The sequence below is a fragment of the Streptomyces sp. NPDC035033 genome (genome assembly GCF_040636735.1).
Taxonomy (GTDB): domain Bacteria; phylum Actinomycetota; class Actinomycetes; order Streptomycetales; family Streptomycetaceae; genus Streptomyces.
In genome coordinates this window covers 1-48861 of the sequence record NZ_JBEZUZ010000057.1, presented here as the reverse complement: position 1 = coordinate 48861, position 48861 = coordinate 1, and the positions used below count along the sequence as shown (strand labels likewise).

Here is a 48861-nt window from a genome sequence, read left to right as displayed (position 1 = left end):
CGCCGAGCGCGCCGCCGCGATCGGCGGGCGGGGTGGCGGCCCAGCCGGGCAGCGCGGCCCGGGCGGCGCGCACGGCGGCGTCGACGTCCTCGGCGGTGCCGGCGGGGACATGGGCGATGACCTGCTCGGTGGCGGGATCGACGACGGGGATCGTCCCGGAGGTGGCCGCGGGGCGCCACTCCCCACCGATGTACATCGCGTCGTGGGCCTTCATCAGCTTCCCCATCCCTCTCCACTCGACCGCGCGCCTGCGGCGGGGCCGAGCGGCTCGGCCCCGCCGCCCCAAACTAGCGCTGATAGTTTTAGGGCGCCAGGGCCTGCCGGAGTGGGGCGGGTCTCATCGCGCGGCGGCCCGCCGCGCCCCGGACGGCGCGGGGGCCCGCGCCGGACGCCGGCCGGCCCGGGACGGGGCCGACGGTACCGGACGCGGGGGCGGCGCGGACCCCTCGCGGGAGCCGGCGAGGGGGCGGCGCGGCCCCGTCGTTCAGAGGGTCTTGTCGACGTCGGTGAGGTGGGCGAAGACGACGATGTTCGCGTCGTAGCCGGACTCGCGGTCGTAGGCGCCGCCGCAGGTCAGCAGGCGCAGTTCGGGCCGGCCGGTGGAGCCGTACACCTCCTCGTCGGGGAAGGCGGACTTCGGGTAGGTGCGGACCCGGTCGACGGTGAAGACGGCGACCCGCCCGTCGGCCCGGGCGACCCGGACGGTGTTGCCGGGGCCGAGGGAGCCGAGGTCGAGGAAGACGGCCGGCCCGGTCCGCGTGTCCCGGTGGCCGACCACCACGGCCGTGCCGCGCTCGCCGGGCGACGGGCCGCGCGCGTACCAGCCGGCCTTCCGCGGGTCGTCGACCGGGGGCACGTCCAGCCGGCCCTGCCGGTCGAGCCCCAGGTCCAGAACGGGCGCCTCGACGGTGATCGCGGGCACGGCGAGGAGCGTGGGGCGCGAGCGGGTGAGCGGGGCGGGAGGAGCGGGGGGCGGCGCCGGTTTCCGCGGCCGGGCGGCGGGCGCCCCGGCGCGGCCCGTCCCGGCGTCGGCCCGGCCCGCGGCGGCGCTCCGGTCCCCGGCGTCGGTACGGCCCCCGGGCCCGGCCCCCGGGCCGGAGCCGTCCTCGCCGCCGGCCGCCGGGGCGCCGGGGGCGGACCCCTCGCCCGCCGCCCCGGGGACGGGCTTGGCGTCGGCCCCGGCGACGGGCCGCCCGTCGGCGGGGCCCCCGTCCCCGGCCCACCACGCTCCCCCGGTCACCAGGACCGCGGCCACCGCCACGGTCCTGGTGAGCCGGAGGAGCCGCCGCTGCCGGCGCGTGAGACGGGCCTTACGCCGCGCCATCGTTGCGGCGGCGCGAACGGCGGATCAGCACCAGACCGACGGTGCCGGCGAGGCCGGCGGCGACGGCGGCACCGACGCCGAAGGCGGAGGAGTCCTCCTCGGCCGCGATCACGGCGCTGCCGCCGCCGCCGGCGCCGACCGGGCCGTGCGGGGGCTTGTGGTGGCCGTGACCGCCGTTGCCGTTGCCGCCGTTGCCCCCGTCCGGGCAGTCGACCTTGAAGACCTTGTGCTTGCCGGCGCCGCTCCCGCCCTCGATGTTCCAGGTGAGCTTGTACATGCCGTCGGCCAGCTTGAGGTCATCGGTGCGGCCCGTGCCGTCGGTGAGCTTGAGCGAACCGCTCAGGGCGGCGTCGGAGTTGCCGTCCGGCTGGGGCATGATCTCCCACGTGACCCACTGGTCCGGATCGAAGTTGAAGCCGACGAGGTAGAACTCGCAGACCTTCGGCTCGTTCTTGGGGTCGGTCTTCGGGGTGGTCGACTTGTGGATCTTCACGTCGCCGTTGTCGCCGGGAGCGGCGTACGCGGCCGGGGCGCCGCCCAGGAGGGCGAGGCCGGCGAGGGCGAGACCGGACGCGGCGGCGAGGGGCCGGGCGGTACGAGCGAACATACGGGTGCCTCCATGAGGACGTCGTCGGACATTTCAACCGATAATCCGACTATCCGTCACATCAGGGACACGAACGGTGACGACATGCGCGCGCCGCCCCGTCCCTCCCCCGTCCGGCCCAGCCGGCGGAGGGACGGCCCCGGACCGGCCGGTCCCCGCCCGTCCGGCCCCGGCCCGCCCGGCCCGGCTCAGACGATCCCGAAGAGGACCGCCGCCGCGAGGACGACCAGCGAGGTGAGCGCCGCCCACTTCACCGTGAAGCGGGTGTGGTCGCCGAACTCCACCTTCGCCAGGCCCACCAGCACGTACGCGGCCGGGACGAGCGGGCTCGACATGTGCAGGGCCTGGCCGGCCAGCGAGGCGCGGGCGATCTCCAGCGACGAGACGCCGTGGGCGGCGCCGGCCTCGGCGAGGACGGGCAGCACGCCGAAGTAGAAGCCGTCGTTCGACATGAAGTAGGTGAGCGGCAGGCTCAGCACGCCGGTCACGATCGCCATGTGCGGACCCAGCGCGTCCGGGATGGCGCCCACCAGCCAGTCGGCCATGTGCCCGACCATGCCGGTGCCGGTGAGGACGCCGGTGAAGACGGCGGCGGCGAAGACCATGCCCGCGACGTTGAGGACGTTGTCCGCGTGGGCGGCCAGCCGCTCCTTCTGCTCGGCGGGGCGCGGGAAGTTCACGGTGAGCGCGAGGGCGGCGCCGAGGAGGAAGAGGACCGGGATCGGCAGCAGTTCGAGGATCATCGCGGTCAGCAGGGCGACGGTCAGGGTCGCGTTGAACCAGTACAGCCGGGGCCGCAGGGTGGCGCGGTGCGGGTCGAGCCCCTGGAAGCCGGGGGTCCCGGAGCCGTCGCCCGGCACGCCCGTGTCCGCGTCCGTACCCGCGTCCGCGCCCGGGTCCGCGCCCGGGTCCGTCCCGGCGGGGGCGCCCGCCGTACCGGCCGTCCGCTTCGTCCGGCGGCCCCCGGCCCCGGCCGTTGCGCCGCCGGCGCCCACCAGGACGGTCTCGCCGCCGGCCGTCCCGCCGGCGAGGGCCTCGTCGAGGGTGAGGTAGCCGATCCGCTTGCGCTCGCGGCGGCCGAGGACGTACGCGAGGGCGATCACGAAGAGCAGGCCGACCGCGAGGGCCGGGATCATCGGGACGAAGATGTCACCGGCGTCGAGCTTGAGCGCGGTCGCGGCGCGGGCGGTGGGGCCGCCCCAGGGCAGGGTGTTCATCACGCCGTTGGCGGTGGCCGCCACGCCGGTGAGGACGACGAGGCTCATGCCGAGCCGCTTGTAGAGCGGGTACATCGCCGAGACGGTGATCATGAAGGTGGTGGAGCCGTCGCCGTCGAGGGAGACGATCGCGGCGAGCACCGCCGTGCCGACCACCACGCGCACCGGGTCGGCCTTGCAGAAGCGCAGGATGGCCCGGACGATCGGGTCGAAGAGGCCCACGTCGATCATGACGCCGAAGTAGACGATCGCGAACATCAGCATCGCCGCGGTGGGGGCCAGCTTGCCCACGCCGTCGATGACGTAGTCGCCGAGCTGCGCGCCCTGCCCGACCGCGACGCAGAAGAGGGCGGGGACGAGGACGAGCGCCGCGATCGGCGACATCTTCTTCGTCATGATCAGGACCAGGAAGGTCGCGATCATGACGAAGCCGAGGACGGTCAGCATGGAGGCACCTCACGTTCACCGTTGAACAGCCGCCGAGCGGCGGTCCGGATGACCGTAGGTGCCTCCTTCCGGCCTCAACAAGGGGTCGGCGCGTGAGCAATACGAGCAAAACCCCAGGTCACGACAGGGGAGCCGGCTCCAGGGGGGCCACCTCGACGGGGAAGCCGTTGAGGACCGCGGTCCCGGAGAGCGGGTCGAGCAGGGTGCCGTCGAGGAGCTGGTTGACGTTGACGCCGGGGCGGGCGGCGGCGACGGCGAGCCGGGTGCCGGGCCGGTCGTGGCCCCAGCCGTGCGGCAGGCTGACGACCCCGGGCCGTACCGCGTCGGTGACCTCGACCTCCGCCGTCAGCTCTCCGCCCGCGCCCTTGATCCGGGCGGGGGCGCCGTCGGCGAGCCGCAGCCGGCCGGCGTCGTCCGGGTGCACCTGGAGGGTGCAGCGGTTCGAACCGCCGGTGAGGGCGGGGGTGTTGTGCAGCCAGCTGTTGTTGGACCGCAGGTGGCGGCGGCCCACCAGCCGGAGGGTTCCCGGCTCCGGTACGGCGGCGAGGGCGGCCCGCAGCCGGGGCAGGTCGGCGGCGATCGGGTCGGGGAGGAGCTCGATCCGGCCGCTGCGGGTCTTCAGGACCTCGTCCAGGCGGGGCTTGAGGGGGCCGAGGTCGATGCCGTGCGGGTGGGCCTTCAGCTCGTCGAGGGTGAGGCCGTACGGGCCGAGGCGCAGCATCAGGTCGAGCCGCCGCTCGGCCCCGTTCGCCCCGGTGAGCCCGGCGGCGAACTCCTTGGGGTCGGCGCCGTACGCGGGCGAGTGCGGCTGGGTGACGGCCTTGGCCAGGGTGGTGTCGACGGCGAGGTCGTCGACGGCGGACGGCGGGGCCCCGTGCATGCCGGAGACGGCGAGGACGAGCCGGGCGTGGATCTCGCACTCGTCCATGCGGCCGGCCTCCAGGGGGACGGCGGCCGGGGTGTAGCGGACCTGGTCGCGGACGGCGAAGCCGTTGAAGGCGAAGTCGAAGTGGGCGCTCTGGGAGGGCGGCGGCGGGGGCAGCAGGACATCGGCGTGGCGGGTGGTCTCGTTGAGGTAGGGGTCGACGCAGACCAGCAGGTCGAGGCCGTCGAGGGCGGCGTCGAGCCGGAGCCCGTCCGGGGCGGAGAGGACGGGGTTGGCGGCGATGGTGATCACCGCCCGGACGCGGCCCTCCCCCGGGGTGTCGATCTCCTCGGCGAGCGCGGCGAGCGGGAACTCCCCCTTGACCTCGGGGTGCCCGGAGACGCGGCTGTGGCGGCGGCCGAGGACGAAGCCGCGGCCGGGCCCGGCGGGGCGGGGCGCGGGGGCGGTGGCGGAGCGGGGGAAGAGGGCGCCGCCGGGCCGGTCGAGGTTGCCGGTGAGGACGTTGAGGACGTCGACGAGCCAGTTGGCGAGGGTGCCGTGGGCCACGGTGGAGCTGCCCATCCGCCCGTAGACGGCGGCGGCGGGCGCGGCGGCGAGCTCCCGGGCGACGGCGCGGATGGTGCCGGGGTCGAGCTCGCAGACGGGGGCGACGGCCTCGGGCGTGAACTCCCGCACGGCGTCCCGCACCCGGTCGATGCCCTCGGTGCGGTCGGCGAGCGGTCCGGGGGCGGCGAGGTCCTCGGCGAAGAGGGTGTGGACGAGGGCGGCGAGGAGGAGGGCGTCGGTGCCGGGGCGGGGGGCGAGGTGGCGGTCGGCGAGGCGGGCGGTGCGGGTGCGGCGGGGGTCGACCACGGTGAGGGTGCCGCCGCGCCGGCGCAGCGCGGCGAGCCGGCCGGGGAAGTCGGGGGCGGTGCACAGGCTTCCGTTGGAGTCCAGCGGGTTGGCGCCGACGACCAGGAGGTGGCCGGTGCGGTCCAGGTCGGGCACGGGGACGGCGAAGGGGTCGCCGAAGAGGAGGCCGCTGGAGACGTGCTTGGGCATCTGGTCGAGCGTGGAGGCGGTGAAGAGGTTGCTCGTGCCCGCGGCGCGGAGGAGGAGCGGCGGGTAGAGCGCTCCGGCCATCGTGTGGACGTTGGGGTTGCCCAGGACGATGCCCAGGGCGTCGGGGCCGTGGTCCTCGATCAGCGGGCGGATCCTCGCCGCGATCGTGTCGAAGGCCTCCTCCCAGCTCGCCTCCCGCAGGGCGCCGTTCTCGCGGACGAGCGGGGTGCGCAGCCGGTCGGGGTCGGCGTCGACCTGGGGCAGGGCGGCGCCCTTCGGACAGACGAAGCCTCGGCTGAAGACGTCGTCGCGGTCCCCGCGGGCGCCGGTGACCCGGCCGCCGTCGAGGGTCAGGACGAGTCCGCAGGTCGCTTCGCAGAGGGGGCAGATGCGCGGGGCGGTGGGCATGCGGTCTCCCGTGGACGGCGGGGCGGCGGGGCGGCTCGCGGTGAGCATACCGACCGGTAGGCACGTCGGGGAGGGGTGCGGCGGCGCGTACCGCCGGCGGTCAGGAGGAGAGCGAGGGGACGAGGTAGGCGTGGAGGAGCTGCCGGGTCTCGTCGACGAGGGCGGGGTCGCCCTCGGGGTCGGCGCGGAAGGCGAGGCGGACGAGGGTGTCGGCGGCCTCGACGCCGACGAGGACCTTGCGCCGCAGCGTCTCGTCGGCGGGCCGGCCGAGGTGGGCGGCGAGGAGGCCGCAGATCCGTTCCGCGACCAGCCCGTTGGGGTCCTCGGCGGCCCCTCCCCCGGCCTCCTCGGCGGCCGGGACGCCGAAGTCGACGAGGGCGAAGCCGGGCACGCTCCGCTTCATCGCGAGGAACTCGTCGAGGACGCCGTCGATCGCGCCGCGCGCGTCGAGGGCCGGGGCGCTCGCGAAGCGGGCGGAGATCCGCTCGGCGTACCGGTCGAGGTTGCGGTGGGCGAGGGCGGCGACCATCGCCCGCTTGTTGCCGAAGAAGCGGTAGACCGAGCCGATCGGGACGCCGGCGCGGACGGCGACGGCACGGGTGCTCAGCTGCTCGTAGCCGGTCTCGTCGAGGAGGCCGGCGCAGGCGTCGAGGATGCGGGCGAGCCGTTCGGCGCTGCGCTGCTGGACGGGGGTGCGGCGGAGCGCGGACGGAGGGCCGTGCGGGCTGGTCTGGGGCACGGGGTCCATGATGCCGCCCCGTCCCCGTTCGGGCGACGAGCGCCCCCGCGCCGCCGAGCGCGTACGCGGTCACCGGCGCGAAGGACGGGAGCCGGCCGCCCCTCGTGCGCCCGGTGGACGAACCGCCCCGCGCGCGCCCGGCGGAGGGGGTCGCGGCGAGCACGGCCGGAAGCGCGGAGACGGGCCTCCGGGGCCGCGGCACGGCCGCGGGAGCGGAGCCGCCGTCCGCCGTGTCGCCCCCGCCGCGCGGGCACCGGTCACGAGGACCGGCACGCCCGCCCCGTTGACGGGAGCGGCGCGGAATCCTACGGTCGTCCATAGGATTCCCTTCGCGGGCACGGACACGGGTGCGGCCCGAGGGTTCAGGACAGGAGCGGGCGATGACGACCGAGCAGGCCAGGAAGACGGCCGAGGCGCTCACCTACAGCACCGGATTCGGCAACGAGCACGGTTCGGAGGCGCTCCCGGGCGCCCTGCCGGAGGGCCGCAACTCGCCGCAGCGCGCCCCGCTCGGGCTCTACGCCGAGCAGCTCAGCGGCAGCGCGTTCACCGAGCCGCGGGCGCACAACCGCCGCTCGTGGCTGTACCGGATCCGGCCCTCGGCGGCCCACCCGCCGTTCGTGAGGACCGACAACGGCGCCGTGCGCACCGCGCCGTTCACCGAGACCGTCGCCGACCCCAACCGGCTGCGCTGGGACCCGCTGCCGGACCCGGCGCCGGGCACCGACTGGCTGGCCGGCCTGTGGACCCTCGGCGGCAACGGCGACGCGGCCCAGCGCACCGGCATGGCCGTGCACCTCTACCACGCCAACGCCCCCATGGAGCGGGTCTTCGGGAACTCGGACGGCGAGCTGCTGATCGTCCCCGAGCACGGCGGCCTCCTGCTCCGCACCGAGCTGGGCCTGCTGGCCGCCCGCCCCGGCGAGGTGGCGCTGGTCCCGCGCGGCGTCCGCTTCCGCGTGGAGCTGCTGGACGAGACCGCGCGCGGCTACGTCTGCGAGAACTACGGCGCGCCCTTCCAGCTCCCCGACCTCGGCCCGATCGGCGCCAACGGCCTCGCCAACGCCCGGGACTTCCGCGCCCCCGTCGCCGCCTACGAGGACGTCGAGGGCCCGGTCGAGGTGGTCAACAAGTTCTGCGGCAACCTCTGGACGGCGACGTACGGCCACTCGCCGCTCGACGTCGTCGCCTGGCACGGCAACCACACCCCGTACGTCTACGACCTGCGCCGCTTCAACGTCATCGGGACGATCTCCTACGACCACCCCGACCCGTCGATCTTCACCGTCCTCACCTCGCCCTCCGACACCCCCGGCCTGGCCGGCGTCGACTTCGTGGTCTTCGCCCCGCGCTGGCTGGTCGGCGAGGACACCTTCCGGCCGCCGTACTTCCACCGGAACGTGATGAGCGAGTACATGGGCCTGATCGAGGGCGCGTACGACGCCAAGACGGCCGGAAAGGGGGGCTTCGTGCCGGGCGGCGGCTCGCTGCACAACATGATGTCCGCGCACGGCCCCGACCGGGAGACCTTCGACAGGGCGAGCGCCGCCGAGCTGAAGCCGCAGAAGATCGACGACGGCCTGGCCTTCATGTTCGAGACCCGCTGGCCGGTGACGGCGACCGCGCAGGCGGCCGGAGCCGACCACCTCCAGCGGGGTTACGACGACGTGTGGCAGGGTCTGGAGCGTCATTTCCGGCCGTAGAGTCCTGCTTCAGCCCGCCCCGCCGCGTCGCCGTACGGAGAACCCCGTGACCGCCTTCGCCCCCGACTCGCTGGTCCTGAACCGCAAGCTCCCGCTGTGGTACCAGGTCTCGCAGTCCCTGCGCGCCTCCATACTGGGGCGCACGCCCGACGCCTCGCTGCGGCTGCCCACCGAGGAGCAGCTCGCCGCGCACTACGGCGTCAGCGTGCTGACCATGCGCCAGGCCCTGAAGGAGCTGGAGGAGGAGGGGCTGATCAGCCGGCACCGGCGGCGCGGCACCTTCATCGAGCCGGGCGCCCGGCGCTCCGCCCCGCGCCGGCTGCTCGGCTCGATCGACGCGATCGTGGCCCAGCAGTCCGGCGAGCGGACCACGGTCCTCGGCCACGGCCCGGAGCCGGTGCCCGGCGAACTCGCCGAGTACTTCCCGGACGTGGCCGAGGTCGCCACGTACCGCCGGCTGCGCGCCGACGGCGAGAGCGACGAGCCGACCAACTGGGCGGAGAACGCGGTCCGGCCCGAGTTCGCCGCCGCCATCGACCCGGCCGACCTGGAGCGCTGGCCGATGACCAAGGTGCTCCGGGACGTCGTCGGGGTGCGGATCAGCCGGATCACCGACACCGTCGAGGCCCGCCTCGCCGACCCGGAGACGGCCGAACTCCTCCGGGTCCCCCTGCTCTCCCCGATCCTCCACTACACCGGCGTCACCTACGGCGAGGACGGCCGCGTCGTCGACGTCGCCCGCATCCGCTACCGCGGCGACCGCTTCTCCTTCACGGTGACGGTCGAGGCGCACTGACGCCCGCCCGGGAACCGGCCCGGCCGGTGCCGGTCCCGCGCGGACGGCACTCGTGGGCGTGCGGGGCGTGACGGATTAGCATGCGGGGCGTGACGGAAGCCTCCCGCCCGCCGGTTCCGTGGCCGGACGACGACGTGCCCCTGCTCGACGAGGTGATGCCGTGGTCGGTGGCGCCCTTGCGGTTCGGGCGGGCGTGGGTCCTCGCGCCCGACGTCCGTACGCTGCGGGCCCGGTGGGACCGGCTGGTCGCGGCGGAGGGCGGGGAGCGGGAGGCGCTGTTCCGGCCGAGCCGGGCGCGGACGACGGGGACGGCGGTGGCCGCGCTGCCGGGGCAGCGGACCGGGACCGGGCGGTTCGCCCGCGAGACGGGGCCCTGTCCCGAGCCGGTGCGGGTGGCGTCCGGGCCCTTCGACGAGCAGTGGCTGCTTCCCGACCACCGGCTGATCGACGCCGCCCGCCCGGAGCTGTGGCGGGTGGCGGGCGGGCCGCAGCTCTTCGCCGTGGAGCAGGGGTACGTGCCGGGGGCGGCCGGGCCGCCGCTCCTCGTGACGGGCGCGCTGCCCGAGGGGCGTTCCCCGGCGGGCCGTCCGGGCCGGATCCGGCCGCTCTTCCGGCGGCCCGGCGGCGAGGAGCCGAACCTGGCGCCGGGGCTGCTCGGCTTCCTCCGGGAGCGGTACGGGCCGGCCGACCCGGTCCGGTGGCTGGCCTGGACCGTCGCGGCGGCGGTCCCCTCCCCGGCCGGCTGCCGGGTGCCGCTCCCGGCGGACCCGGAGGCGTGGGCGGCGGGCACGGCGCTCGGGCGGGAGCTGCTGGACGTCCAGGCGCGGGGCGCGCTGACGGGGACGCGGCCTCGGCTGCCGGGCGGGCGGCGCCCCTATGTGCGGGCGGCTTTCCCGCCGCGCCCGGAATCGCTCTCGTACGACTCCGAGGGTGAGGTGCTGAGCGTCGGCGAGGGCCGCGTCTCCCCCGTCCCCGCGGCGGCCTGGGAGTACCGGGTGGGCGGGGCGCGGGTCCTGGAGCAGTGGTTCGCCCGGCGGACCGCGCCGGCCGGGGCGGGCACCCTGGAGGCGATCGGCCCGTCCGCCTGGCCGCAGGAGTGGACCTCCGAGCTCCTCGACCTGATCACCGTCCTGGCGCTGCTCGGGGCGCGGGAGGCGGAGCGCGCGCCGTTCACCGCCGGCGGCGGGCCGGGCCGGGCGGCGCTGCGCGCGGCCGGGGTGCTGCCGGTGCCGGACCGGGCGCGCCGGCCGGCGTCGGTGCTCGACCATCAGGAGGAGGGCCCGGAGGGCCAGTTCATGCTCCTGTGACGGGGCGGGCGGGGTCGAAGGAGTCGAGGAGCCGCGCGAGGGTCATCGCGAAGACCTCCTCCGGGTCGGCGGGGGCGGCGGACTCGGCGAGCAGCGCCGCGAGGTGCGGGTACCGGCCGCTCGCCACCTGGCCCATGAGGTAGGCGCCGCGCACGGCCTGCTCCTCCGCCTCGGACCAGGGCAGTCCGCGGGCGCGTTCGGCCATGGCCTGCTCGTTGCGGACGGTCGCCATCACCGTGCCGTTGACCAGCGCGATGAGCTGCATCTTGAGCCCGGCGGGCACGTCGAGCGGCTCCAGGCAGCCGAGGCACCACTCCAGGTAGCGCAGGGCGTTCGGGCTGAAGCCGTAGGCGGTGGTCATCACCCGGGAGAGCCACGGGTGGCGGTACATGATCGCGCGGGTCTGGTACGCCAGCTCGGTCATGTCGGCCCGCCAGTCGCCGCTGGGCCGTTCCGGGAAGGCGTACTCGGCACTGGCCGCGTCGACCATCAGCTCGTACAGGTCCTCCTTGCGGGGGACGTAGTTGTACAGCGACATGGTGCCGCAGCCGAGTTCGGCGGCGATGCGCCGCATGGAGACCGCGTCGATGCCGTCGGCGTCCGCGAGGCGCACGGCGGTGTCGACCACGTCCTGTCTGCTGAAGGCGGGCTTGGGGCCGCGGCCCGCGCGCTCGGGGCGCGCCCAGATCACTTCGGGTTCGGCCGCTCGGCCCGCCATCTCATCACCTCGCCTCCATCGTAGTTACGTACACCGTACGTAGTGCGGTACGGTCTCCCCATGACAACTACGTACGCTGTACTTAGTGAGGGTCTGGAGAAGCGGTACGGCGAGGTCCGCGCGCTGCGCGGGCTCGACCTCGCGGTCCCCGAGGGCACGGTCTGCGGCCTGCTCGGCCCCAACGGCGCCGGCAAGACCACCGCCGTCCGCATCCTCACCACGCTCCTCGCGCCCGACGCCGGCGGCGCCCGGATCGCCGGCCACGACCTGGTGCGCGACCCGGCCGGGGTGCGGCGGCGGATCGCCGTCACCGGCCAGTACGCCTCCGTCGACGGCGACCTCACCGGCGCCGAGAACCTGCGCCTCTTCGCCCGGCTGCTGCGCCTGCCGCGCGCCCGGGCCGACGAGGTCCTGGAGGAGTTCGGCCTGGCCGGGGCGGCGGACCGGCTCGTCCGCACCTACTCCGGCGGCATGCGCCGCCGCCTCGACCTCGCGGCCTGCCTGCTCGGCCGCCCCCCGGTCCTCTTCCTCGACGAGCCGACCACCGGCCTCGACCCGCGCAGCCGGGGCGCCGTCTGGGACGCCGTCCGGGGGCTCGCCCGGCAGGGCACCACCGTGGTGCTCACCACCCAGTACCTGGAGGAGGCCGACCGGCTCGCCGACGAGATCGTCCTCGTCGAGGACGGCCGGGCCGCCCACCGGGGCACCCCGGCCGGGCTGAAGGCGCTCGTCGGCAGCCGGGCCGAGGTCGTCCTCGCCGGGCCCGGGCCGCTGGAGCCCGCCGCGGCCGTCCTGGACCGGCTGACCGGCTCGGCGCCGGACCTGGACCCGGAGCGCCGCACGGTCGGCGCGATCAGCACCGACCCCGCCCTCACCCTGCCCCGGCTGGTCCGCGAGATCGACGCCGCCGGCATCCGCATCGTCGACGCCTCGCTGCGTCCGCCCACCCTCGACGAGGTGTTCCTGCGCCTCACCGGACGGAAGGAGACCGCCGCGTGAACGCCCTCGCCCTCGAAGGGGCCGCCCTGGTCGGCCGCAACCTGCGGCGGATCCGGCACGCCCCCGCCCTCACCGTGATGACCCAGACGATGCCCGTCGTCTTCCTGCTCTTCTTCGGGTACGTCCTCGCCGGCGCCCTCGCCATGCCCGGCGCCGACTACCGCGCCTTCCTCGTCCCGGGCCTGCTGGTCGCGACGGCCGCGGGCGGCCTGATGAACGGCATGTTCCAGGCCGCCCAGGACACCCACCGGGGCGTCATGGACCGCTTCCGGACCCTCCCGGTGAGCCGGGCCGCCGTGCCGCTCGCGCAGGTCGTCGCCGACCTCCTGGTCTGCGCCGCCGGCACCGTGCCGCTGGTCCTGGTGGGACTCGCCATGGGCTGGCGGATCGAGGGCACCGCCCTCGACGCGCTGGCCGCCTTCGGCCTGCTGCTGCTCTTCCGCGCCGCGACGACCTGGGCGGGGATCCTGCTCGGCCTCGCCTCCGAGAGCGAGGAGGCGGCCGGCCAGCTCGGCAGCGCCGCCTTCATGCTGCCGCTGCTCTCGAACGCGTACATCCCGACCGACGGCATGCCGGGCTGGCTGCGGACGGTCGCCGAGTGGAACCCGATCTCCGCCGTCACCACCGCCGTGCGCGTGCTCTTCGGCAACGCGCCGGTGCCGGACGGCGCCGCCTGGCCGGTGGCCCACCCGGTGGCGGGCTCGCTGCTGTGGTCCCTCGGCCTGATCGCGGTCCTCGCCCCGCTCGCCGTCCGCCGGTACGCGCGCCGCTGAACCGGCCGGAGCGTGATCCAGGTCCCGGTGACAGCCGCCCTCCGGGCACGGTAGGCAGACGGGCATGAGCACTCAGCCACTCCCCCTGGACGGGATCACCGTCGTCTCCGTCGAGCAGGCCGTCGCCGCGCCCTTCGCCACCCGGCAGCTCGCCGACCTCGGCGCCCGGGTCGTCAAGATCGAGCGCCCCGACGGCGGCGACTTCGCCCGCGGCTACGACACCGCGGCCCGGGGCCTGGCCTCGCACTTCGTCTGGTGCAACCGCGGCAAGGAGTCGGTCGCCGTCGACCTGAAGGACCCGCGCGGACTCGCCCTGGTGCGGCGGCTGGTGGACGGCGCCGACGTCTTCGTGCAGAACCTCGCGCACGGGGCGGCGGCCCGCCTCGGCCTCGACGCGGCCGCGCTCTGCGCCGCCCGCCCGGAGCTCGTCGCCGTCGACATCTCCGGCTACGGGCCGGACGGCCCGTACGCCCACCGCAGGGCGTACGACATGCTCGTGCAGTGCGAGACCGGGCTCGTCTCGGTCACCGGCACCCCCGGACAGCCCGTCAAGTCCGGCATCCCGGCCGCCGACATCGCGGCCGGGATGTACGCGTACTCGGGCGTCCTCGCCGCCCTCGTCCGGCGCGGCCGGACCGGCCTCGGCGGCCCCGTGGAGGTGTCGCTGTTCGACGCGCTCGCCGAGTGGATGGGGCACCCGCTGCACCACGGGGCGCACGGAGGTACGCCCCCGGCGCGCACGGGGCTCGCGCATGCGGTGATCGCGCCCTACGACGCCTATCCGACGGCGGACGGCGGCCTGGTGCTGCTCTCGGTCCAGAACGACCGGGAGTGGCGGCGGCTCGCCGAACGGGTGCTGGAGCGGCCGGAACTGGCCGACGACCCGGCCTTCGCGACGAACGCGGCCCGGGTCGCCGGCCGGGCCGCGACCGACGCCGCGGTCGGGGCGGCGCTCGCCGCGCTGCCGGCCGCCGAGGCGGTGGACCGGCTGGACGCGGCCGGGATCGCCTGCGCGCGGCTCAACTCGGTGACGGAGCTGGTGCGGCACCCGCAGCTGGCGGCGCGCGACCGGTGGCGGCCGGTGGACTCCCCCGTCGGCCCGCTCCCCTCGCTGCTGCCGCCGGTCGTCTTCCCGGACGGCCCGGAGGCCCCGATGGGGCGGGTCCCGGCCCTGGGCGAGTCCACGGACGCGGTCCTGGCGGAGCTGGGCGTGCCGGCGGCCGAGGTGGAGGAGCTGCGGGCGGCCGGCGTGGTGGCCTGAGCGGACGCGGGACGGCCCGGCCGGCGCGGCGCGGGCTCCGGGCGGGCGCGGCGCGGAGCGGGGACGACGAAGCGCCGGACGGGCGGGGACGCGTCCGGCGCTCTCGGCGTGCGGGTGGGTGCGGGCGGCGGACCGGGGCGGGCGGGTCGCGTCGGGTACGCGGATCCGGCGCCCTGGTGCGCGCGGTGCGGACTAGTGGCGCGCGCCGAAGAGGCTGCGGCGCAGGCGGCGGAGCGGGGCGAAGAGCGAGACCCGCGCGCGCCCGCCGTGCCGGCCGGCGGTCGGCGCCTCGTGGCGACGGGTCGTCAGTTCCCGCATGAGCAGCGTCGCCTCGGCCACCTCGCGCTGCGGCACGGCGGGACCGCCGAGCACCGCGAGATGGCGGTCGAGGCGCGAACTCGTCGCGCTGCTCCCGCAGGTGATGGCAGGCACACGCGGCCTGCTGCGCATCGTTATCTGTTCCATGTCACTCCCCACCCGTACGAGGGCACCCGGCCCGGGCAGGTTAACCCTATCGCCCCACAGTGACACGCGTGTATCCCACCGACGGGATTCACGGCACTCGTACGGGGGTTGACGGTCACTCTCCGAATACGTCTGATTCCAGGGCGACTTGGACAGGGTTCGAACACCTGCCGAACCGTCATGAACCATCCTGCACCCCGGCCGCCCGGCCGCGGCCCCGGAGGCCGGTGTGATCTACGACACCGGACTCGGTCCGGGTGGGTCGCCACCCGGACCGGCGGCGGTTACCGTGGGGCCATGACGCTGATCGCGGGCCGCTACCGGCTGCTCGACGCCCTCGCGGAGGGCGCGGCGGGGATCGTCTGGCGCGCCCGGGACGAGGCGCTCGGCCGCGAGGTGGCCGTCAAGGAGGTGCACGCCCCGCCGGGGACGCCCGAGGCGGAGGAGCGGCTGCTGTACGCGCGGGTCGAGCGCGAGGCGCGGGCCGCGGAGGCGATCTCCGGTCCGGGCGTGGCCGCGGTGTACGACGTGGCCGTGGAGCACGGCCGGCCGTGGATCGTGATGGAGCTGGTCCGCGGGCTGACGCTGGCGGAGACCCTGGAGGCCGGGGGGCCGCTGCCGGACCGGGAGGCGGCGCGGGTCGCGCTCGGGGTGCTGACGGCGCTGCGGGCGGCCCGGGAGGCCGGCGTCCCCTATCGCGAACTCGGCCCGGACCGGGTGCTGCTGGCGAACGACGGGCGGGTGGTGGTCACGGGCGTGGCCACCGGGACCTCCGTGCCGGACGCGCCGCCGCCGGGGCCGGGGGACGACCTGCGGTCGCTGGGCGCGCTGCTCGGCGGGACGGTCGCCGACCCCCGGTCGGGGCCGCTGGCGCCGGTGGTCGAGGGCCTGGCGGACCGGGATCCGGACGTGCGGGCCGGGGCCGTACGGGAGTTGGAGCGGGTGGCCGGGGCCGGGGAGCGGCCCCGTGGGGGCGTGCCGGCCGGCGAGGCGCCGGTGCGCGCTCCGGGGCGCCCGGGGGACCGGGAGCACGACGGAGCGGACGGTGTGCGCGGGGCGCGCGCGGAGGAGCGCGCGGCCGGGGAGCCGGACGCGCCGGGACCGGCGGTCCCGGGCCCGGGGCGGAGGGGTCCCCGGCGGAGCGCGGTGGTCGCCGCCGGGATCGCCGGGCTCCTGGTGATCGTGGGGGTGCTGGTCTGGCAGGCCGTCAGGGACGGCGACCGGGGCGCCGGTCCCGGCGGGGGCGGGGCGTCGAGCACCGCTCCGGCCGTTCCCGGCGCCGCGGGGGCGGCGGACGGGGGACCCGCCGCTACGCCGCGTTCCTGAAGCTGGGCAGGTAGCCGCCCGACTGGCCGGCGGCGGTCGGGTGGTAGGACTCCCCGATGTTGAGCCAGTTGACGCTGTGCAGCCAGGCCGAGCCGGAGCAGATCTCGTGGCCGGTGAAGGCGGGGACGACGCTGGCGAAGGCGAAGCCGTGGTCGGCGGCGCGCTTGGCCATGGCGGCGTTGAGGTGGTCGGCGGCGCCGTTGATGGCCGCCCGCTCGGTCTCGCTGAGGCCGGCGACGCAGCTGCCGCCCAGCTGGTAGAAGCGCGGGTAGCCGAGGACGACGACCCGGGCGGCCGGGGCCTTGGCGCGAATGGCGTCGTACACGGCGTCGAGGCGGGCGGGGAGGGTCGAGTCGACGTACCCCTTCGCCTGGTTCACCCGGTTGACACAGGTGGACTCCGACTGGAGCACACAGGTCGTCATGACGTCGGCGAAGCCCGCGTCGTTGCCGCCGACGGTGATCGAGACCAGGTCGGTGGCGGAGGAGAGCGGGCCGAGCTGCTTGGTGGTGACGTCGGTGGTGACGGCGCCGGAGCAGGCGGTGAAGGCGAAGGAGGAGGGGGCGTTGGCGTTGGCCCAGAGCCGCGGGTAGGCCTTGGTGGAGCGCTTGCAGTCGCCGCTGGCGCTGTCGTAGCTGCCGGCGCCCACGCCGGAGGAGTACGAGTCGCCGAGGGCCACGTAGTCGAGGGCGGCCGACTCGGCGGCCTGGGCGGCGCCCGCCCCGGTCAGGGCGAGGACGGAACCGAGCAGGAGCGAGGACGCGAAGGCCGCGAATCGCGACAGTTTCATGGAACCTCCCTGTAGCAGGATCTCTGCGCTACCAGGAAGTAGCATCGGATCCGCCCCGCCGGAAGTGTTCATGTCAAAACTGACCCTGGAGAGTGAGTGAACATCCCTCAGGAGCCGTCACTTTTCGGCCACCTGAGGAACCGGAGGATCCTCTCCCGCTTTCCGGTCGAACGGGATCACGACACATCCGCCCGACGTCGCACGGGAGTACCACGGAACCCCACGGCTTCCGTCGCGAAAACGGATTGATCAAATCCGATCGAGAAGAGGGCGCTCACGAGCGCCGATCGTTCGCCAAAGTGCCAGAAACCGGGTCGCACCAGCGGGACTTGCCATACAGTCCCATTCATCAATACCGTCGTACATCTCACCCGCATCGGTCCATCAGCAAAGCGGCTCAGGGGAGGGCGCTGGCGTCGCGATGGTCCCGGAGCGGGGCGCGGTAGGGGGGTGCCGTGCTCGGTGCGGATCAGTGCGCCGAGTCGCGGGTACCGCGCGGCCAGTCATGCCAACTCACCGATCCCGCAAGGAGATCGTTTCCGTGCGGGCATGGCGAGAACCCCCCTTTCGCACCGGACAAACGACCGGGTCGCCCAGGGGTGGGCGGCCCACCGGACGAGAGGGAAAACGACCCATGAGCTCGTTCCTGCGCCCGCCCACCACGGGCCCTGAATTCACCGAGCCGAGTCGAATAGCGGCCCAGTACCGGGCCATCACGTCGCATCTGGCGATCACTCCCCCGGTGAGTGTCGTCATTCCCGCGATGAATGAGGCGGAAAATCTTCCGTACGTGTTCAAGACCTTGCCGGAATGGATTCACGAAGTCGTCCTGGTCGACGGAAATTCGACGGACAACACCGTCGACGTGGCCCGTGAGCTGTGGCCCGACGTCAAGGTCGTCAAGCAGGTCGGCAAGGGCAAGGGCGACGCGCTGATCAGCGGCTTCGCCGCCTGCACCGGGGACATCATCGTCATGGTCGACGCCGACGGCTCGGCCGACGGCCAGGAGATCGTCTCCTACGTCTCCGCCCTCGTCGGCGGCGCCGACTTCGCCAAGGGCTCGCGCTTCGCGAACGGCGGCGGCACCGACGACATGACCGGTATCCGCCGCCTCGGCAACTGGGCCCTGTGCGCGCTCGTCAACCGGAAGTTCGGCGCCCGCTACACCGACCTCTGCTACGGCTACAACGCCTTCTGGCGGCACTGCCTCGACAAGATCACCCTCGACTGCACCGGCTTCGAGATCGAGACCCTCATCAACATCCGGGTCGTCAAGGCCGGCCTCAAGGTGCAGGAGGTCCCCAGCCACGAGTACCTGCGCATCCACGGCGTCAGCAACCTCAACGCGGTGCGCGACGGCATCCGGGTGCTCAAGGTGATCCTCCGGGAGAAGCGCGTCCCGAAGGCCGCCCGGGCGCTCCGCCGCCCCGCCGCGCTGCCGGTCAACGTCCCCCGGGGAGAGGTCTCTTGAGCGACCGTCCGGCCCCGCCCCGCTTCTCGGTGGTGATCTGCGTCTACACGGAGGAGCGGTGGGCGGACATCCTCGCCGCCGTCGACTCCGTCCGGAAGCAGTCGCTGCCGCCGCTGGAGACCCTGCTCGTCGTCGACCACAACGAGCGGCTGCTGCACCGGCTCGCCGAGGAGTACGCGGGATCCGCGGCGAAGCCCGGCACGGACGCCCGCGGCGAGGTGCGGGTGCTCGCCAACACGGGCCCCCGCGGCCTCTCCGCCGGCCGCAACACCGGGATCGCCGCCGCCCGCGGCGAGTTCGTCGCCTTCCTCGACGACGACGCCGTGGCCGAGCACGACTGGCTCCACCACTTCGCCGCGGGCTACCGGGACCCGGCGGTCGTCGCCGTCGGCGGACGCACCCTGCCCGTCTGGGCCTCCGGCCGCCGGCCCGCCTGGTTCCCCGAGGAGTTCGACTGGGTCGTCGGCTGCACCTACCGGGGGCTGCCCCCCGGCCGGGTGCGGGTGCGCAACGTGCTCGGCGGCAACGCCTCCTTCCGGCGCACCGCCTTCGACGCGGCGGGCGGCTTCGCCACCGGCATCGGCCGGGACGGCGACCGCCGGCCGCTCGGCTGCGAGGAGACCGAGCTGTGCATCCGGCTGGCGAACGCCGTGCCGGGCGCGGTCCTGCTCATCGACGACCGGGCCGTCATCCACCACAAGGTGCCCGCCGCCCGCGAGCGCTTCGCCTACTTCCGCACCCGCGTCTACGCCGAGGGGCTGTCCAAGGCGCTGGTCGCCCAGAGCGTCGGCGCGGGCAAGGGCCTGGAGTCCGAACGGCGCTACACCAGCCGGGTGCTGCCCGCCGGCGTGCTGCGCGGGGTGCGGGACGCCCTGCTGGGCCGGCCGGGCGGCGCGGGCCGCGCCGGGGCGATCGCCACGGGCGTCGCGCTCGCCGCCGGCGGCTACGCCCTCGGCACCCTCCGCGCCCGCCGCGGCGGCGCCCCCGCCTTCTCGTGGGGCCCGATCGCCCCGGTGGACGGTCCCCGGCGGGACCGGGACCCGGCGGCCGAGGGGGCGGTCGCGTGACCGGCACCCCCGCGGAGGCGGAGCCCGTACCCGGGTCCGTCCCCGTACCGATCCTCATGTACCACGCGGTCGCCCCCGATCCCGCGCCCGCCACGCTCGGGCTCTCCGTGACGCCCGGGGCCTTCGCCGCGCAGATGGACGCGGTGGCCGAGCGGGGGCTCACCCCGCTCACCACCGCCGCGCTCGCCGCCGCCTGGCGGACCGGCGCCGCGCTGCCCGAGCGGCCGGTGCTCATCACCTTCGACGACGGCTACGAGGGCGTGCACCGGTACGCCCTGCCGGTGCTCGCGAAGCACTCCTTCGCGAGCACCGTCTTCGTCACCAGCGGCTGGCTGCCCGGCCGGCACGCCACCGGCGGCGCCCTCGACACCATGCTCTCCTGGGGACAGGTGCGCGAACTGGCCGCCGCCGGCACCGAGATCGGCGGGCACAGCCACAGCCACCCGCAGCTGGACCAGCTCGACGCGCGCCGGCTGCGGTTCGAGGCGCTGCGCTGCCGGGAGCTCGTCGGCGAGGAGCTCGGCACCGCGCCGGTCTCCTTCGCCTACCCGTACGGCTACTCCAGCCGGCGGGTCCGCGCCGCCGTCCGGGAGGCCGGCTTCGCCCAGGCCCTCGCGGTCGGCAACGCGCTCGCCCGCCGCCGCCAGGGGCCGTACGCCCTGGAGCGGGTCACCGTCCGCCGCTCCACCACGGCCGAGGAGTTCGCCCGCCTCGTCGAGGGCCGGGCGATCGGCCGGAACTTCGCCGCCGACCGCGTCCTCACCAAGGGGTACGCGCTGGCCCGCCGGGCCCGGGGGGCGGTGCGCGGGCACTGGATCTGAGGGCCCGGCGGAGTCCCGGCCCGCCGGGGCAAAACCCCGTGCGCGGCCCGGCCGGTTGGCGGATCATGGCGGCATGCCAGACACCCCCGCAGCACCGTCCGGGCCGCGCGCGCCGCTGCCGGTCGTGGTCAACCTCGACGACAGCGACTCCCCGAGCGACGTCATGGACGCGCTCTTCCTCGACCGGTTCACCACCGGGGAGCAGCCGCACTCGCACGGCGTCACCCTGGACCGGGCCAGGCCCGACGCGACCCTGCTGCCGCCCGGCGCCCGGGTGCTGTGGGGGTCCAAGGAGGAGGACCGCAGCTCGGTCCTCGCCGAGGGCGAGGGATGGACGATCCTCTCCTCCCGCTGGAAGCACCGCGCCGACGTCACCGTGACGGCGACCGACCCGGAGCTGGCCGCGCGGATCCTCGCCGAGGCGACGGAGGGCGCCAAGGACGAGCCCGAACCGGAGCCCGAGGACGTCACGATGGGCTTCTGGTACCTGGCCCCGCAGCGCGGCCCGCGCCGGATGACCCGCCGGATCAGCGCGGCCACCTGGGAGGAGGCCCGCCCGAACTACACGGCGCCGGTGGCCGGGTCGATGGACCGGCTGATGAAGCTGACGCCCGAGGACGTCAGCGGGCGGCTCCTGCTGCTGCACGGTCCGCCCGGCACCGGCAAGACCTCCGCGCTGCGCACCCTCGCCCGGTCCTGGCAGGAGTGGTGCCAGGTGGACTGCGTGCTCGACCCCGAGCGGCTCTTCAACGACATCGGCTATCTGATGGACATCGCCATCGGGGAGGACGACGGCACCGAGAAGGAGCGGTGGCGGCTGCTGCTCCTGGAGGACTGCGACGAGCTGATCCGGGGCGGGGCGAAGGAGGCCACCGGGCAGGCGCTGTCCCGGCTGCTGAACCTGACGGACGGTCTGCTCGGCCAGGGCCGCAACGTGCTGGTGGGGCTCACCACCAACGAGGACCTGGAGCGGCTGCACCCGGCGATCGTCCGGCCCGGCCGCTGCCTGGCCCGGATCGAGGTCGGGCCGCTCACCCGCGCCGAGTCGGTGGCGTGGCTGGGCCGCGAGGACGGGGTGCCGGCCGGGGGCGCCACCCTGGCGGAGTTGTTCGCGCTGCGACGCGGCGCCTCCCCCACCGAGCTCCCGGAGCAGCGCGCCCCCGCCCCCGGCCTCTATCTGTGAGAGGGCGGTCCGCCGGGGCCGGGCCCCCGGCGGACCGCCCGTCCGTCACTCGGAGTCGTACGCGGCCCGCAGCGCGTCCCGGACGGCGGCCTCGGCCTCGTCGCGGGTGAGACCCAGGCGGTACGCCTCCTCCGCGTACTGGGCGGCGGCGGAGGCCGCCCGGCGGCTGGCGGCGTCACCGGCCGCCGCGACGAAGGTGCCGTGCCGGCCCCGGGTCTCGATGACCCCGTCGGCCTCCAGGGCCTTGTACGCCTTGGCGACCGTGTTCGCGGCGAGCCCCAGCTGCTCCGCGAGTCCCCGGACCGTCGGCAGCTTGTAGCCGACCGGGAGTCTGCCCGACCGGGCCCGCTCCGAGATCTGGGCGCGCAGCTGTTCGTAGGGGGCGGTGGTGGACTGGTGGTCCACGGCGATTGTCAGTGTCACCCGCCCGATTCTGCCCCCACCCCCCGGGAAAATGGGAGGCGGCGGCACGGCCCCCGCCGTAGCGTGCGGCACCATGACTGTGATCGTCCGTGCCGTACGGCCCGAGGACGCCGGGGCCTTCGCCCGCGTCCGGCGCGCGGCCCTTCCCTGCATGCTGGCCACCGCGGAGCAGGTGGCGTACGACTGGGCGCACGCCCATCCCGAGGCGCACGCCCGGCCGCTGGTCGCCGTGACGGAGGACGGGGAGGTGATCGGGACCGCCCAGGTGGGCCTCGCGCACGACGCCCCGAGGCCCGGCGTCGGCTACCTCGACGTGTACGTGGACCCGGCCCGCCGGGGGCTCGGCGCGGGGACGCTGCTGGCCCGCACGGCGGAGGAGCACCTGGCCGAGCGGGGCGCGACGGTGCTGTACAGCTGGGCCCTGGACGAGCCGTCGAACCGCGGCTGGGCCGAGCGCCGGGGGTACGCGCCGAGCCGCTCCGCGCACTTCCTCCGGCTCGACCTGGCGACGGCCGTGCTGCCGCCGCTCCAGGAGCCGCCGGCCGGCGTCGAGCTGCGGACGGCCGAGGACTTCGCGGCGGACCCGCGGCCGCTCTTCGAGCTGGACGCGGCGACCACCGCCGACGAGCCGGGGGACGTGGGCGCCGAGCTGGACGACTACCCGCACTGGCTGGCCACCACCTGGAACCACCCGCTGCTCGACCGGACGCTGACGACGGTGGCGGTGGTGGACGGGGTGCCGGCCGCGTTCAGCGCGGCGCGGACCGACGGCCGGGGGCGGTACTCCTCGGGCATGACGGGGACGGCCCCCGGGTTCCGCGGCCGGGGCCTGGCGAAGCTGGTGAAGAACCACGCGCTGCACCGGGCGCGGGCGGCGGGCTGCGTGGAGGCGTTCACCGGGAACGACGCCGGGAACGGGCCGATGCTGGCGATCAACGCCTGGTTCGGGTACGCGATCGACGCGACGGAGGTGCGGTATGTCCGGACGCTCGGTTGAGGTGGCGCTGTGGAAGGCGGGACGGCTGAAGATCCGCTACCGCGCCGAGGTGACGGCGGAGACGGGGACGCGGCTCTCGGTGCGGGCGCCGTGGGCGGCGGAGGGGGTGCGGGACTTCGGGTTCGTGCGCTTCGAGCCGGGCGACGTCTTCGTCGAGCACTACTGGGCCGACCGCTGGTTCACGGTCAAGGAGGTGTGGTCGGCGGAGGGCGGTCTGAAGGGCTGGTACTGCGACATCACCCGGCCGGCCGCGATCGGGCCGGCCGGGGTGACGGTCGAGGACCTGGACCTGGACCTGTGGGTGTCGGCGGACGGCAGCGAGGTGCTCCGGCTCGACGAGGACGAGTTCGCGGCGAGCGGTCTGGCCGTCTCCGATCCGGAGGCGGCCGGGCGGGCCGTGGCCGCCCTCGACGAGCTGGAACGGCTGGGCCGGCGGGGCCTGGTGGCGCTGCTCGGCCGGCCCGTCCCGCCCGCCGGGCCGGGTCCTAGCCGAGGGTGACGGGGGCGCCCTGGGTGACGAGGAAGCCCGGCACGGGGAGGCCGAGCTCGCCCTGCGGGGTGAGCTGCATGAGGGTGGCGTCGACCCGGGCCTCGCCGGGCTGGTAGGCGGGTTCCTTCACCACGGAGGTGTTGGTCCAGGTGCGGAGCCGCCCGTCGCAGACGGCCCGGGTGCCGCCGATCCCGGCGGAACGGTCCTGCTGGCGGAGGGTGGAGCTGACGAAGACCGGGCCCGCGCTGTCGTCGAGGCAGCGGTAGGTGCCGGAGAGGGTGACCGTGCCGTCGGCGCCGAGGAGGCCGGCCGGGTCGACCGTGAGGAGGTCGGCGAGCGGTGCGGCCGGGTCGGCCGCGGGGCCGTCCGCCCCTCCCGCGTGGGCGAGGGGGGCGGCGGCCGCGGCGAGGAGCGCGGTGGCGGCGAGGGCGAGTCGGACGCGCATGGGGGGAGTCCCTTCGGGGTGGGGGGAGACGTCGCCCGCCAGGGATACCGGATCCGGCCGCCCGGGGGCCGAAACTCACCCCTTCATCGGCGCGTTGCCCGGGCGGCGCCCTGATCGTCGTACCGGCGTGCGCCCCGCCGGTCAGGCGCCGGTGCGGTCGCGGACCACCGCCTTCCGCACCAGCGGCCACGTCAGCAGGAGCAGCACGGCGGCGTAGACGGTCACCGCGAAGGGGGTGTTCACCAGGCCGGTGACGGAGCCGTCGCTGATCTGGAGGGCGCGGCGGAGCTGCTGCTCGGCGGCCGGGCCGAGGATCACGCCGATGACCGCGGGCAGGACCGGCAGGCCGTAGCGGCGCATGCCGAGGCCGAGGAGGCCGACGACCAGGAGGACGACCAGGTCGAGGGCCTCGCCGCCGACCGCGTAGGCGCCGACGGCGGCGAAGAAGAGGATGCCGGCGTAGAGGTACGGACGCGGGATGCGCAGCAGCTTCGCCCAGACGGGCGCGAGCGGCAGGTTGAGCGCGAGCAGCAGCACCATGCCGACGAAGAGCGAGGCGATCAGGCCCCACACCAGCTCGGGCTCCCGCTCGAAGAGCAGCGGGCCGGGCTGGATGCCGTACTGCTGGAAGGCGGCGAGCATCACGGCGGCGACGGCGGTGGTCGGCAGGCCGAGGGTCAGCATGGAGACGAGGGTGCCGGCGGCGGAGGCGGACGCGGCCGACTCGGGTCCGGCGACGCCCTCGACGGCGCCCTTGCCGAACTGGTCCTTGTGCTTCGAGAGCCGCTTCTCCGTCACGTACGACAGGAAGGTCGGGATCTCGGCGCCGCCGGCCGGGATCGCGCCGAACGGGAAGCCGATGAACGGGCCGCGCAGCCACGGCTTCCAGGTGCGCTTCACGTCCTCGCGGCCCAGCCAGGGGCGGCCCACCGGGACCGGCCGGGCGGCGGTGCGGCGCAGGTGGGCGGCGACCCACAGGGCCTCGCCGATGGCGAAGAGGCCGACCGCGACGATGACGACGTCGATGCCGTCGGCGAGCTGGAGCGAGCCGAAGGTGAGCCGCTGCTGGCCGGTGAGCTGGTCGAGGCCGACCAGGCCGAGGGTGAGGCCGATGAGCAGGGAGGCGACGCCGCGGATCCGGGAGGAGCCGAGGACCGAGGTCACCGCGACGAAGGCGAGGACCATCAGGGCGAAGTAGTCGGGGGCGCCGATGCCGACGGCGAGGGCGGCGACGGTGGGGGCGAGGACGACCAGGAGGATCGTGCCGATCATGCCGCCGGTGAAGTGGCCGATCGCGGCGGCGGCGAGCGCCTGCGCGCCCCGCCCCGCCTTGGCCATCGGATGGCCTTCCATGGCGGCGACGACGGCCGCGCTCTCGCCGGGGGTGTTGAGCAGGATCGAGGTGGTGGAGCCGCCGAACATGGCGCCGTAGTAGATGCCGGCGAACATGATGAAGGCGCCGGTGGGTTCGAGGCCGTAGGTCACCGGGAGCAGCAGGGCGACGGCCATGGCGGGGCCGATGCCGGGCAGGACGCCGATCGCGGTGCCGAGGAGCACGCCGAGGGCGGCCCACAGCAGGTTGACCGGGGTGAGGGCGGTGGCGAAGCCGTCCGTCAGGGAGGTCAGGGTTTCCATGGGTCAGAGCACTCCCATCAGCGGTCCGCCGGGCAGCGGGACGCCCAGCAGCCGGTCGAAGACGCCGTAGGTGAGGAGGGAGAGGACGGCCGCGATCAGCGGGTCGCGGGCGGGGTGGCGGCTGCCGAGGGCGTAGGCCGCGCCCCAGAAGAGGAGGGCGCCGGAGACCGGGAAGCCCAGCGGCCCGATGAGGACGGCGAAGCCGAGGAAGACGCCGACGAGGAGGAGGACGGTGCGCCAGTCGGCGGGGGCGGCGAGGTCGATGTCCTCGCCGCCCTCGGCCTCGCCGCGGCCGCCGTGGAGGACGTCGAGGGCGAGCAGGACGGCGACGACGAGGAGGCCGCCGCCGACGAGCAGGGGGACGGTGGCGGGGCCGACGGGGCCGCGGGCGGAGACGTCGACGCCGAGGGTGAGGGCGTCGGTGAGGACGAGGACGCCGAGGAGGAGGAGCAGGGCGCTGACGCCGAGCTCGGAGCGGTCCTTGAGCCGGTCCTTGAGCGGGGTGGTCACAGTCCGAGCTCCTTCAGCACCGTGTCGACGCGGGCGTTCTGTTCGGTGAGGAAGGCGCCGAACTCCTCGCCGGGCAGGAAGGCGTCCGTCCAGCCGTGGGTCTTCAGGGACTCCCGCCACTGGGGCGAGGCGTGCAGCTTGGTGACGAGGGTGACGAGCCGCTCGCGTTCGGCGTCGGTGAGGCCGGGCGGGGCGACGATGCCGCGCCAGTTGGTGAACTCGGTGTCGAGGCCGGCCTCGCGGAGGGTGGGGGCGTCGAGGCCGGGGACGCGTTCGGCGCCGGTGACGGCGAGCAGGCGCAGCTCGCCGGCCTCGATCTGGTCGAGGTACTCGCCGACGCCGGAGACGCCGAAGGCGACCTTGGAGCCGAGGATGGAGGCGAGGAGCTCGCCGCCGCCGTCGAAGGGGACGTAGTTGACGTCCTTGGGCGGGATGCCGGCGGCCCGGGCCATCAGCATCGGCGCGAGGTGGTCGGGGCCGCCGGGCGAGGAGCCGCCGCCGACGGGCAGCTTCCCGGGGTCCTTCTTCCAGGCGGCGAGCAGCTCCTGGATGGTCCGGTACGGGGAGTCCTTGGAGACCACGACGATGTCCTGCTCCTCGGTGAGCCGGGCGATCGGGGTGGTGTCGGCGAGGGTGCGGGCGGTCTTGTTGGTGTGGACGGCGCCGACGACGCCGAGCCCCATCGACATGGCGATCCGGCCGTCGCCGCGTTCGCCGACGAGCCGGGTGAGGCCGACGGTGCCGCCCGCGCCGGGCAGGTTGAAGACCTCGATGCCGCCGGTGAGCCCGGCCTCCTCGGCGTTCTTCGCCGCGGTGCGGGCGGTGATGTCGTAGCCGCCGCCGGGGGTGTTGGGGACCATGAACCGCAGGCCGGGGATGTCGGTGCCGGTGTCGGGGCCGCTGCCGGGGGTGAGCAGCGGCGGCCCCACGAGCACCAGCAGCGCCGCCCCGAGCAGGGCGAAGGGGGTGCGCAGACGCACGAGGCCGCCTCTCGGTGGGTGGGTGGGTTCCGGGACGGGCCCGGGAGAAGTGAAGTGGGCCACATGTTGCCCGCGCGTGAGGAAGCTGTCTCCCTTCCGCAACCAACGGACGTTGTGGTCCTTGTGGTCGCGACCTACCGTGTCCGGCGTGACGAAGGTGCTGGTGGTCGACGACGACTTCATGGTGGCCAAGCTGCACAGCCGCTACGTGTCGGCCGTGCCGGGCTTCTCCGTCGTCGGTGTCGCGCACACCGGCGCGGAGGCGCTGCGCGCCGCCCACCGGCTCCGCCCCGACCTCGTCCTCCTCGACATCTTCCTGCCGGACATGGACGGCATCGGGGTGCTGCGCGAACTGCGCGGGGCGGGCCTCGCGGTGGACGCGCTCTTCATCACGGCGGCCCGGGACGCGGGCATGGTCCGGGCGGCGCTGCGGGCGGGCGCCCTGCACTATCTGATCAAGCCCTTCAACCAGGCGGCGCTGCACGAGCAGCTGCGCCACGCGGCCTCCCTGCGCACCCGCCTCGACGGCCTGGACGAGGCGCGCCAGGAGGACGTGGACCAGATCTTCGGTACCCGTCCGCCCGGCTCCCGCGAGCTCCCCAAGGGTCTCGCCCCGCACACCGCCGACCTGGTCGAGGGCATCCTCCGCGCCCACCCGGAGGGCCTCTCGGCGACGGAGTGCGCGGAGGCCGGCTCCCTCTCCCGCGTCAGCGCCCGCCGCTACCTGGAGCACTTCGCCGCCACGGGGCGCGCCGAGGTGACCCTCCGGTACGGCGGGACGGGCCGCCCGGAGCGCCGCTACCGGCCGGCGGGCTGAGGGGCGGGGGCCGTTCCTGAGGCGGTGCTTTCGTGGGCCTTAAAGCGGCCCTAAGAATCGTCGTCTCCCGCTCTCCGGGGCCTTCTCCGGCGTTCTCGGCGGCTAGCGTGCGGGGCACCCCCCACACCCCACCCTCGTGTCAGGAGCGTCTCCATGTCGTCTCGTCGTACGGCCGCCGTCCTCACCGCCTCCGCCGCGGTCGCCCTCGCCGGGCTCGCCGGCGCGCCCGCCCACGCGCACGGTTCGATGACCGATCCGGTGAGCCGGGTCGCGGCCTGTTACGCGGAGGGGCCCGAGTCGCCCTCGTCGGCGGCGTGCAGGGCGGCGGTGGCGGCGAGCGGGCCGCAGGCGTTCTACGACTGGAACGCGGTGAACATCGCGAACGCGGCGGGGCAGCACCGGGCGCTGATCCCGGACGGGAAGCTGTGCAGCGCGGGCAACGACAAGTACCGGGGGCTCGACCTCGCGCGGGCGGACTGGCCGGCGTCGCGGATGACGGCCGGGGAGCACACCTTCCGGTACAAGGGGACGGCGCCGCACAGGGGGACGTTCGCGCTGTACGTGACGAAGGACGGGTACGACCCGTCGAAGCCGCTGACCTGGGCGGACCTGGAGGCGGAGCCGTTCGTGACGGTGACCGACCCGGAGATGCGGGACGGCGACTACGTGTTCCGGGGGACCGTGCCGGAGAAGTCGGGGCGGCACCTCGTCTACTCGGTCTGGCAGCGGTCCGACTCCCCCGAGGCGTTCTACACCTGCTCGGACGTGGTGTTCGGGGCGGAGGACGGGGGCGGTGCGGCGCCGTCGGCCTCGGCGCCGACGGACACGCAGATCGAGGAGGGGGCGGACGAGTCCTCGGTCGAGCACGGGGGGCACGGGGACGACGACGCCTCCACCGGGGCCGGGGTGACGGCGGCCCCGGAGACCCCGGCGCCCTCCGCCGAGGCCACCGAGACCGCCGAGACCGCCGAGGCCACCGAGCAGGCCGGCGCCGAGGAGACCGCCGTCGAGGAGACCGCCGCCGCGGAGGAGACCGCGCCGGCCTCCGCCGCGCCCGCTCCGGCGCCGGCCGGAGGGGCGGTGGAGCTGGCGGAGACCGGCGGGGACGGTGCCACGCCGTACCTGGCGCTGGTCGGGGCCGGCGTCCTGGCGGCCGGCGCGGCCGTGCTGTTCGCGGCGACGCGGCGATCGCGCCGGACGCGGCGGGGCTAGCCGGCGGGGTCAGCCGGCCACCGACAGGCAGGTGGTCGGGGTGGCGTGGGCCGGGTCGAGGGCGTTGGCGACCTCGTGGAAGGCGACCCGGTCCACCGTGCCGATGGCCACGTGCTCGGAGAGGTCGAGGGCGCACTTGTCCTGGACGAGGACGTTGGTGACGTTCGGTCCGCTCAGGAACTGGGAGCGGTACGGGGTGACGACCTCGTCGTACTTGGTCGCGATGACGTGGTAGCGGACGCCGGGGACGGTGTCGCCGCCCTCGTTGAGCCGGGTGAGGAAGGCGGAGCCGGCGATCTGGTCGGCGAGGCCCGGGGTGGTCTCCTTCAGCAGGTCCTCGGCGCCGGGGAAGTACGGCAGGAGCCTGGTGAGGCCGAGCAGGGTGGTGCCGTGGTTGTCGGGGGCGATGCCGACGAGCGCGTTCACCTTCTCGGCGCCGCCGAGGAACTTGAGGTACCAGCGGGGCATCATGCCGCCCTGCGAGTGGCCGACGAGGTCGGCCTCGGGGGCGCCGGTGGCGGCGAGGACCCGGTCGACGAAGGCGTCGAGCTGTCCGGCGGACTTCTCGATGGGGCCGAGGCCGTGGAAGAAGGGCACGTTCGGCAGCTGCCCGTAGTCGAGGGAGTAGACGCAGTAGCCGCGGTTCACCAGGTAGGGGGCGAGGGCGAGCCAGTTGTCGACGGAGTTGCCGAAGGTTCCGTGGACGAGGACGACCGGGCGCGGGTGGGCGGCGGAGGGCTTGCAGGTCCAGTCGTTCCAGCCGCGACTGGGCGCGGCGGCCTGGGCGGCGGCGGTGGGGGCGAGGACGGCGGCGATCGTCAGGAGCAGGACGGACAGCGCTCTGACCAGGTGTTTCCAGGGCAGCATCGGGCGATCTCCTTGCGGCTCAAGGGGATGGTGGGGGTGCTGTGCCCTGTGGCCCGGACCACGAGCGGGGGAAGTTCTCCGCCAAGTTACGCACGGGTGTTACCGACTGGGAAGTTACGCGTCGGTAAAAACTGGCGTGTCCGCCTCTCCCCCGGCGGCCGCGCCTCCCCCGTTCGGCCCCTTCCCGCCTGCGGGGGCGCCCCCCTCCCCGGAGCCTGGGGGGCATGAGTCTCGTCGACGAACTGAAAAGCGCCGTCACCCCCCGAGCCGCCCTGCTCGTCGTCGGGGTCTTCGCCCTCCAGCTCCTCTTCATCACCTCGTACGTCGGGGCCCTGCACCAGCCGAAGCCGTCGGACGTCCCCTTCGGCGTGGTCGCGCCCCAGCAGGTGGCCACCGGTCTGGTGCAGCGGCTGGAGGAGCTGCCCGGCGATCCGCTCGACCCGCGCACGGTCGCCGACGCGGACGAGGCCCGGGACAAGATCATGAACCGGGAGATCGACGGCGCCCTGGTCGTGAACCCGGCGGGCCGCACCGACACCCTGCTCGTCGCCTCCGGCGGCGGCACCGTCCTCTCCTCCGCCCTGGAGAAGATCTTCACCCAGGTGGAGGAGGCCCAGCGGCGGGAGGTGCGGACGGTCGACGTGGCCCCGGCCTCGCCGCGGGACTTCGACGGGCTCTCGGCCTTCTACCTGGTGGTCGGCTGGTGCGTCGGCGGCTACATCTGCGCCGCGATCCTCGCCATCAGCGCCGGCTCCCGCCCGGCCAACCGCGAGCGGGCGGTCATCCGGCTCGGCGTCCTCGCCCTCTACTCGGTCCTCGGCGGGCTCGGCGGCGCGGTGATCGTGGGACCGGTCCTGGGCGCCCTGCCCGGCTCCGTCGCCGCCCTGTGGGGCCTCGGCACCCTGGTCGTCTTCGCGGTCGGCGCGGCGACCCTCGCGCTCCAGTCGGTCTTCGGGATCGTCGGCATCGGCCTGGCGATCCTGCTCGTGGTCGTCCTGGGCAACCCGAGCGCGGGCGGCGCCTTCCCCGCGCCGATGCTGCCGCCGTTCTGGAAGGCGATCGGCCCGGCCCTGCCGCCGGGCGCGGGCACCTGGGCGGCGCGCTCGATCGCGTACTTCAAGGGCAACGACATGACCGCCTCGATGCTGGTGCTCTCCGCCTGGGCGGTGGTCGGCGCCGCGGTGACGCTGGTGCTGTCCTCGCTGCGGCGGAAGCCGGAGGGCGAGCCGATCGCCGCCGAGCTGGACGAGGTCACGCGCTGACCCCGGCCGTACGCGAAAAGGCCCCCGCCTCGGCGGGGGCCTCTCGCACGTCCGTCCGGGGTCACGCGCCGTGGTACGCCCGGACCATCAGCTCCTTCATCTCGTCGATCATCGGCATCCGCGGGTTGGCCGGGGCGCACTGGTCGGCGTAGGCGTTCACCGCCTGCTGCGGCAGGGCCGCCATGAAGGCCGCCTCGTCGACGCCCTCGTCCCGGAAGCCGGCCGGGATGCCGCACCGCTCGCGCAGCTCCTCGACGGCCCGGGCGTAGGACTCCACGCCCTCCTCGGGGGTCGCGGCCGGCAGGCCGAGCGTCCGGGCGATCTCCTGGTAGCGCTCCGGGGCCCGGTGGGTCTCGGCCTTGGGCCAGGGGACGGCCTTGTGGGTGACGGTGCCGTTGTGCCGGATGACGTGCGGCAGGAGCAGCGCGTTGGCGCGGCCGTGGGCGACGTGGAAGGTGTTGCCGAGGGTGTGGGCCATGGCGTGGACGAGGCCGAGGAAGGCGTTGGCGAAGGCCATGCCGGCGATGGTGGAGGCGTTGTGCATCTTCTCGCGGGCCTCGGGCGCCCTCGCCCCCTCCGTCACGCAGGTCTCCAGGTTCTCGAAGATCAGCCGGATGGCCTGGAGGCACTGCCCGTCGGTGAAGTCGTTGGCGTAGGCCGAGACGTACGCCTCGGTGGCGTGGGTCAGGGCGTCGAAGCCGGAGTCGGCGGTGACGGTCGGCGGCAGGTGCAGCGGGAGGACCGGGTCGACGATGGCGACGTCCGGGGTGAGCGCATAGTCGGCGAGCGGGTACTTCTGGGCGGCCTCGGGGTCGGAGATGACGGCGAAGGGGGTGACCTCGCTGCCGGTGCCGGAGGTGGTCGGGATCGCGACCAGCTTCGCCTTCTCGCCGAGCTTCGGGAACCGGTAGGCCCGCTTGCGGATGTCGAAGAACTTCTCCTTGGTGTCCGCGAACTCGACCTCGGGCCGCTCGTACATCAGCCACATGACCTTCGCCGCGTCCATCGGGGAGCCGCCGCCGAGGGCGATGATCGTGTCCGGCCGGAAGTCCCGCATGGCGGCGGCGCCGGCCCGGACGGTGGCGAGCTCGGGGTTGGGCTCGACGTCGTCGATGACCTGGACGGCGACGGGTTCGGCGCGCCCGTTCAGGATGTCGGTGACCTTCTGGACGAAGCCGATCTCGCCCATGGTGCGGTCGGTGACGATCGTGACCCGGTGGACGTCCTCCATCTCGCCGAGGTAGCGGAGGGCGTTGCGCTCGAAGTAGATCTTCGGCGGGATCTTGTACCACTGCATGGTGGTGGTGCGCCGTCCGATCCGCTTGACGTTGACCAGGTCGACCGCGGTGACGTTGTGCGAGACCGAGTTGTGGCCGTAGGAGCCGCAGCCGAGGGTGAGGGAGGGGAGGAAGGCGTTGTAGACGTCGCCGATGCCGCCGAAGGTGGAGGGGGCGTTGACGATGACGCGGACCGCCTTGACCCGCCGGCCGAACTCCTCGGCGAGCGCCTCGTCCTCGGTGTGGATCGCGGCGCTGTGCCCGAGGCCGTGGAACTCGACCATGGCGGCGGCCAGTTCGAGGCCCTCTTCGGTGGAGCCGGCCTTGAGGGCGGCGAGGATCGGGGAGAGCTTCTCGCGGGTGAGCGGTTCGCCCTCGCCGATCTCGGCGCACTCGGCGAGGAGGATCGAGGTGCCCTCGGGGACCTCGAAGCCGGCCTGCTCGGCGATCCACGCCGGGGACCTGCCGACGACGGCCGCGTTGAGCTTCGCGCCGGCACGGTCGGTGCCGCGGGCGGTGACGCCGAAGACGTACTCCTCCAGCTTGGCCTTCTCGGCGGCGGTGACGACGTGGGCGCCGAGCCGCCGGAACTCGGCGATGCCCGCCTCGTACACCTCCTCGTCGAGGATGACGGCCTGTTCGGAGGCGCAGATCATGCCGTGGTCGAAGGCCTTGGAGAGGACGATGTCGTGGACCGCCCGCCGGAGCTTCGCGTCCTTGGCGACGTAGGCGGGGACGTTTCCGGCGCCGACGCCGAGGGCGGGCTTGCCGCAGGAGTAGGCGGCGCGGACCATCGCGTTGCCGCCGGTGGCGAGGATGAGGGAGACGCCCTCGTGGTTCATGAGGAGACCGGTGGCCTCCATGGAGGGCTCCTCGATCCACTGGACGCAGTCGGCGGGGGCGCCGGCGGCGACGGCGGCGTCGCGGACGATCCGGGCGGCCTCGACGGAGCACCGCTGCGCGGAGGGGTGGAAGGCGAAGACGACCGGGTTGCGGGTCTTGAGCGCGATCAGCGCCTTGAAGACGGTGGTCGAGGTGGGGTTGGTGACCGGGGTCATCGCGCAGACGACGCCGACGGGTTCGGCGATCTCGGTGATGCCGGTCAGCTCGTCGCGGCGGATCACCCCGGCGGTCCTCAGCCCGGCCATCGAGTTCGTGACGTGCTCGCAGGCGAAGAGGTTCTTGACCGCCTTGTCCTCGAAGAGGCCGCGCCCGGTCTCCTCGACGGCGAGCCGGGCCAGTTCGCCGTGGGCGGCGAGGGCGGCGAGGGACGCCTTCTTGACGATGTGGTCGACCCGCTCCTGGTCGAGGCGCTCGAACTCCGCGAGGGCGGCGAGGGCCCTCCCGACGAGTCCTTCCACCATCTCCTTGGCCTCCATGGCGGCCTCCTTCAGCGGTCCCTGGTTTCTTCGTCCCCTCCATTCGACACCCGCCGACCTGGGAGGAGGGGCGCGGAAAGACCCTCGGGAGGGGGCCGGAAGTCCTTTTGTGAACGGATTCACAAGATCTTGGAAGGGGATGCCCCCGGCCGCGCCGGCCGGGGGCACTCCGAGCGGGTCAGTAGAGGCTGACCCCGTACTTGGCGAGCGCCTCCGGCACCGGCTGGTAGAACGTGGTGCCGCCGGTCGAGCAGTTGCCGCTGCCGCCGGAGGTGAGGCCGAGCGCCTTGGTGCCGTCGTAGAGCGCGCCGCCGGAGTCGCCGGGCTCGGCGCAGACGTTGGTCTGGATCATGCCCTTCACCGTGCCGCCGCCGGAGTACCGGACGGTGGCGTTGAGGCCGGTGACCGTGCCGCTGCGGGTGCCGGTGGTGGAGCCGGACCGCTTGACGGACTCGCCGACGTAGGCGTCGGCGGGGGTGAAGCCGCCCGTGTGGGCGAGCGAGGTGTTGTCGTAGCGGACCAGGGCGTAGTCGTTGCCCGGGAAGCTGGAGCCGACGGTGGCGCCGATCAGGGTGGACTGGGCGGAGTTGGCGTACCAGGTGTTCACCACGTTGCCGCAGTGGCCGGCGGTGAGGAAGTAGTAGGTGCTGCCGCTGCGCACGTTGAAGCCGAGCGAGCAGCGGTAGCCGTTGCCGTAGATGGCGTCGCCCGCGCCGAGGAGGGGCTTGAGGACACCGGGGGTGCGCTCGACGCGCAGGGCCCCCGCGTCGGCGCCCGCCGCCGACCGGATCTTCGCGAGTCCCGCGTCGGTGACGGTCGAGTCGACGGTGACGACGACCCGGCCGGCGGCCTTGTCGACGTACCAGGCGGTGCCGCCGACCCCGGCGGCGTCGACCGCGCTCTCGGCGCGGGCGAGCTGTGCCGCCCCGGCCGGGCCGGGGGCGGGCGCGGCCTGGGCTCCGGGGAGCCCGAGGGCGGTGACGGCCGCGAGTCCGGCGGCGACGGCGAGCAGTCGGGTGCGCTTGATCCTCACTGTGCTCCTCACATCCTTCTGGGAAAAGCGGAGGGGGCCCGGGGGGTGAGAGGCCCGTGAGGCGCCATCAGGTGACGTGTCCCTGACATCCACCGCCAGCGATGGTGCCGCCTCCCGGCCCGGGGCACAAGACCGCCGCACGCACCGGTGCCCCCGGCGTACCACCGGGGGCACCCCTCGTCCGGATTCCGGAAGGCGGGAGGTCAGGCCGTCAGCACCCGCCGCTCCCCCGCCTCCACGGCGAGGTCGAGGGTGTTGCCCGGCGGCGGGAAGGGGCAGATGAAGTGGTCCACGAAGGCGCAGGGCGGCAGCAGCGCCCGGTTGAGGTCCACCGTCACCGAGCCGTCCTCCGCCGGCGCCGCCGGACGCAGGAAGCGGAAGCGGAAGGTGGACCGCCCGCTGGTGGCGTCCGCGAAGACCGCCCACAGCGAACCGTCCGCCTCCACCGCCGCCTTGAGCGCGTGCACCCGCCCGTCGAGCTCGAAGACCACCTCGCCGGAGAGCCCGAGCCCGCGCTCCTTGCCGTCCGCGTTCTCCACCCGGACGCTGAGCGCCTCCTCGTACGGCCGGTAGACGCCCGGCACCACCCAGCGCGGGTCGTACGGCGTGGCCTCGATGCCCCGGAAGGCGCGCCGCGCCGCCGAGCCGGGGTCGAAGTCCCGTACCGCCCACAGTCCTTCGCGGCGCATCACCACGATCCGGCGGCCCGCCGACTCGACCCGGGACTCGTGGATCGGCCCGTGGTCGGCGGCGAGCCGGACGGTGCCGGAGAAGGGCGCGCCGTCGACGGCGATCCCGTCCCCGGCGTCCGCCGTCAGGACCACCTCGTCGCCGTCCTCCCGCCACTCCCCCGGCAGGTCCGGCAGCCGGCCGTCGGGGAAGTCCGCGAGCCAGTGGGTGCCGGTGAGGGAGAGCGGGCCGTACGAGGAGGCCACCGCCGCCTCGCGCCGCTCGTGCCAGTGCCGCCACTCCGCGCGGGGGTCCGGGGCGCCGGCGTGGCTGTCATGGGTGTCGCTCATGGTGTCCCACCCTTCCACACCGGCGCCGGAAGCCCGGTGCGCGCTCCCGACGGTGTGTCAGCAGCCGTCGCAGGGACAGCAGCAGTCGCAGCCGCAGTCGCCGCAGTCGCAGTCCCGGCAGCAGCCCTCGCGCTTCTTGCGGGACCAGGGGCCCTCGTACTCCTTGGCGCAGCAGATCTGGCAGGTGCAGAAGAGCCAGGTGAACATGGCGCAACCGGCGAGGAAGCCGCGCGGCTTGGGGGACTGGGGCGCGCCGCCGCCGAACTGCGGCGGCGGCCCGCCGGGTCCCATGGGGCCGCCGCCCCCGGCCCCGCCGCCGTACGGGTTCCCGCCGCCGTACGGGTTCCCGCCGTAGGGGTTCTGCGGGCCGTACGGGCCGGGGGCGCCGCCTCCGTACGGGTTCCCCGGCACCGGCCCCTGCCCCGCGCCGGGCGCCCCGTGCGAGCAGGTGGTGGTGCCGAAGGCGCGGTCCACCGAGACGCGCAGCTCGTGGGCGAGCAGCTGGTGGACGAGCTTGCCGTCGGTGAACTCGGCGTCCTTGAGGGCGAGTCGGATGCCGTGCAGGGCGTCGTCGGCGAGCCGGCGGGCCTCCTCGCGGGAGGTCCCGGTGGCGGTGAGCGGGTTCCAGGCGCCGGCCTCCGCGTCGGCGGCCTGGTCCTCGACGGCGTCGAGGAGGTGGGCGAGGCGGCCGAAGAGCCGGCCCGCCTCGGCGAGCGGTTCGGCGTTCCCGGGCCGGCCGGCGAGGAGCGCGGTGTGGGCGAAGGCGGCGGCGGTGGCGGTCTCGGTGGGTTCGGTGACGACGAGCAGCGGGGTGCCGGGGCCGGCGAGGGACTCGATCCCGGTCTGGCGGTCGACGGCGTCGACGAGGACGGCGGTGTCGAAGCCGACCGCGTGGCCCGCGCGGGCACCGGCCCTGTCCCAGGAGCGGGCGACCCGGCGGGCCGCGGCGGCGACCGGCCGGCGGGCGAGCAGGCCGTCCCGGTCGGCGACGTGGTCGCGGACCTTGGCCGAGGCGAGGACGAGCGAGACCGCGGCGGCGAGCCGGGCGCCCTCGCCGCGGGCGACGGGCGCGGTGCGCATGGCGCGCAGCGGGCAGGGGCCCGCGGTGCGGCGGCCGGCGTCGGTGACGCCGGTCTGAGCCTCCGTCAGGACCGAGACGATGAGCCCGTCGTAGTTGGTGACGACCCGGGCGAACTGGCCGTGGTCGGCGCGCAGCGCCAGACACAGGCCGCAGAGGTGGGCCATCCACTCGGTCTTGAGGCGGTCGGTGAGCCGGTGCGTGCAGGGCCTGACGATTCCGAACATGTCCATTCCCCCGTGATGCGGTGCGAGAGCGTGCCGCGCGGCGGCTCTCCTGCGGTGTCCCGAGGAGCCGCCGGGCGGCCTCGCGGCATCGTAGCGAGGGGCGTGTTCACCCGTACGCGCCCGAGCTCACCCTTCTGGACCGACTTTCATATTTTCAGCAACATGGCCCTCCGTCAGGCTCCCCATACCCCACGTTTCCTGACGAATCGCCAGAAAACGGTCCTCACGTTCTGCACCAGTACCGTCACGAATCCCCTGCGCGGCGCCTATCCACTTGGCGCGCGATCCGCATCATGGACGACGATAGGGATATGCGGAACCACAAGTGACCGCAGTGACCGCGTGAAAGGAGGCGTCCATGGGATCGGTGCGCAAGGCGAGTGCCTGGCTGGGACTCGTCGAGGACAACGACGAGCGTTACTACGACGACGAGTACGCCGACGGTGCCGAGAGCGGCGACGCCTGGGTGACGGACCCCCGGGTCCGGGTCGCCTCGGACACCGCCGAGGAGCGGGGCCGCCGCATCGCCACCGTCTCGCCCGACGGCTTCCGGGACGCCCGGGGCATCGGCGAGCTCTTCCGGGCCGGTGTCCCGGTGATCGTGAACCTGACCGCCATGGAGCCGAACGACGCCAAGCGGGTCGTCGACTTCGCCGCCGGCCTCGCCTTCGGACTGCGCGGCTCGATCGAGCGCGTCGCGACCCGGGTCTTCCTGCTCACCCCGGCGGACACGGAGATCGTCAGCGGCGAGTCCGGCCGCCGCAAGCAGGACGGTTTCTTCAACCAGAGCTGACGCCGGAACCGACGTCCGCCGGAGCCGACACCGACCGCACGGCACCGCAGCACCACGGCACGCCGCACCACCCGCGGACCGCACCCGGTCCGCCCGACGCCCTCCCCGGCCCGGACCCGCCCCGCGGGCCGGGCCGGCCGCACGTCCGGGGCCGGACCCCGCTCCGCTCAGCGGGTCCGGCCGGCCGCGCCGCTCATCGTCCCCGCCGGGCCGGCCTCCGGCTGCGGACGGGGCGGACAGGGCGCGGCGGCCGCCCCCTGGTCGCCCGGCGAGGCGGCCGGCTGTCCGGGCACCAGGGCCGTGCCGGCGGCTCCGTCCCGCTCCGCGCCCGGCCCCGCCGGCGCGGCCTGGGCGGCCGGCGCGGGCGCGCTCCCGGCCCGCAGGGCCGCCGCGTCCGCCCGTGCCGCCGCCTCCGCCTCCTCCACGGCCGCCTCGACGTCCACCGGGCACTCCATCACCCGGGGCAGCCGGAGCGCCATCACGGCACCGGCGAGGAGCAGGCCCGCGCTCACGAGGAGCGTGAGGTGCAGCCCGTCGACGAAGGAGTGGCGCGCGGCCGTGTGCAGGGCCTCGCCGGCCGCGCCGCCGAGCCGCTCGGCGACCTGGTAGGCCTCGCCGAGCGAGTTCGCGGCGGCGGCGCCCGCCGCCGCCGGCACCCCGGGGACGTCCGCGAGGCCGGGGGCGTACGCCGCGTTCATGACGCTGCCGAGCAGGGCGATGCCCATGCCCGCGCCGAGCTGGTACGAGGTCTCGCCGATCGCCGCCGCCCCGCCGGCGCTCCGCGGCGGCGCCTCGCTCAGCATCGACTCGTACGCCGAGAAGAGGGTCGTCTGGAGGCCGAAGCCGAGCAGCACGAAGCCCGTGGTGAGCAGCAGCGGCCGGTCGTGCTGGCCCATGAGGGTGAGCAGCAGCACCGCCCCGGCGGTGAGCAGGAAGCCCCAGCCGACCATCCGCCGGGGGCCGAGCCGGCGCAGGGTGTACGAACCGGTGGCGCCGGCCGCCATGGCGGCGAAGGTGAGCGGGAGGAGCCGCAGCCCGGTCTCCAGGGGGGTGAGCCCGAGGACCAGCTGGAGGTACTGGACGGCGATCAGCTCCAGGCCGACGAGGGCCAGCATGGCGAGGACGATGCAGCCGACGGAGGTGGTGAAGGCGGGCCGGGAGAAGAGCCGGGTGTCGATGAGCGGGTGCGGCCTGCGCCGCTGGCGCCGGACGAAGAGGACGAGCAGCAGCGCCCCGGCGAGCAGCGGACCCGCGGTGAGCGCGGAGAGCAGCGGTTCGCCGGCGCCGGCGCGCTTCACGCCGAGGACGCAGCCGAGGACGCCGGCCGCGGCCATCAGCGCGCCGAGGACGTCCCAGGGCCCTTCGGCGGCGCCCCGGGACTCGGGCAGCAGCCGGCGGGCGAGCGGCAGGATCAGCGCCATCAGCGGGATGTTGATGAGGAAGACGGAGCCCCACCAGTAGTGCTCGACGAGGAAGCCGCCGAGCACCGGGCCGGCGGCGGCGCCGATCGCGGCGACCGCCGTCCAGACGCCGATGGCGGTGGCGCGCTCGCGCCGGTCGGGGAAGACGGTCCGGATGATGGAGAGGGTCGCCGGCATGATCATGGCGCCGCCGACGCCGAGCAGGGCGCGGGCCGCGATGAGGACCCAGGGCTCGGTGGCGAGGGCGGCCAGGGCCGAGGCGGCGCCGAAGAGGCCGTAGCCGAGGAGGAGCACCCGGCGCCGGCCGATCCGGTCGCCGAGGGTGCCGAAGAGGATCAGCAGCGAGGCGCAGACCAGCGGGTAGGCGTCGACGATCCAGAGCAGCTCGGTGGCGCCGGGGCGCAGGTTCTCGGTGAGCGAGGGGACGGCGACGTGGAGGATGGTCGCGTCGAGGGCGACCAGCAGGAGGCTGACGCAGAGGACGACCAGGACGGCCCAGCGGTTCGCGTCGCCGTCGGCGCGCCGTCCTGTTCGGGCCGTGATCGTCCGCGACATGTACGTACCTCCAAGTGACGCTCTCGCTCTCGGCAGGCGCCGCCGACCTGGGCTGATGTGCGTGCGGCGACACGGCGAGGAGGGGCGAGTGAGCCGTCAGCGTACGCGAGGACGGGCCCCGGGAGGGTGGTGCACCTCTCACCCCGGCGGAGCTGCCGGTGTGGCGTACGCCACTCGGTCCGGCCCGCGCGTCGCATGGAATTCCGCACGGACGGGTGTTTGAAGTAATTCCGTGCCACACAAACAGGCTTCCGGAATCACCCCCGGCGGCAATAGGGCTGAAGGTCATCGGATTTTCCGACGGGAGTCCGGAAAAGGCGGACCTCCGAGACCCGCTCCACATCACATCGTCATCACGAAGGGAGTGGATCGCCCGGGTCGTCTCCTCACCCCCTGTAACGTCGATTGGGTGCGTACCGACATCTTTGCCCGGCTGGACCGGGAGCCGGTCCCGCCGAAGATAGAGGTCCCGCGGATGACCCGGACGCGTCTCGCCCTCTTCGGCGGGACGTCGGCGTTCTACTTCGCCGTCGTGGTGGCGGTACTGCTGTCCACCTGGCTGGTGACCCTCGACTGGAAGATCATGCTCTTCCGGCCCTACCAGCAGTGGCCGGAGCTGCACGCCTTCCTGGACTACTACGTCGTCCTCGGCCAGCGCGGTCCGACGGCGGTGATGGTGGCGGCCTGGCTGGGCTGGCGCTCCTGGCGCCAGCACACCCTGCGGCCGCTCCTCTCGCTCGGCGCGGCGCTGCTGCTCCTCAACGTCACCGTCGGCGCGGTGAAGCTCGGACTCGGCCGGCTCGGCCCCCACTACGCGACCCAGGTCGGCTCGGCCGAGCTGTTCGCGGGCGGCGACATATTCCCCTCCGGTCACACCGCGAACGCGGTGGTGACCTGGGGCATCCTGGCCTACCTCGCCACCACCCCGCGGGCCCGGCGCTATCTGTCGGCGCTCTCCGCCGTGGTCGCGCTCGGCGTCGGCCTCACCACGGTCTACCTCGGGACGCACTGGCTGAGCGACGTGCTGCTCGGCTGGGCCGCCGGCCTGCTGATCCTGCTGGCGCTGCCCTGGTGCGAGCCGGTCATCGCCGTCGTGGAGGCCTGGGTCCTGGACCGGCGGGACCGGATCAGGGAGCGGCTGCGGGCCCGGCGCCGGCTGGTGCCGTCGCTGCCGGTGGCCTCCGGCGGCCCCCGTCTCTTCCCGGCCCCGGTGGACCGGGAGGAGCCCTCGCGGGAGGCCGTGGGGGCGGCGGGCCACGCCCGGCCGGCCCGGAGCAGACCGTCGTCGGACCGCCTCACCGCCTGACCCGGCACCCCCGTCCGTACGGGAAGGGCCCCGGCCGCACCGGCCGGGGCCCTTCCGCGCGGGTGGCGTCAGCCGACCCAGCAGCGGGTGACGGTGTCGTCCTCGACCTCGAAGTTGAGCCGCCCGGCGACGTACTCCATGGTCACGACCGTGCCGGGCGGGAGGGCTCTGACGACGCGCCAGCCGCGGGTCCGGGCGAGCCGGGCGGCGCCGTCCGCGTCGAGGCCCACATAGGACTCGGGCGCGTCTCTGGGCGGTTCGGGGATGCGCGGGATGGGTGCCATGGGTTCACGTTAGTCCCCCGCCGGTCACGCTTGCGTCACAACTTCCCGACAGCCGTCCGGACGGCGGCGCCCGCGCCGGAACGGCCGTTTCCGGCCGTTTCTCCGGTAATTCGAAAAGGCGCCCGGAGGTTCGCACGAACCGTTCGGGAAGCCGTCGCCGGCCCGCGCAATTCCGGCCGGAGGGGGCCGATCGGCGAAATGTACGGGAGTCCGCGCGCGGCTCCCTCACCCTTCCCTCACACCATGCTTACGCTGTCCGGACGCCGGAGAACCGGAACACGGGGCGGAGGCACCGATGAGCACCGAGGCGGCGGCCACGACGGCGGAATCGGGACGGGAGCGGCACGGCCGGATCCTGATCGACTGGCTCACCACCACCGACCACAAGAAGATCGGTCACCTCTACCTGGCGACCTCGTTCGTCTTCTTCCTCCTCGCCGGCCTGCTGGCGATGGCGATGCGGGCGGAGCTGGCCCGGCCGGGGCTCCAGTTCCTCTCGAACGAGCAGTTCAACCAGGCCTTCACCCAGCACGGCACGATCATGCTGCTGCTCTTCGCCACCCCGACCTTCGCCGGCTTCGCCAACGAGCTGGTGCCGCTCCAGATCGGCTCGCCCGACGTCGCCTTCCCGCGCCTGAACATGTTCTCGTACTGGCTGTTCCTGCTCGGCGGGCTGATGGTGCTCGGCTCCTTCCTCACCCCGAGCGGACCGCCCGACTTCGGCTGGACCGCCTACGCCCCGCTGAACAGCGCCGAGCGCTCCCCCGGCATCGGCGCCGACCTGTGGATCATGGGGCTCGCGCTCTCCGGCTTCGGCACGATCCTCACCTCGGTGAACTTCCTCGCCACCATCATCGGGATGCGGGCCCCCGGCATGACCATGTTCCGGATGCCGATCTTCACCTGGAACGTGCTCTTCACCGCGATCCTGGTGCTCATCGCCTTCCCCGTCCTCGCGGCGGCGCTGCTCGCCCTGGAGGCCGACCGGCGGTTCGGGGCGCTGGTCTTCGCCCCCGGCAACGGCGGGGCGCTGCTCTGGCAGCACCTCTTCTGGTTCTTCGGCCACCCCGAGGTCTACATCATCGCCCTGCCGTTCTTCGGCATCGTCAGCGAGATCCTCCCGGTCTTCGCCCGGAAGCCGATCTTCGGGTACGCGAGCCTGGTCGCCGCCACCATGACGATCACCGGCCTGTCGGTGGTGGTCTGGGCGCACCACATGTTCGCGACCGGGGCGGTGCTGCTGCCGTTCTTCTCCTTCCTCTCCTTCCTCATCGCGGTGCCGACCGGGGTGAAGTTCTTCAACTGGACGGGGACCATGCTGCGGGGCTCGCTCTCCTTCGAGACCCCGATGCTGTGGGCGACCGGCTTCCTGGTGTCCTTCCTCTTCGGCGGTCTGACCGGGGTGATCCTGGCCTCGCCGCCGATGGACTTCCACGTCACCGACTCGTACTTCGTCGTCGCCCACTTCCACTACACGGTCTTCGGCACCGTCGTCTTCGCCACCTTCGCCGGCTTCCACTTCTGGTGGCCGAAGTTCACCGGCAAGCTGCTCGACGAACGGCTCGGGAAGATCCACTTCTGGACCCTCTTCACCGGCTTCCACCTCACCTTCCTCGTCCAGCACTGGCTGGGCGCGGAGGGGATGCCCCGGCGGTACGCCGACTACCTGGCCGCGGACGGCTTCACCGTGCTCAACACCCTCTCGACGATCGGGGCCTTCCTGCTCGGGGTCTCCACCCTGCCGTTCCTGTACAACGTGTGGCGCACCCAGCGGTACGCGCCGGAGGTCGAGGTGGACGACCCGTGGGGCTTCGGGCGGTCGCTGGAGTGGGCCACCTCCTGCCCGCCGCCCCGGCACAACTTCACGGCGGTGCCCCGGATCCGCTCCGAGTCCCCCGCCTTCGACCTGCACCACCCGGAGTTCGCCGTCCGCGAGCGGGCGCGGCTCGCGCCCCCGCCGCCGGAGCGGCGCCCGTCCGGCCGGGGGCCGGGGCCGGCGGACCGCTGAGCCCGCCGGCCGTGACATCCCGTCAGCGCAGCCCCAGGCGGCGGAGGGTGCGGCCCGCGGCGGCCTTGGCGGTGTAGGCGGCGTCGACGGCGCGGCCCGTCCAGGCGTGGCGGGCGGCGGCGCCGGAGGGGTGGGCGCGGCGGGCCGGCCCGCGGTCGAGGAGCTCGGTCCACAGCTCCTCGTGGCGGGCGGCGATCCGCGCCGGATCGAAGCGTTCCGCCGCCGCGAGGGCCGCCCGGCCCGTCTTCGCCCGCAGTTCCTCGTCGGCCATCAGCTCGCCGAGCGCCCGGGCGACCGCGCCGGGGTCGCCGACGGGCACCAGCCGCCCGTCCACCCCGTTCTCGACGATCTCGCGCGGCCCGTGCGGGCAGTCCGCGGCGACCACCGGCAGCCCGCACCGCATCGCCTCCACGACGGTCATCCCGAAGGCCTCCCGCTCGGAGGTCATCGCCGCGATGGAGCCCTTGGCCCACTCCGGCTCCATCGGCTGGACCTGGCCCATCAGCCGGACCCGCCCGCCGAGGCCCCGGGCCTCGATCTGCCGGGCCAGCGCGCCCCGCAGGTCCTGCGCGGCGTCCCCGCTGCCGTAGATCCGCAGGGTCCAGTCCGGGTGGTCGCCGGCCAGTTCGGCGAAGGCGTCGACGAGGACGTCGTACCGCTTGACCCGGGTGAGCCGGCCGGCCGCGACGATCACCCGGGCGGACGGGTCGGCGGGCGGCACGGACGGCGCGGGCACGCCGTTGGGGACGGCCTCGACGCGGACCGCGGCGGGCAGGCCGAGCCGCCGGTAGGCGCGGGCGTCGGCCTCGGTGACGGTGGTGACGAGGTCGAGCAGCGCGTACTCGTGGGCGATGTCCCGGCGCAGCCGGTAGCTGTGCCCGTCGAGGATGAGGTGCTCCTGGGCGACGAGGACGGGCCCGGGCACGGCCTGCCGGGCCAGCTGGACGTTGAGCCCCGGCCGGGTGGCGACGAGGACGTCGGCCCGCACCCCGCGCAGGTGCTCCCCGATCCGCGCGTCGGTCAGCGCGCTGTACTGCTTCCAGCGCCCGTCGCCGCGCGGGAAGACCCGGGCGGGGCGGTGGAAGTCGGGGTGGTCGCCGTCGTACCCCGGTCCGTCCTCCCGCAGGTCGACGAGGTGACGGAGGGTCACCCCGGAGGGGAGGCCGAGGCGGGGCCGGTCGCGGTGGCGGAAGACCGAGACGATCTCCACCTCGTGGCGCCGGGCCAGTTCCTCGGCGAGGGTGAAGGTGGTCCGGATGGTGCCGCCGTAGTGGTAGCCGTTGTGGAGCAGGAACGAGATGCGCATCTGCCGGTTCCCCCTGGTCAGTTGGTCGGTCGGGGCGACTGTACTGCTCCGGCGGGGTCCTTCCTCACGGCCGGTAACCGAGCTGGGGGACGACCGCGCAGTTCCGCGTCATCTCGCCCTGGCTCACCCAGCCCCGTCCGTCGCGCCAGCGGGCCACGGAGAGGCAGGTCTCGCGGGTGGCGGGCGGCCGGTCCAGGTGCTCGAAGCGGACCGGGAGCAGCAGCCCCCGGGCGGTGTACGGCTCCGGGCGGTCGAGGTACGCCTCGACACACGCCCGGGTGAGTCCGCCCCGGTCGGGGCGGGCGAGGCAGGAGCGGGCCGCGTCGGTGAACCAGCGGGCCGCCGCCCACCCCTCCAGCTGCCACTGGGAGGCGGCCCGGTCCCCGAGGGCGGCCCGGAAGGCGCGGACCTCGGGGTGGCCGGTGTCCTCGAAGTTGCGGCTCGACCCGGTCACCCAGAGGGAGGCGCGGCAGCCCGGCGCGCGGGCGTGGTCGCGGGCCACGGCGGAGGACCAGTTCTGCACGTTCGTCACCTTGGCGGCGACGCGGACGCCGAGGTCCTCCATCGCCTCGCACAGCCGGGTGTTGCCGTGCGTGTCCAGCGCGTCGAAGAGGAGGTCGACGCGGCGCTCGCGCAGATCGGCGGCGACCGACCGGAAGTCGGGCAGGACGAAGGCGACCCGTTCGGTCACGACCCGGTAGCCCTCGGCGCGCAGCCCCCGTTCGACGAGCCGGGCGTAGGCGGCGGAGGCGGGCTGGTCGTAGGAGACGACGGCGGCGGTCCTGGCCCCCAGCTCGCGCTTGAACCAGCGGTAGACCTCGGTCCCGCCGTACAGGGTGCCGTCCCAGCCGGGCGAGGCGCCGGTGCGCGGGGCGGAGCTGCCGTAGAGGGAGTAGAGGTGGGGGTAGGTCTCGTAGGCGGGGGTGAGGGGCTGGCCGCCGATGTCGGGCACGCCGGCCCGGGAGACGAGCGGGGCGCCCGCGTAGTCGAGGGCGGTGGTGGCGACCAGGGCGAAGACCTTCCGCTCGTCGAGGAGCCGGCGGACGCAGGCGGTGTTGCCGACGCCGCTGCCGCCGTCGTCGCAGGTCTCGACCTGGATCCGGCGCCCGTCGAGGCCGCCGGCGGCGTTCAGGGCGTCGAAGAAGGCGAGGGCGCCGTCGCGCGGGCCGGTGAGGGCCCGGCCGCCGACGGGGCTGGTGGCGCTGGTGATGATGCCGACGCGGAGCGGCTCACCGCCGGAGGGGTGGGCGGTGGGCCGCGTCTCGAAGGCGCGCTCCGGGAGCCGGCTGCCGCATCCCGCGAGGAGGGCGAGGAGGAGGGCGAGCAGCAGGGCCGGGAGCCGCGCCGCGGCCGCCTCAGCAGCCTTCGACGGTGACACCGCTGAGCTTCACCAGGCCGCACAGCGTCTTCGCGGAGACCTTCCAGGTGTCGTCCTGGAGCACCGAGGTGCCCCGGGAGTCGGGCAGCACCGGGTTGCCGCCGACCTTCAGGTCGTAGGTGACGTCGGCGCCGCTCGCGGAGGTGAACTCGATCCCGGTGACCTCGGCCGTGCTCGCCGCGGCCTGGGGGTTGTTCGCGAAGGCGGTGAGGACGGCCCGCATCTTCTCGCCGTTCTCCAGCAGCTTCACCCGCTCGGCGGCCGGAGTGCCGGCGTCGAAGAAGGCCTGCCAGTTCCGGGTGATCTCCGCCCGGGCGGCGGCCGGGTCCTCCGGCGCCTCGGCGGCCGGGGGCCGGGCCGTCATGCCGGGCGGGGGAACGGAGGTGACCTGGTCGCCGGTCGCGGGCTCGTCGTCCGAGCAGGCCGCGAGGGCCGGGGTCAGGAGGAGTGCCGCGGCGGCCGCGAGGGCGGCCGTCCGTCGTCCGAGAACCATCTGGCTCACCACCGCAGGTCCGTGCGGGCCGGGCGGCCCGACGGTTCCAGGGTCGGACGATACGGGGCGAATCGCAAGGATACGGGGCATAGTCGAGGAAAGGGCCGGGAGTGTGGCGAGGGAGGCCCTCGTGCCGACGGCGCGGTTCCTGCTGTGGGGCGGCCTGCTGGCGGCCGCCGGGGGCGCGGTGCTGTGCGTCCTCGGCTGGTACGGGATCTCGGGCGAGCGGTTCGCCGAGCGCCAGCTTCCCTACCTGGCCTCGTGCACGGCGCCGGGAGCGGCGCTGATCGTGGCGGGCGCGGTGCTGGTCGCGGCGGCCGCGCGCGCCGGCCCCCCGGCCCCGGAGGAGCCCCCGGAAGCGGACGCGGCCGGGGAGGACGGGGCGGGCGGCCCTCCCCCGCCCTCCTCCGGAGGCCCGCCGCTGCGCGTCCCCGGCGGGACGCTGGCGCACCGTCCGGACTGCCCGCTGGTCGCCGGCCGTCCGGACGCGGTGCCGGCGGCCGGGGACGCGGAGCTCGCGCCCTGCCCGGTGTGTGAGCCGTGGCCCCGCTGACGTACGAGCTGACGCTGGCCGGCCTCGCGGTCGGCGGCGCGGCGGCGCTCACCGGCATCGGCCTGATCGTCACCTACCGCGCGACGGGGGTGCTGAACCTGGCGCACGGCGCGGTCGCCATGGTCTGCGCGTACGTGCTCCGCCAGCTGGCGGTCGCGTGGGGGTGGCCGCTGTGGCCGGCCGCCCTGGTCACGCTGCTGCTGGTGGCGCCGGCGATCGGGCTCCTCCTCGACCGGGCCGTCTTCCGCCCGCTGGCCCGCTCCGGCGCGGACCCGGCCCGCACCCTGGTCGCCTCCACCGGCGTCTTCGTCCTCCTGGTCGGCGCGGCGGTGCTGCTGTGGGGCGGCGGGGCGCGCGACGACGCGCCGGTGCTGCTCGGCGACGAGCCGTGGGCGCAGCTCGCGGTGGTGGCGGCGGTGGCCTGCGCGGTGGCGGCGGTGACCCGCCGGACCCGCTTCGGCCGGGAGCTGCGGGCGGTGGTCGACAACCGGCCGCTCGCGGTCCTCTCCGGGGTGGACGCGGACCGGATCGCGGCGGCGGGCTGGGCGTTCGGCGCGTTCACGGCCGGGCTGACGGGCGTGCTGCTCGCCCCGTACGTCCGGCTCGACCCGTACGGGCTGCCGCTGCTGGTGGTGGAGGTGATGGCGGTCGCGGTGATCGCCCGGATGCGGTCGCTGCCGGTGGCGATCGGCGCGGCGCTGCTCATCGGGGCGGCCCAGGCCCAGCTGACCCGCTTCCACCCGGAGGGCTGGGCGGAGCCGCTGGTGCGGGCGGTGGGGGCGAACCTGTTCGTGGTGGCGCTGCTGGTCGCGGCCCTGGTCCTGCCGGGCATCGGCGGCAAGGGCCGCGACGCGCTGCCGCCGGCGCCCCGCGGGGGCCGCACGCCGCCGGCCGTGTGGCCGTTCGCCGCGCTGTGCCTACTCCTCCCGCTCGCCCTCGCCGGCCCCGGCCCGGGCACGGCGGTGCAGGTCCCGGCGCTGGCGGTGATCCTGCTGTCGCTGGTCGTGGTGACCGGCCGGGCGGGCCAGATCGCGCTGGGCCAGGCGGCGTACGCGGGCCTCGGCGCCCTCTTCACGGTCCTGTTCGCGGCGGCCGGCCTGCCGGAGCTCCTGGCGCTGGCGCTGGCGGCGGTGCTGACCGGCGCGGCGGGCCCGCTGACCGCCGGGCCGGCGATCCGCCGCCACGGGCTCGCCCTGGCCCTCGCGACACTCGCGGTGGGCGTGGCGGTGAGCCGTTTCGTCCTCGCCCAGCCGTACGCGACGGCGGGCCTGCCGCCGCCGGACCGCCCGGCGGGTTTCGCCGGCGACCGCGCCTACTACCTCCTGGAGCTGGCCCTGCTCGCCGGCTCGCTGCTCCTGGTCGCGGCCCTGCGCCGGGGCCGCACCGGCCGCGCGCTGGCCGCGCTCCGCGACCACGAGGAGGGCGCGGAGGCGGCCGGCGTCGGGGCGACCGCCCACAAGCTGCTGGCCTTCGCCCTGGGCGCGGCCCTGGCGGGCCTCGGCGGCGGCCTGCTCACGATGGGCGTGCGGGCCTTCGACCCGGCCGCCTTCGATCCCGTCCGCGGCCTCCTCTGGTTCGCCGCGGTGGTGACCCTCGGCGCGGACCGCCTCCTCACCCCGCTCCTGGCGGCCCCCCTCCTGCTGGCCCTGGACACGGCGGGCCCGGCCGGCGCGGCGGCGGTGGTCCTGGGCGTCCTGGCCACCCGGGCCCCCCTCCCGCCCCTGGCCTCCCTGCTCGGGCCCGCGGCCCGGACCGGCCGGCCGC

At 74.9% G+C, this 48861-nt stretch carries 45 protein-coding genes; 21 read left to right on the top strand and 24 right to left on the bottom strand.

Annotated features, from left to right (window positions below; all coding sequences use genetic code 11):
- From AB0E83_RS22585 to AB0E83_RS22560, 6 genes are all read right to left on the bottom strand, one after another.
- A partial coding sequence (locus AB0E83_RS22585) for an aldehyde dehydrogenase family protein (protein ID WP_362114643.1) occupies positions 1–214 on the bottom strand: 214 nt, incomplete at its 3' end.
- Between the two features lie 270 nt (positions 215–484).
- The gene (locus tag AB0E83_RS22580) at positions 485–1255 is read right to left on the bottom strand and encodes a class F sortase (protein WP_362114638.1); all 771 of its coding nucleotides are present in this window, start codon (positions 1253–1255) and stop codon (positions 485–487) included.
- A 55-nt stretch (positions 1256–1310) separates the two neighbouring features.
- Positions 1311–1931, bottom strand: coding sequence for a hypothetical protein (locus AB0E83_RS22575; protein ID WP_362114635.1), 621 nt, complete (start codon positions 1929–1931; stop codon positions 1311–1313).
- Between the two features lie 188 nt (positions 1932–2119).
- On the bottom strand, positions 2120–3595 hold the full coding sequence (locus AB0E83_RS22570) for a citrate:proton symporter (protein ID WP_362114632.1): 1476 nt from the start codon (positions 3593–3595) through the stop codon (positions 2120–2122).
- A 118-nt stretch (positions 3596–3713) separates the two neighbouring features.
- Positions 3714–5930, bottom strand: coding sequence for a molybdopterin oxidoreductase family protein (locus AB0E83_RS22565; RefSeq protein ID WP_362114629.1), 2217 nt, complete (start codon positions 5928–5930; stop codon positions 3714–3716).
- A 100-nt stretch (positions 5931–6030) separates the two neighbouring features.
- On the bottom strand, positions 6031–6678 hold the full coding sequence (locus AB0E83_RS22560) for a TetR/AcrR family transcriptional regulator (protein ID WP_362114626.1): 648 nt from the start codon (positions 6676–6678) through the stop codon (positions 6031–6033).
- A 371-nt stretch (positions 6679–7049) separates the two neighbouring features.
- Between AB0E83_RS22560 and hmgA the strand changes: the two genes are divergently transcribed.
- The 3 genes from hmgA to AB0E83_RS22545 all read left to right on the top strand — a co-directional run bounded on the left by hmgA (position 7050) and on the right by AB0E83_RS22545 (position 10475).
- Positions 7050–8372, top strand: a complete 1323-nt coding sequence (gene hmgA / locus AB0E83_RS22555) for a homogentisate 1,2-dioxygenase (protein WP_362114623.1) — start codon at positions 7050–7052, stop codon at positions 8370–8372.
- Positions 8373–8418: 46 nt separating this feature from the next.
- The gene (locus AB0E83_RS22550; RefSeq protein WP_362114620.1) at positions 8419–9168 is read left to right on the top strand and encodes a GntR family transcriptional regulator; all 750 of its coding nucleotides are present in this window, start codon (positions 8419–8421) and stop codon (positions 9166–9168) included.
- An 80-nt stretch (positions 9169–9248) separates the two neighbouring features.
- Positions 9249–10475, top strand: coding sequence for a type ISP restriction/modification enzyme (locus tag AB0E83_RS22545; protein WP_362114617.1), 1227 nt, complete (start codon positions 9249–9251; stop codon positions 10473–10475).
- Here the strand turns inward: AB0E83_RS22545 and AB0E83_RS22540 are convergent.
- On the bottom strand, positions 10462–11193 hold the full coding sequence (locus tag AB0E83_RS22540) for a TetR/AcrR family transcriptional regulator (protein WP_362114614.1): 732 nt from the start codon (positions 11191–11193) through the stop codon (positions 10462–10464). The two genes, AB0E83_RS22545 and AB0E83_RS22540, sit on opposite strands and share 14 nt — an antisense overlap.
- Positions 11194–11253: 60 nt before the next feature.
- Here AB0E83_RS22540 and AB0E83_RS22535 point away from each other — a divergent pair, with 60 nt between their 5' ends.
- From AB0E83_RS22535 to AB0E83_RS22525, 3 genes are all read left to right on the top strand, one after another.
- The gene (locus AB0E83_RS22535) at positions 11254–12192 is read left to right on the top strand and encodes an ATP-binding cassette domain-containing protein (protein ID WP_362114611.1); all 939 of its coding nucleotides are present in this window, start codon (positions 11254–11256) and stop codon (positions 12190–12192) included.
- Positions 12189–12965, top strand: coding sequence for an ABC transporter permease (locus tag AB0E83_RS22530; RefSeq protein ID WP_362114608.1), 777 nt, complete (start codon positions 12189–12191; stop codon positions 12963–12965). The genes AB0E83_RS22535 and AB0E83_RS22530 overlap by 4 nt, the downstream gene beginning before the upstream one ends.
- 64 nt (positions 12966–13029) lie before the next feature.
- Entirely contained in the window at positions 13030–14226 is a 1197-nt protein-coding gene (locus AB0E83_RS22525; protein ID WP_362114605.1) for a CaiB/BaiF CoA-transferase family protein, read from the top strand.
- 192 nt (positions 14227–14418) lie between these two features.
- Here the strand turns inward: AB0E83_RS22525 and AB0E83_RS22520 are convergent, their stop codons facing one another.
- Positions 14419–14691: a hypothetical protein gene (locus AB0E83_RS22520; RefSeq protein WP_362114602.1), complete on the bottom strand. Its 273-nt coding sequence runs from the start codon at positions 14689–14691 to the stop codon at positions 14419–14421.
- A gap of 297 nt (positions 14692–14988) precedes the next feature.
- Here AB0E83_RS22520 and AB0E83_RS22515 point away from each other — a divergent pair, with 297 nt between their 5' ends.
- Positions 14989–16017, top strand: a complete 1029-nt coding sequence (locus tag AB0E83_RS22515; protein WP_362114599.1) for a serine/threonine-protein kinase — start codon at positions 14989–14991, stop codon at positions 16015–16017.
- Here AB0E83_RS22515 and AB0E83_RS22510 read toward each other — a convergent pair.
- Positions 16001–16807, bottom strand: a complete 807-nt coding sequence (locus AB0E83_RS22510; protein WP_362114596.1) for an SGNH/GDSL hydrolase family protein — start codon at positions 16805–16807, stop codon at positions 16001–16003. The genes AB0E83_RS22515 and AB0E83_RS22510 overlap by 17 nt on opposite strands.
- A gap of 634 nt (positions 16808–17441) precedes the next feature.
- Here AB0E83_RS22510 and AB0E83_RS22505 point away from each other — a divergent pair.
- The 4 genes from AB0E83_RS22505 to AB0E83_RS22490 all read left to right on the top strand — a co-directional run bounded on the left by AB0E83_RS22505 (position 17442) and on the right by AB0E83_RS22490 (position 21349).
- Entirely contained in the window at positions 17442–18278 is an 837-nt protein-coding gene (locus AB0E83_RS22505; protein WP_362114593.1) for a glycosyltransferase family 2 protein, read from the top strand.
- The gene (locus AB0E83_RS22500; protein ID WP_362114590.1) at positions 18275–19345 is read left to right on the top strand and encodes a glycosyltransferase family 2 protein; all 1071 of its coding nucleotides are present in this window, start codon (positions 18275–18277) and stop codon (positions 19343–19345) included. The genes AB0E83_RS22505 and AB0E83_RS22500 overlap by 4 nt, the downstream gene beginning before the upstream one ends.
- A 56-nt stretch (positions 19346–19401) precedes the next feature.
- A complete protein-coding gene (locus tag AB0E83_RS22495) occupies positions 19402–20166 on the top strand; it encodes a polysaccharide deacetylase family protein (protein ID WP_362114641.1) in 765 nt (254 codons plus the stop codon).
- A 73-nt stretch (positions 20167–20239) separates the two neighbouring features.
- Positions 20240–21349, top strand: coding sequence for a DUF5925 domain-containing protein (locus AB0E83_RS22490; RefSeq protein WP_362114587.1), 1110 nt, complete (start codon positions 20240–20242; stop codon positions 21347–21349).
- Positions 21350–21394: 45 nt separating this feature from the next.
- Here AB0E83_RS22490 and AB0E83_RS22485 read toward each other — a convergent pair whose 3' ends face one another.
- Positions 21395–21772, bottom strand: coding sequence for a GntR family transcriptional regulator (locus AB0E83_RS22485; protein WP_362114584.1), 378 nt, complete (start codon positions 21770–21772; stop codon positions 21395–21397).
- Between the two features lie 73 nt (positions 21773–21845).
- Between AB0E83_RS22485 and AB0E83_RS22480 the strand changes: the two genes are divergently transcribed.
- Together AB0E83_RS22480 and AB0E83_RS22475 are read left to right on the top strand one after the other, a co-directional pair.
- On the top strand, positions 21846–22769 hold the full coding sequence (locus tag AB0E83_RS22480; protein ID WP_362114581.1) for a GNAT family N-acetyltransferase: 924 nt from the start codon (positions 21846–21848) through the stop codon (positions 22767–22769).
- Positions 22750–23268 (top strand): DUF402 domain-containing protein, encoded by a 519-nt coding sequence (locus AB0E83_RS22475; protein ID WP_362114578.1) that lies wholly within the window; start codon positions 22750–22752, stop codon positions 23266–23268. The genes AB0E83_RS22480 and AB0E83_RS22475 overlap by 20 nt, the downstream gene beginning before the upstream one ends.
- Here AB0E83_RS22475 and AB0E83_RS22470 read toward each other — a convergent pair.
- From AB0E83_RS22470 to AB0E83_RS22455, 4 genes are all read right to left on the bottom strand, one after another.
- On the bottom strand, positions 23255–23704 hold the full coding sequence (locus AB0E83_RS22470) for a DUF6299 family protein (protein ID WP_362114575.1): 450 nt from the start codon (positions 23702–23704) through the stop codon (positions 23255–23257). The two genes, AB0E83_RS22475 and AB0E83_RS22470, sit on opposite strands and share 14 nt — an antisense overlap.
- Positions 23705–23845: 141 nt before the next feature.
- Positions 23846–25339, bottom strand: a complete 1494-nt coding sequence (locus AB0E83_RS22465) for a tripartite tricarboxylate transporter permease (protein WP_362114572.1) — start codon at positions 25337–25339, stop codon at positions 23846–23848.
- A gap of 3 nt (positions 25340–25342) precedes the next feature.
- Positions 25343–25849, bottom strand: coding sequence for a tripartite tricarboxylate transporter TctB family protein (locus AB0E83_RS22460; RefSeq protein ID WP_362114569.1), 507 nt, complete (start codon positions 25847–25849; stop codon positions 25343–25345).
- The gene (locus AB0E83_RS22455; RefSeq protein ID WP_362114566.1) at positions 25846–26829 is read right to left on the bottom strand and encodes a tripartite tricarboxylate transporter substrate binding protein; all 984 of its coding nucleotides are present in this window, start codon (positions 26827–26829) and stop codon (positions 25846–25848) included. The genes AB0E83_RS22460 and AB0E83_RS22455 overlap by 4 nt, the downstream gene beginning before the upstream one ends.
- A 148-nt stretch (positions 26830–26977) precedes the next feature.
- Here AB0E83_RS22455 and AB0E83_RS22450 point away from each other — a divergent pair, with 148 nt between their 5' ends.
- Together AB0E83_RS22450 and AB0E83_RS22445 are read left to right on the top strand one after the other, a co-directional pair.
- Positions 26978–27646 carry a response regulator gene (locus AB0E83_RS22450; RefSeq protein ID WP_362114563.1) on the top strand — a complete coding sequence of 223 codons (669 nt, stop codon included), beginning with the start codon at positions 26978–26980 and terminating at the stop codon, positions 27644–27646.
- 153 nt (positions 27647–27799) lie between these two features.
- The gene (locus AB0E83_RS22445) at positions 27800–28858 is read left to right on the top strand and encodes a lytic polysaccharide monooxygenase (protein WP_362114560.1); all 1059 of its coding nucleotides are present in this window, start codon (positions 27800–27802) and stop codon (positions 28856–28858) included.
- A 9-nt stretch (positions 28859–28867) separates the two neighbouring features.
- Here AB0E83_RS22445 and AB0E83_RS22440 read toward each other — a convergent pair whose 3' ends face one another.
- Positions 28868–29725 (bottom strand): alpha/beta fold hydrolase, encoded by an 858-nt coding sequence (locus tag AB0E83_RS22440; RefSeq protein ID WP_362114557.1) that lies wholly within the window; start codon positions 29723–29725, stop codon positions 28868–28870.
- A gap of 224 nt (positions 29726–29949) precedes the next feature.
- Between AB0E83_RS22440 and AB0E83_RS22435 the strand changes: the two genes are divergently transcribed.
- Positions 29950–30987, top strand: a complete 1038-nt coding sequence (locus AB0E83_RS22435; protein ID WP_362114554.1) for a DUF3533 domain-containing protein — start codon at positions 29950–29952, stop codon at positions 30985–30987.
- A 61-nt stretch (positions 30988–31048) separates the two neighbouring features.
- On the opposite strand, the gene adhE is transcribed toward AB0E83_RS22435, so the two are convergent.
- The 4 genes from adhE to AB0E83_RS22415 all read right to left on the bottom strand — a co-directional run bounded on the left by adhE (position 31049) and on the right by AB0E83_RS22415 (position 37000).
- Positions 31049–33643 carry a bifunctional acetaldehyde-CoA/alcohol dehydrogenase gene (adhE, locus tag AB0E83_RS22430; protein WP_362114552.1) on the bottom strand — a complete coding sequence of 865 codons (2595 nt, stop codon included), beginning with the start codon at positions 33641–33643 and terminating at the stop codon, positions 31049–31051.
- Between the two features lie 178 nt (positions 33644–33821).
- Positions 33822–34688 (bottom strand): S1 family peptidase, encoded by an 867-nt coding sequence (locus AB0E83_RS22425; RefSeq protein WP_362114549.1) that lies wholly within the window; start codon positions 34686–34688, stop codon positions 33822–33824.
- A 191-nt stretch (positions 34689–34879) separates the two neighbouring features.
- A complete protein-coding gene (locus AB0E83_RS22420; RefSeq protein ID WP_362114546.1) occupies positions 34880–35695 on the bottom strand; it encodes a DUF1684 domain-containing protein in 816 nt (271 codons plus the stop codon).
- Positions 35696–35752: 57 nt separating this feature from the next.
- Positions 35753–37000: a DUF5685 family protein gene (locus AB0E83_RS22415; protein WP_362114543.1), complete on the bottom strand. Its 1248-nt coding sequence runs from the start codon at positions 36998–37000 to the stop codon at positions 35753–35755.
- A gap of 358 nt (positions 37001–37358) precedes the next feature.
- Here AB0E83_RS22415 and sepF point away from each other — a divergent pair, with 358 nt between their 5' ends.
- On the top strand, positions 37359–37793 hold the full coding sequence (sepF, locus tag AB0E83_RS22410; RefSeq protein WP_362114540.1) for a cell division protein SepF: 435 nt from the start codon (positions 37359–37361) through the stop codon (positions 37791–37793).
- Positions 37794–37960: 167 nt separating this feature from the next.
- On the opposite strand, the gene AB0E83_RS22405 is transcribed toward sepF, so the two are convergent.
- Positions 37961–39769, bottom strand: coding sequence for an MFS transporter (locus AB0E83_RS22405; RefSeq protein WP_362114537.1), 1809 nt, complete (start codon positions 39767–39769; stop codon positions 37961–37963).
- 409 nt (positions 39770–40178) lie between these two features.
- Between AB0E83_RS22405 and AB0E83_RS22400 the strand changes: the two genes are divergently transcribed.
- Positions 40179–41075 (top strand): phosphatase PAP2 family protein, encoded by an 897-nt coding sequence (locus AB0E83_RS22400; RefSeq protein ID WP_362114534.1) that lies wholly within the window; start codon positions 40179–40181, stop codon positions 41073–41075.
- A 68-nt stretch (positions 41076–41143) separates the two neighbouring features.
- On the opposite strand, the gene AB0E83_RS22395 is transcribed toward AB0E83_RS22400, so the two are convergent.
- Entirely contained in the window at positions 41144–41359 is a 216-nt protein-coding gene (locus AB0E83_RS22395) for an I78 family peptidase inhibitor (protein WP_362114531.1), read from the bottom strand.
- Between the two features lie 295 nt (positions 41360–41654).
- On the opposite strand from AB0E83_RS22395, the gene ctaD reads away from it, so the two are divergent.
- Complete coding sequence (gene ctaD / locus AB0E83_RS22390) at positions 41655–43367, top strand: cytochrome c oxidase subunit I (protein WP_362114528.1); 1713 nt, start codon at positions 41655–41657, stop codon at positions 43365–43367.
- 22 nt (positions 43368–43389) lie between these two features.
- Here the strand turns inward: ctaD and AB0E83_RS22385 are convergent, their stop codons facing one another.
- The 3 genes from AB0E83_RS22385 to AB0E83_RS22375 form a co-directional block, all read right to left on the bottom strand.
- A complete protein-coding gene (locus AB0E83_RS22385) occupies positions 43390–44673 on the bottom strand; it encodes a glycosyltransferase family 4 protein (protein ID WP_362114525.1) in 1284 nt (427 codons plus the stop codon).
- 64 nt (positions 44674–44737) lie between these two features.
- On the bottom strand, positions 44738–46051 hold the full coding sequence (locus AB0E83_RS22380; protein ID WP_362114522.1) for an ABC transporter substrate-binding protein: 1314 nt from the start codon (positions 46049–46051) through the stop codon (positions 44738–44740).
- On the bottom strand, positions 46029–46544 hold the full coding sequence (locus tag AB0E83_RS22375) for a hypothetical protein (protein WP_362114519.1): 516 nt from the start codon (positions 46542–46544) through the stop codon (positions 46029–46031). Before AB0E83_RS22375 ends, AB0E83_RS22380 begins: the two co-directional genes overlap by 23 nt.
- 130 nt (positions 46545–46674) lie before the next feature.
- On the opposite strand from AB0E83_RS22375, the gene AB0E83_RS22370 reads away from it, so the two are divergent.
- Together AB0E83_RS22370 and AB0E83_RS22365 are read left to right on the top strand one after the other, a co-directional pair.
- Positions 46675–47097 (top strand): hypothetical protein, encoded by a 423-nt coding sequence (locus AB0E83_RS22370; RefSeq protein WP_362114516.1) that lies wholly within the window; start codon positions 46675–46677, stop codon positions 47095–47097.
- Positions 47085–48861 (top strand): ABC transporter permease (locus AB0E83_RS22365; protein ID WP_362114513.1); only part of this gene is annotated, 1777 nt, incomplete at its 3' end. The genes AB0E83_RS22370 and AB0E83_RS22365, both read left to right, overlap by 13 nt.

What these genes read in the sequence shown, in the direction of transcription:
- AB0E83_RS22575 (WP_362114635.1), bottom strand. Translation starts at nt 1,931, where the DNA reads ATGTTCGCTCGTACCGCCCGGCCCCTCGCCGCCGCGTCCGGTCTCGCC.
- AB0E83_RS22570 (WP_362114632.1), bottom strand. Translation starts at nt 3,595, where the DNA reads ATGCTGACCGTCCTCGGCTTCGTCATGATCGCGACCTTCCTGGTCCTG.
- AB0E83_RS22565 (WP_362114629.1), bottom strand. Translation starts at nt 5,930, where the DNA reads ATGCCCACCGCCCCGCGCATCTGCCCCCTCTGCGAAGCGACCTGCGGA.
- AB0E83_RS22560 (WP_362114626.1), bottom strand. Translation starts at nt 6,678, where the DNA reads ATGGACCCCGTGCCCCAGACCAGCCCGCACGGCCCTCCGTCCGCGCTC.
- hmgA (WP_362114623.1), top strand. Translation starts at nt 7,050, where the DNA reads ATGACGACCGAGCAGGCCAGGAAGACGGCCGAGGCGCTCACCTACAGC.
- AB0E83_RS22545 (WP_362114617.1), top strand. Translation starts at nt 9,249, where the DNA reads ATGCGGGGCGTGACGGAAGCCTCCCGCCCGCCGGTTCCGTGGCCGGAC.
- AB0E83_RS22540 (WP_362114614.1), bottom strand. Translation starts at nt 11,193, where the DNA reads ATGGCGGGCCGAGCGGCCGAACCCGAAGTGATCTGGGCGCGCCCCGAG.
- AB0E83_RS22535 (WP_362114611.1), top strand. Translation starts at nt 11,254, where the DNA reads ATGACAACTACGTACGCTGTACTTAGTGAGGGTCTGGAGAAGCGGTAC.
- AB0E83_RS22525 (WP_362114605.1), top strand. Translation starts at nt 13,030, where the DNA reads ATGAGCACTCAGCCACTCCCCCTGGACGGGATCACCGTCGTCTCCGTC.
- AB0E83_RS22520 (WP_362114602.1), bottom strand. Translation starts at nt 14,691, where the DNA reads ATGGAACAGATAACGATGCGCAGCAGGCCGCGTGTGCCTGCCATCACC.
- AB0E83_RS22515 (WP_362114599.1), top strand. Translation starts at nt 14,989, where the DNA reads ATGACGCTGATCGCGGGCCGCTACCGGCTGCTCGACGCCCTCGCGGAG.
- AB0E83_RS22510 (WP_362114596.1), bottom strand. Translation starts at nt 16,807, where the DNA reads ATGAAACTGTCGCGATTCGCGGCCTTCGCGTCCTCGCTCCTGCTCGGT.
- AB0E83_RS22505 (WP_362114593.1), top strand. Translation starts at nt 17,442, where the DNA reads ATGAGCTCGTTCCTGCGCCCGCCCACCACGGGCCCTGAATTCACCGAG.
- AB0E83_RS22495 (WP_362114641.1), top strand. Translation starts at nt 19,402, where the DNA reads ATGTACCACGCGGTCGCCCCCGATCCCGCGCCCGCCACGCTCGGGCTC.
- AB0E83_RS22490 (WP_362114587.1), top strand. Translation starts at nt 20,240, where the DNA reads ATGCCAGACACCCCCGCAGCACCGTCCGGGCCGCGCGCGCCGCTGCCG.
- AB0E83_RS22480 (WP_362114581.1), top strand. Translation starts at nt 21,846, where the DNA reads ATGACTGTGATCGTCCGTGCCGTACGGCCCGAGGACGCCGGGGCCTTC.
- AB0E83_RS22475 (WP_362114578.1), top strand. Translation starts at nt 22,750, where the DNA reads ATGTCCGGACGCTCGGTTGAGGTGGCGCTGTGGAAGGCGGGACGGCTG.
- AB0E83_RS22470 (WP_362114575.1), bottom strand. Translation starts at nt 23,704, where the DNA reads ATGCGCGTCCGACTCGCCCTCGCCGCCACCGCGCTCCTCGCCGCGGCC.
- AB0E83_RS22465 (WP_362114572.1), bottom strand. Translation starts at nt 25,339, where the DNA reads ATGGAAACCCTGACCTCCCTGACGGACGGCTTCGCCACCGCCCTCACC.
- AB0E83_RS22445 (WP_362114560.1), top strand. Translation starts at nt 27,800, where the DNA reads ATGTCGTCTCGTCGTACGGCCGCCGTCCTCACCGCCTCCGCCGCGGTC.
- AB0E83_RS22440 (WP_362114557.1), bottom strand. Translation starts at nt 29,725, where the DNA reads ATGCTGCCCTGGAAACACCTGGTCAGAGCGCTGTCCGTCCTGCTCCTG.
- AB0E83_RS22435 (WP_362114554.1), top strand. Translation starts at nt 29,950, where the DNA reads ATGAGTCTCGTCGACGAACTGAAAAGCGCCGTCACCCCCCGAGCCGCC.
- adhE (WP_362114552.1), bottom strand. Translation starts at nt 33,643, where the DNA reads ATGGAGGCCAAGGAGATGGTGGAAGGACTCGTCGGGAGGGCCCTCGCC.
- AB0E83_RS22420 (WP_362114546.1), bottom strand. Translation starts at nt 35,695, where the DNA reads ATGAGCGACACCCATGACAGCCACGCCGGCGCCCCGGACCCCCGCGCG.
- AB0E83_RS22415 (WP_362114543.1), bottom strand. Translation starts at nt 37,000, where the DNA reads ATGTTCGGAATCGTCAGGCCCTGCACGCACCGGCTCACCGACCGCCTC.
- sepF (WP_362114540.1), top strand. Translation starts at nt 37,359, where the DNA reads ATGGGATCGGTGCGCAAGGCGAGTGCCTGGCTGGGACTCGTCGAGGAC.
- AB0E83_RS22405 (WP_362114537.1), bottom strand. Translation starts at nt 39,769, where the DNA reads ATGTCGCGGACGATCACGGCCCGAACAGGACGGCGCGCCGACGGCGAC.
- AB0E83_RS22395 (WP_362114531.1), bottom strand. Translation starts at nt 41,359, where the DNA reads ATGGCACCCATCCCGCGCATCCCCGAACCGCCCAGAGACGCGCCCGAG.
- ctaD (WP_362114528.1), top strand. Translation starts at nt 41,655, where the DNA reads ATGAGCACCGAGGCGGCGGCCACGACGGCGGAATCGGGACGGGAGCGG.
- AB0E83_RS22385 (WP_362114525.1), bottom strand. Translation starts at nt 44,673, where the DNA reads ATGCGCATCTCGTTCCTGCTCCACAACGGCTACCACTACGGCGGCACC.
- AB0E83_RS22375 (WP_362114519.1), bottom strand. Translation starts at nt 46,544, where the DNA reads ATGGTTCTCGGACGACGGACGGCCGCCCTCGCGGCCGCCGCGGCACTC.